Source organism: Alphaproteobacteria bacterium, assembly GCA_015231795.1.
Classification (GTDB): Bacteria; Pseudomonadota; Alphaproteobacteria; order Rhodospirillales; family WMHbin7; genus WMHbin7.
Genome location: JADGAX010000004.1, coordinates 1 through 54,884, shown reverse-complemented (window position 1 = coordinate 54,884; position 54,884 = coordinate 1). Strand labels below are relative to the sequence as shown.

Here is a 54,884-nt window from a genome sequence, read left to right as displayed (position 1 = left end):
GCATCAGGGCGGGCTTTTCCTCGCAGGCGATCAGATGGCCCTGATCGATGATGGCGATGCGGTCGCACAGCTCTTCCGCCTCTTCCAAATAATGGGTGGTCAGCAAGATGGTGGTGCCCGCCGCGTTCAACTGGCGGACATAATCCCACAGATTGCGGCGCAGCTCGATATCGACCCCCGCTGTCGGCTCGTCGAGCACCAGCACCGGCGGGCTATGCACCAGGGCCTTGGCGACCAGAAGCCTGCGCCGCATGCCGCCTGAAAGGGTGCGGGCGTAGGAATGCGCCTTGTCGGCCAGCCCCATGGCGGCCAGGATTTCCAGGGTTCGCCGCTTGGCCTTGGGCACGCCGTAAAGGCCAGCCTGCACTTCCAGCATTTCGAAGGGGGTGAAGAAAGGGTCCAGGTTCAGTTCCTGCGGCACCACGCCGATCGACAGCCTTGCCAAGCGCACATCGTCGTCAATGTCGTGGCCCCACACCCTGGCAGTGCCCAGGCTTTTGTTGACCAGCCCGGCCAGGATGTTGATCAGGGTCGATTTGCCCGCCCCGTTGGGTCCCAGCAGTCCGAAGAACGAGCCTCTGGGAATGGACAGCGTCACGCCATCCAGGGCCAGTTTGGCCGGACGCCCATTCTGTCCGCCATAGGTTTTGGTCAGGCCGGAAATATCGACGGCCAAATCGGGTAAGTCGCTCATGATGCTGTTTTAGCAGGGGTTCAGGTCAGGACGCCATAAACATAACGATTCGCGCGCTTCTTTCCAGTCCTGGGGCCGGGGGTGGGGTAAAAATCCCCTGAAAACCGCCCCTTCTTGCAGGCCGGGTTGCCCAAATGCCCCGCACCCCCTAGGATGATGGCTCATGAACACATCCGCTTTTCCGCACCGACATCTCCTCGGCATCCAAGGGCTGACTTCCGAGGAGATATCCTATTTGCTCGATCTTTCCGACAGCTATGTCGATCAGAACCGCAAGCCCGGCCGCAAGCTCGACGTGCTGCGCGGTCGCACCATCATCAATCTGTTCTTCGAGAATTCGACGCGCACCCGCACCAGCTTCGAACTGGCGGCCAAGCGATTGGGCGCCGACGTCATCAACATGCAAGTCGCCAACAGTTCGGTCGCCAAGGGCGAGACGCTGATCGACACCGCCATGACGCTGAACGCCATGCATGCCGATGTGCTGGTGGTGCGCCATCCCGATTCGGGCGCGGTCAAGCTGTTGTCCGACAAGGTCAATTGCGCGGTGGTCAATGGCGGCGACGGCACCCACGAACATCCCACCCAAGCGCTGTTGGATGCGCTGACCATCAGGCGTCGCAAGGGCAGGCTTTCCGGCCTGCTGGTCGCCATCTGCGGCGACGTTTTGCATTCCAGGGTGGCGCGCTCGAACATCTATTTGCTGAACGCCATGGGGGCCAGGGTGCGCCTCGTCGCCCCCAAGACGCTTCTGCCGGTGAAAGCCGACCGGCTGGGCGCCGAGATTTCTCACGACATGGCGGCGGGCCTTAAGGATGTGGACATCGTGATGATGCTGCGCGTGCAGAACGAGCGCATGCAGGGCAGCTATATCCCCTCGATCCGCGAATATTTCCACTTCTTCGGCCTTGACTACGACAAGCTGAAGGAAGCCAAGCCCGACGCGCTGATCATGCATCCCGGCCCAATGAACCGCGGCGTCGAGATCGACAGCGAGGTGGCCGACGATTTCGAGCGCAGCGTCATCCGCGAACAGGTGGAAATGGGCGTCGCCGTGCGCATGGCCTGCCTGGAAACGCTGACCCGCAATCTGGATCAGGCGAGGCCCAATCATGGTTAAGGTCGCCTATATCAATGTCCGCTTGCTTGATCCGGCGACGAAACTGGATGCGGTGGGCGCGCTTCTGACCGAAGGCGAGGAAATCGCCGATTTCGGCCCCAATCTTTTCAAGGCCAGCGCCGGATGGCGCGTGCCTTCGGGCATTCAGGTGGTGGACGGCAAGGGGGCTTGCCTGTCTCCGGGCTTGGTCGACATGCGCGTGCAATTGCGCGAACCAGGTGAGGAACATAAGGAAACGCTGAAATCGGCGGCCGAGGCGGCGGTGGCGGGCGGCATCACCAGCATGGTCTGCCTGCCCAATACCGATCCCATCATCGACGACGTGGCCAGCGTGGAATTCGTAGCCCGGCGCGCCCGCAAGGTGGGGCTGGTCAAGGTCTATCCCTATGCCGCCGCCACCAAGGGTCTGGCGGGCAAGGAACTGGCCGAACTGGGCCTGCTGGCCCAGGCGGGCGCCTTGGCCTTTACCGACGGCGTGCATGCGCTTTCCGATGCTCGCGTGATGCGCCGCGTCCTGTCTTACGCATCCACCTTCGATCTTTTGATCGTGCAGCATCCCGAGGAACCGGCGCTGGCCCTGGGCGGGGCGATGAATTCCGGCGAGATGGCGACGCGCCTGGGCGTGCCTTCCATTCCCAAGGAAGCCGAAGTGATCATGCTGGAACGCGACCTGCGGCTGGTTGCCGCCACCGGGGCGCGCTATCACGCGGCGCATGTTTCGACCGCCGAAAGCATCGAAGCCGTGCGCCGGGCCAAGGCCCGGGGCGTGCGCGTCACCTGCGACACCGCGCCGCCCTATTTCGCGCTCAACGAACTGGAAGTGAATGGTTGGCGCACCTTCGCCAAATTGTCGCCGCCCTTGCGAGACGAGTCCGACCGCCAAGCGGTGGTCGAGGGATTGAAGGATGGCGCCATCGACGCCATCGCTTCGGATCACGCGCCCCAGGATCAAGATTCGAAGCGCCTGCCTTTCGCCCAAGCCGCCTTCGGGGGCGTTGGCCTGGAAACCCTGCTGGCCGTTTCGCTGGACCTGTATCACAACAAGGCCATGTCGCTCTTGGATGTGTTGGCCAATCTGACCCACAAACCGGCGGCCATCATGGGATTGAAGGCGGGGCGGCTTGAAAAGGGCCTGCCCGCCGATTTGATGCTGTTCGATCCAAACCGCCCCTGGAAGGTGGTGGCCGACAACTTCCGTTCGAAATCCAAGAACTCGCCCTTCGACGGACGCCCCGTTCAGGGGCGCGTGCTGAAGACCATCATCGACGGGCGTCCGGTCTTCTCGCTTGAGGCAGACACTTGACCGATGTCCTGCTTGCCGCCTTGTGCGGCTATCTTCTGGGGTCGATTCCCTTTGGCTTGTTGCTGACCCGCGCGGCGGGGCTTGGCGATATCCGCGCCGTCGGTTCGGGCAATATCGGCGCCACCAACGTGCTGCGCACCGGCAACAAGGGTCTGGCTGCCGCCACGCTGATTCTGGATGGCGTCAAGGGGGCCGTGGCGGCGCTGATCGCCCTGGCCTTGGCGGATATGGACACGGCGATGATCGCCGGTCTGTTCGCGGTGGTCGGACATAATTTTCCGGTCTGGCTGAAATTCAAGGGCGGCAAGGGGGTGGCGACCACGTTGGGCACGCTGCTGGCCGTTTCCTGGCCCACCGGACTGGCCGCCATCGTCACATGGCTGATCACGGCGAAACTGTCGCGCATCTCGTCGCTGTCGGCTCTGGCGGCGCTGGGCCTGTCGCCGATCTTCGCCTATCTTTTCGCAAGCCCCTCCCACGCCGCCTTGGCCCTGGCTTTGGCCATGCTGGGATTCCTGCGCCACCGGGCGAACATCGAACGCCTGCTCGATGGAAGCGAGCCTAGGATCGGCGAAAAGAAGCAGCTTTAGAGTCTCCCGCGCCAGATTTATCGCAGGATGCTCTAAGCCACCCGCACCATGGCAATGAAGGCCTCGACCTCTTTTTTTCAAAGAACCCGACTGATCGCCCAGATCCTGGGCCGCGGCCAGCACTTCCGAGGCGCTGGATTCGGTTTGACGCGCCGCCGCCGTGACGTCGGCAATATTGACGCTGACGTCGCGGGTGCCGCTGGAGGCCAGCTGCACCGAGCGGGCAATTTCATTGGTGGCGGCGCTTTGTTCGGTGACCGCCGTCGCCACAGACGAGGTAATGGCGGAAATATTGCCGATGGTGGTGCCGATGGCGGTAATGGCATCGACGGCTTTCTCGGTTTCTGCCTGGATCGAGGCCACCTGCTTTTGAATGTCTTCCGTCGCCTTGGCGGTTTGGTTAGCAAGCGACTTCACTTCGTTGGCGACGACGGCGAAGCCCTTGCCGGCATCGCCCGCCCTGGCCGCCTCGATGGTGGCGTTCAATGCCAGCAGATTGGTTTGCGAGGCGATGTCATTAATAAGATTGACCACCTCGCCAATCTTGCCTGCGGCCTGGGCTAGGCCCTGAACCATCATGTTGGCGTCGTCGGCCTCGCCCACCGCGCGCCCGGCGACATCCGTCGCGTCGCTGACCAGACGGTTGATCTCGCCGATAGATGCCGACAATTCTTCGGTGGCGGAAGCTACGGAATCAACGTTGGTCGAAGCGGTTTCCGAAGCCTGGTTGACGAAAGTCGATTTGTTGAGCGTCAGGTCGGCGGCGTTGGAAAGACCTTCGGCGCTGTGCCGCAATCCCATCGACGCCGTCGTCACCTTATCGACCACGGATTCGATAGCCTGGGCGAAGTTGTGCGTGACCTCGTCCATTTTCGTCCGGTGCTGTTCGCGCTTGGCCAGTTCGGCCTCTTGGCGCTTGTCCATTTCGTCGGCGCGGATCAGGGACTGGCGGAAACCATCCAGCGCCTTGGCCATGATGCCGATTTCGTCGCCGCGCTCGGTGCCGGGAATGCTGCCCGCGTAATCATGACGCGTAACGCGTTCCATATTGGCGGTCAGTCGCTTGATGACGCCAAGCTGTGATTTGGTTACGAAGAACAAAGCTAGGCAGCTGACCAAGCAAATGACGCTGGCCACGGCGATGGCGGAAATCATGATGGTGTCCAGCATGGCGAAGAACTTAGCCTTGGGCAGTGCGGTGGCGATCGAACCGATGATCTTGCCGCCCGCGTCCTTCACTGGCTCATAGCGCACAAGGTAGGTGCTGCCCGCGACCTGGGATTCGCCGTTGAAGGCTTTGCCTTCGCCGAAGACGGTTTGGTCAATGGCGCCTTCCGGGAATTTCGAGCCGACCACGCGCTTGCCTTCGGCATTCACCACGTTGGTCGAGGCGCGGACCTTGCCGTCGAAAACGCTGACGGCGATGCCAAGCGCCTGTTTCAGGCTGTCGGGAATCTCGTGATTGCCGTCGATGATGAAATTTCCCCAGGCCAGCTTGCCGTCGATCTGGTGCGGCCCGCCATTTCCCTTGGCCTGCAACATCTGGTTCAGCACCCTGACGTTGCCTTCCTGGCTTAAGATCGCCTGCTCGGCTAGGCTGGACGAAACGATGGATAGAATGACGGCGACGATGATGGTCGCGGCCAGGACGAAGCCGACCACGTTGACGGCGACGATGCGCGTGGTGATAGAAAGACCGGATAATCTCTTAAACATGGCTGCGCCCTCCAAACGAAAATTCCCACAACGACAATAGGGGCAGGCCAGAATATTGACAAGTTATCGGAGGATATAGACCAGATGTATAATTCTCATAATACACTGATCTACATCAAAAACAAATCATTCGAATGATAAATTGTACCTGCCATGCACAAGCGTTCCTTTCCTTTCCCAGGGTTCCTTGCAAAGCGGGGCGTTTCGCCGTCCTAATGTTGGCAACTTCCTGCTTAAGGATGGGCCATGCTGCAAAGGATCGAGAAAAGACTGAAAGAAATTGGCTTTCGCACTCGCTGTGTCTTCAGCCCAAGCCAGGATGACGGCGCGCCCGAAGGCGTTCGCACCTTGATGCTGATCGGCCATCTGGGGGGAGAATTTTGGCCCGCCTTTCAATTGGGGCGACGGGATGAAGCCGATCCCCTGGACAATTGGACAAGGCGCGTCATCGGGCCGTTGGCGCAAGACGCCGCCGCCCTGGCCCTTTATCCGTTCGAGGGGCCGCCCTGGCTGCCCTTTCAGCGCTGGGCGATGCAGGCTGAGGGCTTAACCCAATCGCCCATCGGCCCCTTGATCCATCCGCAATTCGGACCCTGGCATGGCTATCGGGCGGCGCTGGGATTCGCTGATCGACTGCCCATTCCAGACCCGCCCAGGCCGGTCGATCTCTGCGCCGCCTGCCTGGACAAACCCTGCCTGTCGGCTTGCCCCGCCAACGTCTTCGCAAGCGGGCGCTATGATGTGTCTGCCTGCATGGGCTTTTTGAAAGGCGCGGCAGGCGCCGCCTGCCTTCAAGGCGGATGCCAAGCCAGAGCGGGCTGCAAGCAGGGGCGAAGGCACGCCTATTCCAAGGAACAGGCCGCCTTTCACACCCAGGCCTTTCTTGCGGCTTTTTCCAGCAGTTACTAGGCCGCCCGCACTTCGATCAGGAACTGCTCGACTTCCGACTTCAAGGTTTCCGCCTCGCTCATCAGTTCGTCGGCGGCCTTGAACATGCCCTGGGCCATGCTGCCCGTGTCGTTGGCCGCCTCGCTGACGTCGCTGATATGGCGCGCCACCTCGCCATTGCCCTGCGCTGCCTCTTCGATGTTGCGAAGAATTTCGCGCGTGGCCTGGGTCTGGGCGCCGACCGCCTCTTCGATGGTGGCGACCACCGTATTGACCTGACCCACCGTCGATCCCACTGTTTTGATGGCTTCGACGGCTTCTTGCGTGGCGGCTTGGATTTCATTGATCTGAGAGGTGATCTCGCCGGTCGCCTTGGCGGTTTGGTTGGCTAGGTTCTTGACCTCGCCCGCCACGACGGCGAAGCCCTTTCCGGCTTCGCCAGCTCTTGCCGCCTCGATGGTGGCGTTCAAAGCCAGCAGATTGGTCTGGCTGGCGATGTCGTTGATCAGGCTGACGATCTCGCCGATGCGGCTGGCCGCGCCCGCCAGGCCCGCCACCGTGCCGTCGGCCTGCTGGATGCCGTTGACCGCCTCTTGCGTGATGTCCGAGGTTTCGGAAACTCTTCTGGCGATGTCTTCCGCCGAGGTGCCCAATTGCTCGGTGGCTCCGGCCACCGCCTGCATGTTGGCCGAAGCCTGTTCGGTGACGGCGCGCACCGCCGATGTGCGTTCGCTCGATCCTTGCGCGGTCGACACCAAACGGTCGGACGCGGAATGAACATGTTCGACGGTTGCCGAGACCTTGCGCAACAATTGCGTGACCCGTTCCTCGAAGCGCATGATGCTGGCTTCCTGGCGGGCGACGCGGGCATGTTCCTTGGCGGCTTCCGCCTTGATCTGTTCTTCCAGAACCGCCTTGTGCAGCAGGCTGTCCTTGAAGATTTGGATGGCGGCGGCCATCTGGCCCACCTCGTCCTTGCGGTCCCGTCCATGGATTTCAAAGGAAGTGTCGCCCTTCGCCAGATTTTCCATCTCATGCGTGGCGACGATAATGGGGCGCGAGGTGTTGCGGGCCACCAGCATCGACAGCGCGATCACGGCCAGCGTGATCAAGGCGACGATCAGGCCAGAAATCATGGCCTTGGCGCGGAAAGCCGCTTCGGCGTCGTCGAGATAGATGCCCGATCCGATCACCCAGCCCCAGGGCTGGAAGCCCTTGACGAAGGAAATTTTGCGCACCGGCTGATCGAAGCCCGGCTTCGGCCACAGATAATCGACGAAGCCTTCGCCCTTGGTCTTGACCGCATTCACGAATTCGATGAACAGCAGTTTGCCGGCGGGATCGGCGTTTTTCGACAGATCCTTGCCGTCCAGTTCGGGCTTGATCGGATGCATGACCATGGCCGGGGCCATGTCGTTGATCCAGATATATTCGTTGCCTTCGTAGCGCATCGCTTTCAGGGCGCTAAGGGCGGCTGATTTGGCGGCGTCCTCGCTGATTGCTCCCTCGCGGGCCTGGCGCTCGAAGCTGGCCACGGTCGAATGGGCCAGTTCCACGACGGCCTTGGTTTTGGCCTGGCGGTCGGCGAACATCACATTATTGATGTCGAACAAGGTATAGGCGGTGACGGCCGTGATGCCCGCAAAGGCGGCGGCGACGATCAGCGACAATTTCACGACGATGGTCAAATCGGCTAGGCGCATGATGGTAGTTTCCCCGAATGTTGGCGCGGCGACAAAAGTCACATTTTTATTATGGTCATTAGAGGTGTATCATATATAAGGCTTTGCGCTTACATAAAGTAAAATCTAGAACTACTGTAAATTGAATTTGAAACTTTGCCATGCGTGCATGGACAGTTTTTGCCCCGGGGCCTATATATCGCGCATGAGCTTGAAGAACCGGTCCTTCTTGAAGATGCACGGCCTGGGCAACGATTTCGTTGTCTTGGATGGCCGCGCTCTGCCCGTCGCCCTGACCGAGGCCGAGGCCAAGCTGCTGGCGGATCGCCATTTCGGCATCGGCTGCGATCAGATCGTGATTCTGGAACCGGCCAAGGCCGGGGGAGCCGATCTGTTCGTGCGCTTTTTAAATGGCGACGGCAGCGAATCGGGCGCTTGCGGCAATGGAACGCGCTGTGCCGCCCTGCTGGTCTTCAATGAAAGGAAGACGGCAGACTGCGTGATCGAAACAAGGTCCGGCCTGTTGCCCTGTCGGCGGCTGGAAGACGGTATGATCGAGGTGGATATGGGCCTGGCCCGCGACGTCGCCGATCTCGATCTGGCCGTGGGGCCGCTAGCAGGGCCGGTTTTCGTGAATATGGGCAATCCGCATGCCGTCTTTATCGTGCCGGACGCGCTGGTGGTGGACTTGCCTGCGCACGGCCCGCTGATCGAGCGCCACAAGCTGTTTCCAAACCGCACCAATGTCGAGGTGATTTCGCTGCAAAGCCAAGACAGGCTGCGCCTTCGCGTTTGGGAGCGCGGCGCAGGGATCACGCTGGCCTGCGGATCGGGCGCTTGCGCGGCTGCCGTGGCGGCCTTTCGGCGAGGGCTGACCGGACGCCAAGTGACGATCGAACTGGATGGCGGCGAGCTTCGCCTTCACTATCTTGAAACCGGCCATGTGCTGATGACCGGCCCGGCCACGCTGGTCGCCGAGGGGCGATTGGTCGGATGATCGACATCGTCACATTCGGCTGCCGCCTGAACGGCTTCGAGTCCGAGGTTCTGCGCGATACCGCCAAGCAGGCCGGATTGGAAGACGCCGTGATCTTCAACACCTGCGCCGTGACCGCCGAGGCCGAACGCCAGGCCCGCCAAGCCATCCGCAAGCTGAAGCGCGAACGGCCCGACGCCCATATCATCGTGACCGGCTGTGCCGCGCAAGTGAACGCCGAGCGTTTCGCCGCCATGCCCGAAGTGGACCGCGTGCTGGGAAACGGCGCGAAACTGGACGCAAGGCAACTGGGTTCCGGCGAAAAGCTGGTGGTGACGGATCTTGCCGACCTGTCCGAACTGGCCCCGCATCTGATCGGCGGCTTCGAGGGCCGCGCGCGCGCCTTCGTGCAAATTCAGCAAGGCTGCGATCATGGCTGCACCTTTTGCATCATTCCCAAGGCCAGGGGGCCATCGCGGCCGGTGGCGTTCGAGCGCATCGCCCAGCAGGCCGCCAAGCTGGCTGCGGCGGGCTATCTTGAAATCGTGCTGACCGGCGTGGACATCGCCTCGTGGGGGCGTCTCGATCAATTGATCGCCGGGCTTCTGAGGGACGTGCCGGGCATCTCGCGCCTGCGCCTATCGTCGCTTGATCCTGCCGAAGTGTCCGACGATCTGATCGCCTTGTTCAAATCTGAATCGCGCCTGATGGGGCATCTGCACCTGTCGATGCAATCGGGGGCCGATCCCGTCTTGAAGCGCATGGCCAGACGCCACCGCGCTGGCGATCTGTTGCGCATTCGCCAAGCCCTGCCCGACGTGGCTTTGGGCGCCGACCTGATCGCCGGCTTTCCTGGCGAGACCGAGAGCGATCATCAAGAAACGCTTCGCCTGATCGAAAGGCTGGGCTTGTCGCACCTGCACGTCTTTCCCTACTCGGCAAGGCCGGGAACGCCAGCCGCCAACTGGAAGGGCTTGTCGGGCGACGTGGTCAAGGCCAGGGCGGGGGAATTGCGGGCGGCGGGCGAGCGGTTGCGGGCGGGACTGATCTCGTCCTTGATCGGCGCCGAGGTCGAAGTGTTGATCGAGGAACCCGGCAAGGGCTATTCGTCCTCCTATCTGCCGGTGCTTTTCACGGGCGGCACGCCGGGGACGCTGGCCAGGGTCAGGATTTCTAGCGGCAAGAACGGACAGCTTGAAGGGCAAATCGCGGCATGAGTTGGCTTGAGCGTTTGAAATCCGGTCTGTCGCGCACCTCGCGCCAACTGGGGCAGGGGATCGGCGATCTGGTCACCAAAAGCCGCCTGGACGAAGTGGCGCTGGGCGGCATTGAGGAACTGCTGATCGGCGCCGACCTGGGGGCCAGAACCGCATACCGTTTGACCGAATCTTTGTCCAAGGCCAGGTTCGAGCAAGGGGCAACCAGCGAGGCCGTGCGCCTGCATCTGGCAAGCGACATCGCCAAATTGCTGGAACCGGTGGCCAAGCCGCTGGCGCTCGACCCTTTGCAAAAGCCGCAAGTCGTGCTGGTGGTGGGCGTCAACGGCACGGGCAAAACCACCACCATCGGCAAGCTGGCGACCATCGAGCGCAACAAGGGCCGCAAGGTTTTGCTGGCGGCGGGCGACACGTTTCGCGCGGCGGCGGTCGAACAGTTGAAGGTTTGGGGGACCAGGGCGAATTGTCCGGTCATTGCGCGTGAAACCGGCGCCGACGCGGCGGGCCTTGCCTTCGACGCCGTGACGCAAGCCAAGGCGGACGGGGCCGACATCTTGTTCATCGACACCGCCGGGCGGCTGCACAACAAGACCGATCTGATGGAAGAACTGAAGAAGGTGGTGCGCGTTCTGAAAAAGCAGGATGCCAGTCTTCCGCACGCAACACTTCTGGTGCTGGACGCCACCACCGGGCAGAACGCGCTCAATCAGGTCGAGACCTTTAAAAGCATGGTCGATGTGACGGGGCTGATCCTGACCAAGCTGGACGGCACCGCCAAGGGCGGCGTTTTAGTCGCGCTTGCCGAAAAATTCAATCTGCCCGTGCATGCCATCGGGGTGGGCGAACAGGCCGACGACTTGCAGCCCTTCGAAGCCATGTCCTTCGCCCGCGGCTTAGTGGGGCTGGGCTGAATCGGCGCGGGCGCGTCGCTGCGAAAACGCACCATATTCCCCATGAAATTTCTGTAAGATTGCCTAGCCATCGGAAGCAATTGATGTAGCCTAAGCAATGGCTTCCTGTGAATAACCACAAAATTGATCGGGCTCAAATTTTGATTGGAAGTTGAATATTTCTCACGCAAACTATACGTGATAGGGTAAGAAACGCAGTCGGGGAACATGAAACCAATATCATTGCCTGTGAAAATGCTGCTCCTGTTCGCGGCCAGCTTGGCTTGTATCTGGGGGGCGCTGTTCTTCGAGCTGACTCGTAGCCGCGAGCACGCCATCCGTGACGCCGAGGTCGCTACACAATTTCAGGCCCAGCTTTTCGCGGAAAACACCAACTCGATAATCAAACGTCTTGATGAGTCTATGTTTGACCTGCGCGAACATTGGAGCGATGGGGAGGAGCATTTCGCGGCTAGGGTTCAGCGCCAGGCCGAGCATATTTCCGATATCGCCTTTCAGATAGGCGTGATCGGCAAGGACGGCTTTCTGGCCTATTCGAATTTGCAGAAAGTTCAAGAGCGCGTCGATTTGGGCGAGCGCGAGCATTTCAAGACGCATGTCGGCAGCGGGCGCGACCGATTGTTCATCAGCAAGCCGCTGAAGGGCAAGGTGTCGGGGCGTTGGACCATTCAGTTTACGCGCCCGATCTACGACAAGGGCAAGTTCGAGGGCGTCATTGTCCTGTCCGTCGATCCGTCCCTGTTCATTCGCTTTCAAGACAAGTTGAATCTGCACGGCGACTCGACTCTATCCATTGCGGATGCCGCCGGCAACTTGATGGCCCGCCATCCCGACAACGACGAGCATATGGGCAAGACGGTCAGCGGCGCTCCCCACCAGTCGGCGGATGCGCCGCCCAGCGGATACTTTTCGCGCAAAAGTCCGGTCGATGGCGTCGAACGAATTTTCGGCTATCAAAAACTGCCGGAATACGGGCTGACTTTCGTCATCGGCCAGTCGGCTTCCGAAGCCCTGCAACATGGCGCCGATCAGCGCAATTTCATCCTGGCGACGGCTGGACTGGTCAGCGCGGGCCTTGGCCTTTTGATGTTGTTCCTCTATCAATCGCTTGCGGCGCGCCAAGCGGTTGCGCAGCAGCTCATGCAAAACGAGGAACGCTTCAAGCGCATGACCAAGCTGACGTTGGTCGGCATGATCATTCACGACGGCAAGACGATCATCGACGTCAATCCCACCTTCTGCCAGATGTTCGGCTACGAACCGGAGGAACTGGTGGGCAAAAGTTTCGAGCGCCTGCTGACCGAAGACTCGCGTAACCTTGTCCGTCAGCGCATCAATGACAAGAACGAAGACCCCTACGAGGTCGATGCCGTGCGCAAGGATGGTTCCATCTTTCCGGCGGAACTGGTCGGGCGCAATGTGGTCTATGGCGGCGAATCCGTGCGGGTGGCCAGCGTTGCCGACATCACCGAGCGCAGGCGCAACGAAGAAGCGCTAAGGGCCAGCGAAGAGCGCTATCACAGCCTGTTCGCCGGTTCGAAAGTGCCAAAGTTGCTGATCGATCCCGAAACCGGAGTGATCGTCGACGCCAACAAGGCCGCGTCCAATTTCTACGGTTATAGCGTGGACAAGCTGAAGCAGTTGAAGATCGGCGACATCAACATGGCCAGCAAGGAAGAAGTCGCCCACGAGATGGAGCGCGCCACGCGAGAGCAGCGTTCCGACTTCCATTTCCGCCACCGGCTGGCCTCGGGCGAAATCCGCAATGTCGAGATTCATTCCGGCCCGATCAATGTCGACGGCAAGACAATTCTATATTCCTTGGTCTTCGACGAAACCGTGCGCGTCCGCCTGGAGGCGGAGCGGCGCAAGTTGATCCGCGCCATCGAACAAAGCCCGGTGTCGATCATGATTTCCAACACCAAGGGCGAGATCGAGTACGTCAATCCCAGATTCTTGGAAAACTCTGGATATGAATTGAACGAAGTGTTGGGGCAGAATCCGCGCCTTTTGAAATCCGGGAAAACGCCGCCCGAGGCCTATGCCCAGCTTTGGGGCGCCATCACGGCGGGCGAGGAATGGCACGGCGAATTGTGCAATCGCAAGAAGAATGGCGAACTTTTTTGGGAGCAGGCGTCAATTTCCCCCATTCTGGATGGCGAGGGCAAAATCACCCATTACCTGGGCGTCAAGGAGGACATGACCGAACGCAGGCGCGTGGCCGAGGAATTGAAGCGCTCGCACGCCGAGTTGGAGCAGTTCGCCTATGTGGCCTCGCACGATTTGCGCCAGCCCTTGCGCATGGTCACAAGCTATCTGCAACTGATCGAGCGCAAGCTGGGTTCGACCCTTGAAGGCGACTTGCGGGAATTCATGGATTTCGCCCTGGGCGGCGCCAAGCGCATGGATCAGTTGATCGTCAGCCTGCTGGAATATTCGCGCACCGGCAGAAGCGCCGAGCCTTTCGTTCTGGTCAAGCTGAACGACGTGATCCGCGAAAGCTGCCTCAATCTTGAAGTGGCGATCGCCGATGCCAAGGCCGACATCCGGGTAGCCGACGGTTTCCCCGCCGTCCAAGGACATTGGATGGAACTGGTGCGCTTGTTCCAGAATCTGATCGGCAACGCCATCAAATACCGCTCGCCCGAGCGGCCTATCCGCATCGATCTCAACTTTGCCCGCGAGGGCCAAGAATGGATCCTTCGCGTCAAGGACAACGGCATGGGCATGGATCCCAAGGACCATGGCCGCGCCTTCGCCATTTTCCAACGTCTGGTCAAGGGCGATCAGTATGAGGGGACGGGCATCGGGCTGGCCGTTTGCAAGAAGATCGTCGAACAGCATAAGGGCCGCATCTGGATCGAATCGGCCCTGGGCGAAGGCTGCTGCTTCTACATCGCCTTTCCGGCGCAAGACGTCTGATCCAGCCAAGCCGCCAAGTCTTGGGTGGCGTGGTGGACATGCGCGTCCGCCGTGTCGTGGCGAAATTCCGGTTCATGGGCCTTCACCCAGATCGTGGTCATGCCCAGATCGAAGGCCGGTTTCAGGTTTCTGGCGATATCCTCGAACATGGCGGCCTTTCTTGCCGTCACGTCGTGGCGGGTCAGCAGCAGTTGATAGGTTTCGGGATCGGGTTTGGGCACGTAATTCGACGCGCGAATGTCGAAGATGCCCTCGAAATGCCTGGATAGCCCTAAACGGTCCAGCACCTTCACGGCATGGCTTTCGGTGCCGTTGGTGAAGATCAGCTTGCGTCCAGGCAGATTGGCGAGTGCCGCGTCAAGGCGCGGATCGGGACCCAGCACCGATCGGTCGATGTCGTGGACGAAATCCAAAAAGCGGTCGGGTTCCAGCCCGTGAACCAGCATCAAGCCGCGCAGCGTGGTGCCGAATTCCCGGTAATAGCGCTTCTGAAGCGCATGCGCCTCGACGGCGTTCAACCCCAACAACTCCGAGATGAAGGCGCGCATGCGCGCGTCAATCTGCGGAAACAGGCTGGAAGTGGCCGGATATAGGGTGTTGTCCAGGTCAAAGACCCAGGTGTCAAGCTGGTCCAAGGTGGGGGTGGGCATGCGTTTCTACTCGTTTCGACGGCTGTCTTATGATAATCCCAAACAACGGGGTTACGCCAGAGCGCTAGCGGGTATGACGAAAACGCAATTCACCATCGATTCCGACGTCTTGACGTCAAGCAAGGCCGCCGTGCTGGCGGTGACGCAGGATGGGCATGTCTTGGCCTCCAATCCCAGCGCCCAGCCGCTGGTCGAGGCGATCCAGGAAGGTCATACGCCCGAAGTGATGGGCTATATCGGGCGGGCCGCGGTAACCGGCAAGCCGATGAACGAGTCCGTGCTGCTGCCCGGCATCAGTGGACCGATCTATTATGAATTGGCCATTCTGCCGCTGGCCGCTCCCGCCACTGTCATGGTCTTTGGGCGCGACGTGACCTTGGAGCGCAATCTGCGCCTGGCCCTGGTTGAATCGCGCCAGCGCTATAAGGACCTGGTCGAAATCTCGAGCGATTTTTCCTGGGAAACCGGGTTGGATGGCCGTTTCGTGTTCGTCACACCCAGGGGCGCGCTGGGCTTCTCGGCCGAGGCGTTGGTGGGAAGCCTGCCCATCCGCCTCTTGTCGGAAGGCCATGAAGACCAGTCTTCCCTCTTCTCGGCCCGCGTGGCGGTGGAAGACACCGAAGTTTGGATGAAGCGCTCGGACGGCAGTCTGGCCTGCGTGCTGGTTTCGGCGGCCCCCCTGTTGGGACCAGCCGGGGAATGGCGAGGTGCTCGGGGCGTTTGCCGCGACATCACCATGGTGCGCGAGCGTGACGCCGCCCTGGCCAGGGCCGCCAACCGCGAGCGTTTGCTGACCTACATCGTGCGCACCATCCGAGACGAGGTCGATCCCGCCAATATGCTGATGGCGGCGGCTGAGGCCACGGCCCGCGCGCTGTCATGCGCCGGGTGCCAGATTTTCCGCTCGCAAGACGACAAATTCATTCCGGCGGCTAATTTCGGCGAACATAGCGACGATCAGTCGGTGCATGCCGTGCTGGCCAATCTGGAGGGAGGCGCTTCCTCGGCGGAACTGTCCTTGAACGGATGGCAGGTGCTAAGCGCCGTGTCGCGCTATCACCGCGAAGCCAACGGCGCCATTTGCGTCTGGCGCGCCGAAGGCTCGCAGCCCTTCTGCGACGACGACCGCCTGCTGATTCTGGACGTCGCCAACCAGATCGGCATCGCCAACGAACAGATCGCCAATCACGAACGCATCTTGAACCTGTCGCGCACCGATGGGCTGACCGGCCTGTTCAACCGCCGCGCCTTCTTCGAAGAGATCGAGCGGCGCTTCAATCGTCTGGCCCGCGATCGCAAGCCGGCGGCCCTGATCTATGTCGATCTGGATAATTTCAAGATGGTCAACGACGTGCACGGCCATCAGAAAGGCGATGAAGCGCTGTTGGCCGTAAAGCAGCTTTTGATTCACAACACGCGCCCGATCGATCTGGTGTCGCGCCTGGGCGGCGACGAATTCGCCGTCTGGCTTGAAAACGCCGACCAGGATGTGGCCGAAAAGCGCGCGCAGGTCTTGCTCGACGCCAGCCGCTCGCTGGCTTCCTTCTCAGGCTCGCCCGAAAAAGTCCTGGGCGTTTCCTTGGGCATCGCCGTGCATGATCCCAGACGATCGGAAACGCTCGAAGGCATGATCGCCAGGGCGGACGAGGCCATGTACGAGGTCAAGCGCACCGGCAAGGGCAGCTATCGCATCGCAAGGCCGATCTCGCCCGGCGGAGTTGGCGCATGAGCAATCTGCTAAAGCGCCTGTTGGGCAGCCTGAAGGGCGAAAAGCCGGTCGAATATGAAGAGGCCAGGGATCTGGCGGCCAGCGCCGACGCCAAGACAAGGGGCGAACTGGCGGCCCATAAGGGGCTGATGCCGGAAATCCTGTACTATCTGGCGGGCGACCCGTTAAGCGAGGTGCGTCGCAAAATCGCCAAGAATCCTTCGACGCCGGTACAGGCCAATCTTCTGCTGGCCAAGGACGCCGACGAAGACGTGCGTTCCGACCTGGCGCTGAAAATCGCCAAGCTGGCGCCCGGACTTGGACCCGACGAACAAGACCGCATCCGGCGCATCACCTATGAGACGCTGGAAATCCTGGCTCGCGACCAGTTGCCGCGCGTCAGGCGCATCATCGCCGAGACGCTGAAGGACGTCGCCAACGCGCCGCCCGACATCATCCGCCGACTGGCTCGCGATACGGAAATCGTGGTGGCCGGGCCGGTGCTGGAATGTTCGCCGGTTCTGACCGACGAAGACCTGCTGGAAATCATTTCGACAGGCCCCATCAAGGGGGCCTTGGCCGCCATTTCCAGGCGCGCTGGCGTTGGCGCCGAGGTGGCCGACGTTATCGCCAAGTCGGACGATGTCGAGGCCATCGCCGTGTTGCTGGGCAACAAAAGCGCCCAGATCCGCGAAGAAACCCTGGATCGCCTGATCGAACGCGCCCCGGATATCGAGATGTGGCACGCCCCATTGGTGCAGCGCCCGCATCTGTCGGCCAGGGCCGTGGGGCGCATCGCCAGATTCGTGGCGGACAATCTGCTCGACGCGTTGAAGACGCGCAACGATCTGCCCGAAAGCGTGATGGCCGACGTCGAACGCGAGGTCAAGAAGCGCCTGGAGGCGGAAACCCAACAGATCGAACTGCGCCAGCCCAGGCGCAAGGGGGCCGCAGGTGCTGGCGCCAACGCCGATCCTCTGGCCGAACTCAAACAGCTTCATGCGGCGGGCAAGCTGGAGGAAGACGACGTCGCCAAGGCCTTGTCGGCGGGCAAGCTGGAGATGGTCACCGGTTCGCTGGCCGTGCGGGCCGGTCTGTCGCTGGAAGTGGTGAAGAAGGCCATCGAAACGCAAAGCGCCAAAGGCATGGTGGCCCTTTCCTTCAAGGCTGGTCTGGGCATGGACTTGTCGCAGCAACTGCAGGCCAAGCTGGCGCGCGTGCCGCCTTCGGGCATCATCCGCGCCCATAAGGGCAATTGTCCGCTTTCGCCCGACGAGGTGGATTGGCAGATCGACTTCTTCAAAAGTCTGGTCGCTGACGCCAAGGCGCGCTAATCCACGTCCCTTGCCACGCGAAATCCCAGCACATAGCTAAGGACGCGGCCCTCGTTCCTGGCCCTGGCGCTGGGCCGCGACATCTGGGCGTAGTAGTACCAAGCCCCACCTTTCATCACGCGGGCCATGCAGGCGGGCAGGCCGGGCAGGGGATTGGCTTCGGGTCCGCGCGGCTTCTGGTCTTTGGGCGCTCCGGTATGATCGGGATGCCAGCAATCCTCGGTCCATTCCCAAACATTGCCCGCCATGTCGTAAAGGCCAAAGGCGTTGGGCGGATAGCTGCCCACCGGGGCGGTGGAAAAACCGTTGAAGGGATCGTCGCCGCAGCCTCGGCAATTGGCCCGCCCAGGCTCCATTTTATCGCCCCAGGAAAACAGGCCGGCGGTTCCCGCCCTGGCCGCCCATTCCCATTCCGCTTCGCCGGGCAGGCGATAGCGCTTGCCGCTCTTTTGCGACAGCCAAGCCAGGAACTGTTTGACGTCGTCGATGGTGACGTTCATGACCGGGCGATTGGCGCGCCCCCATTTATGGTCGTCGGGATTGCGCAAGCAAGCCTGGGCATCGAAGCAGGCCTGCCATTCGTCGAAGGTGACTTCATAGCGGCCAAGGGCGAAGGGTTTGGCGATCTTCACCGGATGCGCCGGGCGCTCGTTCTCGTGGCCCACATCCGATCCCATGATAAAACCGCCTTTCGGCACGATCACCATTTCCGGGCAGTCGGGGCAATCGCGAAAAGGCTCTTGCGCATGGGCGGGAAGACAGAAGAAGGCCAGCGACAGCAGGCAGAAAAACAGACCGGGATGAATGCTGGCCCGCGCCATCATCTTCATCAGTTGGACGGCGCCGAGAAGAGGCGGAACATCGAGGCGTTGCGCCCGGCCATGTCGGCGGGCAAATCCTGGCGAGCCAGCCGCTCCGCGGCCTGGGCGTCGCCCTTGAAGGCCATCAGCACGGCCAGATTCTGCCTGATCTGCATGCGCGCCCTGGGCTGCTTGGCGGCGCGCTCCAGTGTTGCGATAGCGATCGGCAAGGCGCCGCTTTTGGCCTGCGACAAGGCTAGGTTGTTCAGCACCACCGGATTTTCTGGCGTCAGGTCCAAAGCCTTCAGATAGCTTTCCTGCGCTTCGGAATGCATGTCCTGGTAATCATAGGCGATGCCCAGGGCGGACAGGATTTCCCAATTCTTGGGGGCCTGAAGCTGGGCTTTTTTAAGAATCTCGACCGCCTTGGCCGGTTGGGTGGCGGCGATCAGGCATTTGCCCAATTCGATTCTAAGGGCCACATTGTCGGCATGCTTGTCGGCGAAAGGCATCAGCACGCCAGCCGCTTCGGGGCCATAGCCGGAATAGCGCAGCGCCTTGGCGTAGCGCAGGGCGATCTTTTCGTCGTTGGGGGCGCGTTCGAAAAGGGAATGGTAATATTCCGCTGCCGCTGGCCAGTCATTGGCCTGTTCGGCCTCGCTGACCGCTTCGTTCAAGGTCGTGCCGACCTGCTTGTCGGTCAGGCTGGCGGGTTCCTCCAACCCGCTTTCGCAGGCCGGGAGAAGAAGCAGGGCAAAGAGCAGGGCAAGATGTCGCATGGGCGGATTATGCGGCCAGTCTTGACGTTGGACAATGGACAAGTTCGATTCGTTTGGCGCAGGATACCGGCCTGAAATCCTAACTTTGCGGGGGCGTCATGGCGGACACAGACATCAAGGCCATTACCTGGCTGGACGACGGCTGGCATGCCGGAAATCCCAAGGCGCTGGGACCGATGACGCACGGCGTCTGGCTGGGGTCGGTGGTGTTTGACGGCGCAAGAGCCATCCGGGGGCTGGCCCCCGACATGGCCCGCCACATGGCCAGAGCCTGCGCTTCGGCCCGCGTTCTGGGGTTAGAGCCGATGCTGACGCCCTATGAGATCGAGGAACTGGCCTGGGAGGGCATTCGCCGTTTCGGACCAGATGCCGAACTGTATGTCTGCCCTATGTTCTGGGCCGAGAGCGGTTTCGCCATCCCCGATCCGGCCAGCACGCGCTTTGCGCTGTCGGTCTACGAAGCCCCCTTGCCGACCTCTCCCGGCTTTACCGCCTGCCTGTCTTCGTTCAGAAGGCCCGCCCGCGACGCCGCCCCCACCGAGGCCAAGGCGTCATGCCTCTATCCCAACATTTCGCGCATCGTGCGCGAAGCCGGGCAAAAGGGATTCGATACGGCGGCCGTGCTCGATCCTTGCGGCAATCTGGCGGAATTCGCCTATACCAATCTGTTTCTGGTCAAGGATGGAGCGGCGCACACGCCCGCCATCAACGGCACCTTCCTGAACGGCATCACGCGCCAGCGGGTGATCGCCCTTCTGAGGGATGCGGGGGTCGAGGTGATCGAGCGGGCGATTGCGCCCGGCGAATTGCAGACGGCCAAGGAAATCTTCGCCACCGGCAACTACGCCAAGGTGCAGGCTTGTTTGCGCTATGAAGAACGCAGCCTGTCGCCTGGTCCGGTCTATGAACTGGCGCGCCAGCTTTATTGGGATTTCGCGAAACGGGGGGCTTGAAGAATTTTCAAGGCCGCCTGTTTGGTGGCGGGCGACAGGGCGAAATATTCATATTGTACGTCGAAGGCGGTTTTGAACTCGGCCAGCGCCTTGAATTCATCTTCCTTCCAACTGGGATTGCCGATCAATTCGTCGAAAACGACGACCGAGCCTTCGACCAACCGGGGAGCCAGGGCGAACAGCACGGTCCTGGCCGAGGCGTACAAATCGGAATCGATGTTGACGAAGCGCACGTTGCCAGGATGCTCGGCCAGGAAGGCGGGCAGCGTGTCTTCGAACCATCCGGGATGCAGGCGCGCGTTGGCGGGAACGGTCGGCAATTGCGACGCCGTTGAAAGCAATCCAGGGCCTGCGCTTCCCCAGGCTTCGGGCAGTCCTTCGAAGGAATCGAAGCCATGCACCTCTTGCCCAGCGATGGCGGCAAGATGGCGAAGCGAGGTGCCGCGCCGAACCCCGAATTCCAGAACAAGCCCGTCCGTCCTCGCCTCGCTCATGGCATACGCCAGCAACTGGGGGGCCAGCGCAAACAGCGCATGATCTTGCCTCAGATGCGGTTTGATCGCCTTCAAGCCGTCGATCAGAACGCGATGGCGCCCCTTGCGGGCCAGGGATAGCGCCAGTCCCTCTTCGCCTTGAAGCCAGCGATAGGCGGCCAGCAGGGCCGCGTAATTGCCGTTGACCGGGCCGGTGCAGGCCATGGCGTGCTCAAGCCGGCGCAAGGCGTCCTCCATGCCCCGAAGCGCCAGCGCCGGGGCATGGCTGTGATACCAGGCGACGGCCATGTTGGGGCGCCGCTCCAAAACCCAATCGAAGGCGGCCAGCGCCTCTGGGGCGCAGCCCAGCGCCAGAAGGCACATCGCTTTTTCGAATCCCAATTCGATGGCGTCGCCCTTTAGCGTATCGAACGCAGCCAGCGCATCTTCGAAGCGGGCGTCGCGGCGCAGCGCCTTGGCATAGGCGACGTCCAGACCGGGATAGTCGGGGGCGAGTTGGCGCAGCCTGGCGAAACCCTCCACCGCCTGATGGGCGCGGTTGGCCTTGAAATCGCCCAGCGCTTGCCGGTAGATGCCGTCGAAGATTTCGATCATGCGGGCATTCATGGCCAGGGGCGGCAAAAAGAGCAAGGGGGCTGATTCTCAAGGGTTATGTACGAAAACTGTCATATTGCGCCGCACTTACGGGCCGTGGAAATCCGCCAAAATGGGTAGGGGGTATACGACCCATTTTGGTGTGCCCACGAGACAAGTTTGCGTAGAACCGTTGATTTTCGAAATTTTTGTTCTTGCTTAGCCCTAATCACGACAATATGCTGCTGACGCAGGTGCAGCAAATCCGCCCAAACAGCGTGTGCAACGCAAAATATTTTTGCTTGGCGGGAAAATTTCGCACCAGCTAGTCTTGCCGATCTGTTCGTGCTGGGAAGGAGTCGAGTTCCATGACCGTCAAGTTCACCCGCCGCCGCGCTCTTACGGTGCTTGCCGCCGCCGCTGGCGTGCCTCTTTTCCTGACGGCCAAAGGGGCCCAGGCCAAGATGGCGCGCTGGGAAGGAACGGCGCTTGGCGCTCCGGCCTCGATCTCGCTTTATCATAAGGACGAGGCGAAGGCGCACGCCGCCATCGAGGCGGGCTTGGCCGAACTGGCTAGGCTTGAGTCCATTTTCAGCGTCTATCGGGCCGACACCACCTTGGCCCGCTTGAACCGCGAAGGCCGGGTCGAGAACGTCTCGCCGGACTTCATCGCGATGCTGACGCATGCCCTGACGCTGGCCGAGAAAAGCGACGGCGTCTACGATCCCACCATTCAGCCCCTGTGGCAGACCTATTTCAGCCATTTCACCGGCGTCAATCCCGATCCGAACGGCCCGGCAGCCAGCCAGATCGAGGCGGCCCGCCAGTTGGTCGATTGGCGCAATGTCGAGGTCAATGCCAAGGCGCGCAGCGTGGCCTTCGCCAAGCCGGGCATGGGCCTTACGCTGAACAGCGGCGCCCAGGGCTATATCACCGACCGCGTGGCGGATGTGCTTCGCGCCTACGGATTTACCCAGATGATCGTCGATATGGGCGAGCCTCGGGCGATGGACGCCAAGCCCGACGGTTCCGCCTGGAAGATCGGCATCGCCAATCCGGCCAATCCAGAACAGGCGATCAGCGAAATCGACGTCGTGAACAAGTGCGTCTCGACCTCGGGCGGCTATGGCACCTTGTTCGACGATGCGGGCAAATTCACCCATCTGATCGATCCGCGCTCGGGCAAGACCGCTCCGGCGCTGCTGGGCGTTTCGGTGGTGGCTTCCACGGCCACCGCTGCCGACGGCCTCTCGGCCGCCATGCTGCTGTCCGATCCCGCCAAGCGCTTGCCGCTTCTGCGCGCCATGGGCGGCGAAATGGCCCTGTTCGTCACGCCTTCGGGCGTCGTTGAGAAGCTGGAGGCGTGATGCAGGCCGAAGACGATATGCCCGATCCCAGCAACTTTGCCGCCGTCGAAGGACTGGCCAAGGTTGTCGCCATTGAGGGAGCCGTCGCCTGGCTCGAACCCGAACAGACCTCGTCTTGCGGCGGCTGCGCCTCGTCAAGCGCGTGCGGCGCCGACGTTTTCGGTTCGCGCCTGCATGCCAGACGCTTTCCGCTCGACAACGTGCATGAGCTGAAGGTTGGCGACCGGGTCGTCATCGGCGTTCAGGAAAGCACGCTGGTCAAGGCCTCGATGACCGCTTATGCCATTCCGCTGGTAACCATGCTGTGCAGCGGCACCGTCGCCCATCTTTTGGGCCACGAAGATGGCATTACGATGTTGGCGACGTTCGCGGGCCTGGGAATCGGCCTTTATATCGCTAGGCTGCGGGCCAAGAAGCTGACCGCCCAGGGCGAGTTGACGCCCATCTATCTGCGCCATGCGCCATCCCCGGCGCAGAGCGAATCCTGCCAGCTGAACTAGGGAGCCGATCATGCAAGAAATCATCATGGTGATTGTCGGCGCCGCCCTGGTCAACAATGTCGTGTTGATGCGTTTTTTGGGCCTGTGTTCGTTCATGGGCGTCACCACCAAGATCGACACCGCGGTCGGCATGGGCATGGCCACCACCTTCGTGATTACCGTTTCCTCGATGGGCAACTGGGCGCTTGAGAATTACCTGCTGCTGCCCTATGGATTGGAATATCTGCGTACCTACACCTTCATTCTGGTCATCGCCGCCGCCGTGCAGTTCACCGAAATGTCGGTGCGCAAGATTTCGCCGCCTTTGTTCCAGATGCTGGGCATCTATCTGCCGCTGATCACCACCAACTGCGCGGTGCTGGGCGTGTCGTTGCTGATCGTCGAGGGCCATCAAGGCTTTCTGATCGGCACCATCTTCTCCTTTGCTTCGTCGGTCGGTTTCAGCTTGGCTTTGGCTTTGCTGGCGGGCCTGCGTGAGCGTTTGGCGCTGTGCGACGTGCCGCGCCTGTTCATGGGTCCCCCGGTCGGTTTCGTGACGGCAAGCCTGTTGGCGCTTGCCTTCATGGGCTTTTCCGGCATGGCTTCTAACTAGGAGAAGGCTCTCATGTTGCTGGCTATCGGAAGTGTTGCCGTGATGGGCGCCGCCCTGGGCGGGATTTTGGGCGCTGCCGCCAAGCTTCTGGCGGTCGAGGAAAATCCCTTGGAGGTCGAACTGCTGGGCCTGTTGCCGGGCGCGCAATGCGGCCAGTGCGGCTATGTTGGCTGCGGGCAGTACGCCGCCGCCCTGGCCAAGGGCGAAGCCAGCATCACCGCCTGCGCGCCGGGCGGCAAGCCGGTGATCGAGGCCCTGGCCAAGAAGCTGGGCGTTACCGCCGACACGAGCGATCACGAGGAAGAAAGCCTGCAATACGCCGTGGTCGACGAGTCCCTGTGCATCGGCTGCATGCGCTGTCTGGGCGAATGTTCGGTCGACGCCATCGTGGGCGCCGCCAAGCAAATGCATACCGTGATCAAGCAGGAATGCCACGGCTGCAAGAAATGCTTCAACATCTGCCCGACCGAGGCCATCAAGATGGTGACCGTGCCGGTCACCTTGAGCAGCTGGCACTGGCACAAGCCCCAATCCGATCAGGCGGTGCACTAAGATGAAACTGTTTCCCATTCGCGGCGGCATTCATCCCGAATACCGCAAGGAACGCACGGCCGACAAAGCGATCGTTTCCTTCCCATTGCCTGCCATGCTGTACATTCCCTTGCAGCAGCATATCGGCGCTCCCGCCGAGGCGGTGGTGCAGGCTGGCGATCTGGTCAAGAAAGGTCAGATGCTGGCCAAGGGACAGGGCGCTGTGTCCGCCCCCAGCCATGCGCCCACGTCGGGAACCATCGAGTCCGTCTCGGAGATCACGGCGCCCCATCCGTCGGGCCTGCCGCAATTGACCATCGTTCTTAAGGCCGACGGCAAGGACGAATGGGCAAGCGACCTTCCCCCCCCCATTGCCGATCCTTTCGCGGTTTCGCCCGATGAGATCCGCGCCCGCGTGGCTTGGGCGGGCATCGTGGGCTTGGGTGGCGCTGCCTTCCCCACCCCGGTAAAGCTCAATCTCGGCGCGCAGCTCAAGATTCACACCTTGCTGCTCAACGGCGCCGAATGCGAACCCTACCTGACCTGCGACGACCGCGTGATGCGCGAATTCGCCGCCGAGGTTTTGGACGGTGCGCGCATCATGGCCCACACGCTGAGCGCTGGGCGCATCGTGATCGCCATCGAAGACAACAAGCCCGAGGCCCAGCGCATCATGCGCGACGCCGCCAAGCCGTTCTCGAACATCGAGGTCATCGGCGTGCCGGTTCAGTATCCGATGGGGTCCGAGCGTCATTTGACGCAGGCCATCACCGGCCTGGAAACGCCCGCCCGCAAGCTGACCGCCGATCTGGGCGTGGTGGTGCACAATGTGATGACGGCCCGCGCCGTGCACAAGGCGGTGCGCGAGGGCAAGCCGCTTTTGTCGCGCGTGGTCACCGTTTCGGGCGGCGCCGTGCAGGACCCCAAGAACATCGAGGCGCTGATCGGCACCAAATTGTCCGAACTGGTCGCCTTTTGCGGCGGCCTGGCCAAGGACGCCAAGCGCTTCGTGAATGGCGGGCCGATGATGGGCCAGCCGCTTCCGGGCCTTGATGTGCCGTTGGTCAAGGGCATGTCGGGCATTCTGGCGCTGACCTCTTCGGAAGTGAACGAGCAGCCTGCCAGCCCCTGCATCCGCTGCGGCACCTGCGTCACCATTTGCCCCTGCGGCCTGGTGCCGGTCGAAATGGCCGCCGTCATCCGCAAGGATCATCTGGATCAGGCGGCGCATCTGGGCGTGATGGATTGCGTGTCCTGCGGCAGTTGCTCCTATATCTGCCCGTCGCACATTCCCCTGGTGCATTATTTCAACTACGCCAAGGGGATGCTGAACGCGCAAGACCGCGAGAAGCGCAGGCTTGACCGCGTGAAGCATCTGGCCGAGGCCAGAAACGAACGTCTGGAAAAGGCCGCCGCCGCCAAGAAAGCCGCCGCCGCCGCCGCTGCCGCCGCCAAGAAAGCGGCAGCCGAAGCCGCATCCACTTCAACCGCTGACAACAGGCCCGGCGCATGAGTGTCATGATCGAAAAAAGCGGACCCTTCGGACACGCTCAGTCCAGCGTTTCCAAGACCATGTCGACGGTGCTGGTAGCGCTTTTGCCCGCCACTTTGTTCAATGTCTGGCTGTTCGGCTGGCCCGCGCTTCTGATGTTCCTGATCACCGTGGGCGCTTGCATCGCCTTCGAAGCCGGATGTCTGGCTTGGCAGGACCGTCCGGTCAAGCCAGCCCTTCTCGACGGTTCGGCGACGCTGACCGGCTGGCTTCTGGCCATGAGCCTGCCGCCCTGGACGCCCTGGTGGATCGGCGTGCTGGGCGCTTTCCTGGCCATCGTGCTGGCCAAGCATATTTATGGAGGCCTGGGTCAGAACGTCTTCAATCCGGCGATGGTCGGACGCGTCGGCCTGCTGGTTTCCTTCCCCGTGCAGATGACCGCCTTCGTGCCGCCCAAGCCCTTGTTCACCGAAGGCGCTCCCGGCCTGATCGACAGCCTGGGCATGGTGTTCGGCGGCGGCTTGTCGAACATGGACAGCATCAGCGCCGCCTCGGCGCTGGGCCATATCAAGACCGAATTGACCAAGGGCGTTCCGGTCAGCGAATCACTGCCCCAGGTCTTCGACCTGACCAGCATGCTCACCGGCATGCATATCGGCAGCTTCGGCGAAACCTCGGCCATCCTGATCCTGCTGGGCGGCCTGTTCTTGATCTGGCGCGGCGTCATTTCGTGGCACACGCCGGTCGGGCTGATGGGCACCTTGTTCGTTTGCGCCCAGATTTCGCACATGGCCATGCCCGAGCGTTTCGCCAGCGGCACCTTCCATCTGTTGGCGGGAGCCACCTTCCTGGGCGCCTTCTTCATCGCCACCGATTATGTCACCTCGCCGATCTCGAAAAAGGGGCAATTGGTCTATGGCATGGGCTGCGGTTTCCTGATTTGGGTTATCCGTTGCTTCGCGGGCTATCCTGAGGGCGTCGCCTTCGCGGTGCTGCTGATGAACGCGCTGACCCCGGTGATCGACCACCATGTCCGCCCGCGCACGTTCGGGCGCAACAGCAAGGGCGAGCCGTTATCGGTGAAGGGAGACGGCAAATGAGCTACAACAGCAACAAGCCGACTTACGTTCATGCGATGATTCTGGCGGCCTTCAGCGCGGGTTTCGGATCATTGCTGGCCTTCACCGATCTGTTCACCGACGAGCCGATCAAGCAACGGCGCATCGAGGATTTGCAAAATTCGCTGGTTCAGGTGTTGCCGCCCGCGATCTACGACAACAATCCGGCGCTGGACACTTTCATGGTGCCGGTCGAAGACGGCAAGGAGCGCAAGATCTACCGCGCCACCAAAGAAGGCAAAGTGACCGGCGTGGCCTATGAAACCTACGGCCAGGGCTATGCCGGACAGATCAAGATCATCATGGGCGTCGATCCCCAGGGCAAAATCCTGGGCGTGCGCGCCGTCCAGCACAAGGAAACGCCGGGCCTGGGCGACAAGATCGAACCCAAGAAGGGGCCTTGGATTTTGCAGTTCAACGGCCTGTCGATCGACAATCCGCCGCCCAATATGTGGAAAGTGAAAAAGGACGGCGGCCAGTTCGATCAGTTCTCGGGCGCCACCATCACGCCGCGCGCGGTGGTTACAGGCATCCGCAAGGGGCTGGAATTCTTCTCTGCCAACAAGCCGCAATTGCTGGAGGTTCGCTGATGTCCACGAAATACGGCACCATCATCAAGGATGGTTTGTGGGAAAATAACGGCGTTCTGTGCCAGTTGCTGGGCATGTGCCCGACCATGGCGATGACGACCAGCGCCACCAACGGCTTCGGCATGGGGGTGGCCACCATGCTGGTGATGGCGGCGTCGAACTTCTTCGTCGCCCTGTTTCGAAACTACATCACCAACGAAGTCCGCATTCCCGTCTACATCCTGATCGTGGCCGCCATGGTCACGCTGGTCGATCTGACCTGCAATGCCTGGATGCATGAACTGTACAAGGTGCTGGGTCTGTTCATTCCGCTGATCGTGTCGAACTGCCTGCCCCTGGGCCGTCTGGAAGTGTTCGCCTCGCGCGAGCCGGTCTTCCCCTCCTTTATGGATGGTTTGTTCATGGGCGCGGGTTTCACGCTGGCTCTGACCATTATCGGCGCCATGCGCGAGATTTCGGGTTCGGGCACGCTGTTCGCCGATGCCAACCTGCTGCTGGGTCCGGCCTTCAAGGTCCTGGAAACCCGCATCTTCCCGGAAGACGCCGCCGTTCTGATGATGATCTTGCCGCCGGGCGGCTTCCTGGCCACCGGCCTGCTGATTGCCTTCAAACGCAAGTTGGACTTGGCCATGGGCAAGCAGATTCAAATGGCCGGCGCGCACAGCGTCGGTTAAGGGGAGAGACGAGAGATGAAAGTCGGTGTCGCTTACGCCACGCCCGCCAAGCAAGTCTGGCTAACCGTGGACATGCCGGAAGGTGCCTGCGTCAAGGATGCGATCGAGAAGTCGGGCATTTTGAAGCAGTTTCCCGAGATCGACCTGACGACGCAGAAGGTGGGCATCTACGGCAAGGCTTCGACGTTGGAAGCCGTGCTCGAGGAGGGCGCCAGGGTCGAAATCTATCGCCCCATGACCGCCGATCCTAAAACGGTGCCGAGAAGGGCCAAGGCAGGCGGCGAAGCCGCTTCGGAAGGTTGAAGAAAGGCCGCCGGTTTGGCGGCCTTTTTTATTCTCCGCTTTCCATCCCCAGCGTCGCCATCAGTTCGCGCCATTCGCGGGCCGAAAGATTGAACTGCTCGCGCGTGGGCTTCTGTCCGGCGATCAGCGCTTTCACCGCCTCCAATCCCCCCGAAGACAGATGCGTGCCGCCCATACGGTAGCGCAAGAATGCGTCATGGGCCAGCGGCACCCAGCGCTTCACCGTATCCAGCATGGCGTCGGCATAGACGCGGATTTCGTACTGGGCATGGCCTTCGGCGCGCAGGCTTAGAAAGTGCAGCAGATTGTGCAGGTCGATCTTCCAGTACCATTGGGTATAGGTGTTCAGCGTCAGATTCATCCGCGCCAGTTCGCGGGCCAGCCCCTGGCGCGCCGCGTCCTTCTTGTTGCCGCTGGAATCTTGATTCAGCATGTCCTCATAGGACGAGAAATTATGCTCGGCATCCTTTTTCAGAATGTCCAGCACATAGGCGGCTTCGTCCCCGGTCAGCACCTGGCCGCGTCCCTGATGGTTCTCCGTCGATTGGGCGGCCAATTGTTCGGGGGCCGGGATGTAGAATTCGCGGTCCATGACCGAATAGCGGGCCGAATATTCGTTCACGTTGGCGGTACGGTGCCTGATCCACTGGCGGGCCACGAAGATGGGCAGTTTGACGTGATACTTGATCTCGCACATCTCGAAGGGCGTGGTGTGGCGATGGCGGATCAGATAATCGATCAGCCCCTTGTCCTCGCTGACCTTCTTGGTGCCGCGTCCATAGGAGACGCGGGCAGCCTGCACGATCGAGCTGTCGTCGCCCATGTAATCGACGACGCGGATGAAACCGTGATCCAGAATGGGGATGGCCTCGTAGAGAATCTCTTCCAGGCCCGGCGAGGTGACTCGCCTCGTGGTGGCGCTCTGTGCGCGGGCGTTGGCGATTTCCGCCTTCTGTTCCGGCGTAACGGTCATAAGAATTCCCCTATAAAAAAGACCAGATATTGTAGCTATCCAGGCTTCTTTGACAAGGGATGGTGTGTGACCACCAGATTTTTCAGTCGATCCTCGAGAACATGGGTGTAAATCTGGGTGGTGGCGATGTCGGCATGGCCCAAAAGCGTCTGTACGGCGCGCAGATCGGCCCCGTGGGCCAGCAGATGGCTGGCGAAGGAATGGCGCAAGACGTGGGGCGACACTTTGGCGGGCGAAAGACCGGCAGTCTGCGCCAGCGCCTTCAATTCATGAAAGAATGTTTGGCGATCCAGGGCGTTGGCGCCGGTTCCGGGGAACAGCCAACGCGAGTCGCCCCGGCCCAATAGCTCGCCGCGCTCCTTGCGCCAAGCGTCCAGGGCGGCGCGGGCGGGCGCTCCCAGGGGAACCAGACGTTCCTTGCCGCCCTTGCCGCTGATCAGCAGGCTTTCCTGATCGCGGGCCGCGGCATGCCAGGGCAGGCCGACAAGTTCCGAGACCCGCATGCCGCTGGCGTAAAGCAGTTCGACCAGACACCAAAGCCGAACCCCCATCGGGCCGTCCTTGGCCTTTGCCTGGGCGGCGTCCAGCAACGCCTTGACCTGACGTTCGGACAGATATTTCGGCAAGGGCCGCCCGGCCTTCGGGCTGTCCAGCCCCAGCGACGGGTCGTCGGGGCGGATTTGTTCGGCGAAGAGGAAATGGAAAAATTGGCGCAGACAGGACAGGCGTCTGGCCTGGGTGCGCGCCGACAATCCGGCATCCTTCAGGCTGGACAGATAGGCCCGCAGGTCGGACGATTGGGCGCTTGCCAGCGCCACGTCCCTGGCCTTTAGAAATCCCTGGGCTTCCAGAAGATCGCGCCGATAGGCGGCCAGGGTGTTGGCCGCCGCCCCCCGCTCGGCGGCCAGCATTTCCAGAAACGACTCGCAGAAGCGATCCAATCAGATGCCCGCCGCGATGGCCGCTTCCAACGCCAAAGCCCTGGCATCCTTCTCAAGCCCCCCGGCCTTCAAGGTGCGCACGACTTCTTGCAAAACGATTGGGCTGGCGCCGCCCACGCCTTCGGCGTCCAGGGCCAGCAACGAATAAAGCGCCGCCTGACCGGACGACTTGTTCTCGGCGGCCTGTTTCAGCCCATGCCAGATGGCGGGGGGAATGTTGGCGGCCTCCGCCTTGGCGGACGATTCAGTCAGCCAGAGTTGCGCGGGCACCGGATCGCCCAGCGCTTCAAGCAGGCCGAACAGCAAGGCGGCCCGGCCTGACGGCATGTCCTTGCCAGCTTCGCGCCAATTTTCCAGATGCGCCTGTTCCAAAGCCGGAACGGCGTCCATCAGGCGCAAGATGGGCAGCAACAGCGCTTCTCCCGCCTTGTTCTGAACCTCGCCCTGCGGCTTGGCGAAGGGGACCCATTCCTTGGCCTTGTCCTCCTTGCCCGCCGCCAGAAGAATGCGCACCGCGCTGGGCGCGAACCAAGCCATGGTCGAACCGGGGGGAATCTCCTCGACCAGCGGCGCATGCAGGCGCATGGCGGCCAGAAGGCCATTGCCGGAACCGGCGCCGCCCAGATTCTTGGCGATCCGCTCCGCCCTGGCCTCGACGCTGTCTTGACGCTTGGCCAAGCGGTAAAGAAGGGCGGCGCGCCGCTCTCCCTTCTGCTTCATGATTTCTTTCTCGTCGCCGCTCAGTTCCTTTTCCGAGAAGTCGGCGGCGTCGTACAAGCTTCGCAGTTCGTCGGTCGAGACGGCCCCGGCGGCTTCGGCCTTGCGGGCCGCCGCCATCCGGCTTTCCGCGTTGAATTCCGTCCAGGACGCGATGCCCCTCAGTAGCGACGGGGCGGTCAGCTTGTCGGCCATGCCGTCGGGCAGGGGCTTTTTGGCTACGCGCAACAGCGTCAAATGAATCGCGCCTGGGTCTTCCAGGGGCGGAAACTTCTTGATCTTGACGCCCAGCATCGATTCTGCCTGGGCGGTAAAGAAGGGATCGGCGATCTTTTCCTCGCGCATCATGTCGAGCGCCATGCCGGCATGCGCCTTGTCTTCTTCGATCAAGGCGCAGACCACGGCGGCCTTGGTCCAGAAACGGTCGTCGCCCGCGCCAAGATGGGGTTTCGCCCGTTCGCAGGCCTGCTGGTCGTCATGGGCGAGAAACAGGGCCTCCACTTCGTAACGGATCAGCGATTCGGCGCGCAGCTTCTCGGGCAGCAGGGCCAGCATGCGTCTGGCGTCGTCCCAGGCCGCCATGGCGTAAAGCCGCTCGACCCGGCGGATCAGCAAGGAAGCGGTGTCCTTCTCGCCCAGGCCGGGCAAGCCCTGGGGCACTTCCGCCGAGGTCAGCAGGAAGCGGCGCTGCAGATCGTAAGGCGTTCGCGCTCCGGGGCCAGAGGCCAGTTGCGGCAAAAAGGTTTCCACCACTTCCCGGGGCGTTCCCTTCCACATGTCGATCGATAGCCCGCCATGGGCCTCGTCGAGCGTGCCCACCGTTTCCTGGCTGACCGGCAGTAGTTCCTGGGACTGGACGCCGCCGATGTCGCGTCTGGCCCCCGATACGCCGCCGATTTCCTGGACCGGTTCGGGGATGATGACGTCGGTTTCCTTGTTCTCGGAGACCGTCTCGGCCGCCTCGCCCCAGGCGCGACTCGCGGGTGTTGCCAGAAACGCCAGCAACATCAATGGGATGAATTTATTTCTGGAAGCGCTCATTGGGGATCACCTTTTCGACCTTGGCGGTGGGGGGGGGCATGTCCCAGGTGGCCAGAAAGACCACGCCGCCGCCGATGGCGGCCAGCAATAGGAAGGCCAGTATTCGAGAGAGCGTCTTCATATTTCCTCGGGCTGCGATGGACAGGATGGACCGGCGCGGGGTACAACCCAGGCCAAGCCCTGTGGTCCGGATAACGGATCATCATGGCGATGATGTGGCAGTGTATCGGCGGCTCATGAACGGTTCAACGACCAAGGACGATTCGCCCCGGATGATTCCCAGCCGCTCTTTGGTGCTGGTGGGGCTGATGGGGGCCGGGAAAAGCAAGGTGGGACGCCTGCTGGCCGACCGGCTTGGCCTGCCTTTCGTCGATGCCGACGCCGAGATCGAAAAAGCGGCGGGCTGCTCTGTGGCCGATTATTTCGTGAAATACGGCGAACCGGCCTTTCGGGAAGGCGAGCGCAAGGTGATGACGCGCCTGCTGGCTGGTCCGGTGCAGGTGATCGCGGCGGGCGGCGGCGCCTTCATGGACGAGGGAACGCAGGCCGAAATCAAGGCGCGCGGCCTTTCCGTGTGGCTGAAAGCGTCGCTTGAGGTTCTGGTGTCCAGGACCAAGGGGCGCACGCACCGCCCGTTGCTGAACGAGGGCGATCCGTCGGAGACGCTGGCCCGGCTGATGGAGCTGCGTTACCCGGTTTACGCCCAGGCGGACATCACGGTGGAAAGCGGCTTCGATCCGCCCGAGACGACATGCGAAACGGTGCTAAGGGCGCTTGAGACGTTCGCGGCCCGCAAGGGAGAGGCGGCATGACCAGCAAACTTCAGGTCGATCTGGGCGAGCGATCTTACGACATCCTGGCCGGGCCGGGATTGATCGAACAGGCGGGCGAACGGATGTTGCCGGTTCTGGACCGCAAGCGCGTTTTCATCGTGACCGACGCGAATGTCGCCCCCTTGTATCTGAAGCGGCTGGAAGACTCGCTGACAAAATCGGGCATCGAACATGCGTCGCACGTTTTGCCCGCGGGCGAGGCGACCAAGGATTTCGCGCATCTGGAAAGCCTGATCGACGTTCTGCTGGCCGCCAGGGTGGAACGTTCGACGACCCTGGTGGCCCTTGGCGGCGGCGTCATCGGCGATCTGGTGGGTTTCGCTGCCGCCATTCTGTTGCGCGGCGTTCCCTTCGTTCAAATTCCCACCACGCTTTTGTCGCAGGTCGATAGTTCCGTGGGCGGCAAGACCGGCATCAACACCAAGCGCGGCAAGAATCTGGTGGGCGCCTTTTATCAGCCCAGGCTGGTGCTGGCCGATACCCTGGCCCTTGCCACCCTGCCGGGGCGCGAATTGCGGGCCGGTTACGCCGAAGTGATGAAATACGGGCTGATCGACGATCCCACCTTCTTCGAATGGCTGGAACAAAGTCATCGCGACGTGCTTGCTCTGAAGCCCGACGCCATCTTGCAGGCGGTGCTGACCTCATGCGCCGCCAAGGCCAGAATCGTCGGCCAAGACGAACGGGAATCGGGCCTGCGCGCCCTGCTTAATCTTGGCCACACATTCGGCCACGCCTTTGAAGCCGAACTGGGCTATGACGGACGGATGCTGCATGGCGAGGCGGTGGCGCTGGGCATGTTGCTGGCCTTCGATCTGTCGGCGCGTTTGGGCCTTTCCCCGCAAGAAGACGCTTCCAGGGTGGCGGCGCATCTGGCGCAGACCGGTCTTCCGGTTCGCCTGCCCGCCTTGGCGGGCCTGACCTGGGACGCCGAAAAACTGCTGGCCCACATGACGCTGGATAAGAAGGTCAAGGACGGCAAGATCACTTTCGTGCTGGCGCGCGGCATCGGCCGATCCTTCCTGGAACGCAACGTGCCTGCGGAAGCCGTGCGCGCCGTGATGCAAGATTTCGTGAAAATGGCCGGGTCATGAGCGAGCTTGACTGGATCTATCTGGGCGTCATCTTCGGACTGCTGATCCTGTCGGCCTTTTTCTCGGGTTCCGAAACCGCGCTGACGGCGGCCAGCCGACCCTTGATGCATCAGCTGGAACAAGGCGGCAGCCGCAGGGCCAAGCACGTCAACAAACTGCTGGAAAAGCGCGAAACCTTCATCGGCGCACTGCTGGTGGGCAACAATCTGGTCAACATCATGGCTTCCGCCCTGGCAACCAGCGTGCTGATCGGCATGTTCGGCGATGCGGGCGTGGCCTACGCCACCGCCGCCATGACCGTGGTGGTGGTGCTGTTCAGCGAGATACTGCCCAAGACCTACGCCATTACCCATGCCGACCGCGCCGCCTTGTTCGTGGCCCCCGTGGTGCGCTGGCTGGTGCTGGTCCTGCTGCCGTTGCTGCGAATCGTTCAGCATGTCGCCTGGTGGCTGCTTCGCCTAGCCGGCGTGCGCCATCCGGAACACGACATGGAACGTGCGCTGGTCGAGTTGAAGGGCGCCATCGACATCCACACCGAAGGGTCCGAAGAAATCAAACACGAACGGGCGATGCTTAAAAGCATCCTGGAACTGGCCGACGTGGAGGTGGGCGAGATCATGACCCACCGGAAAAGCGCCTACACGATCGATATCGGGCAGTCGGCCCCGGTGATCGTCGAACAGGTGCTGGCCAGCCCCTACACGCGCATTCCGCTGTGGAAGGACAATCCCGACAATATCGTGGGCGTCCTGCATGCCAAGGATTTGCTGCGCGCCCTTAATGTGCAGAAGGGCGACGCCCAGGGTCTTGATGTGGAAAAGCTGGCATCGACGCCCTGGTTCGTTCCCGACACCACGTCGCTTCTGGACCAGTTGCAGTCCTTTCGCGACCGGCACGAACATTTCGCCCTGGTGGTCGATGAATATGGCGCGCTGATGGGCGTGGTCACGTTGGAAGACATCATCGAGGAAATCGTGGGTGACATCGCCGACGAACATGACGTGGCGGTGGCGGGCGTTCGCCTGCAGGCCGATGGCGCCATCATCGCCAACGGTCAGGTGACCTTGCGCGATCTGAACCGCGAGTTCGAATGGCGCTTGCCCGCCGATCAGGCTTCCACCTTGGCAGGGCTGATCTTGCACGAATCAAGGCGAATTCCCGAGGCCGGTCAGACATTTCTGTTTTACGGTTTTCGCTTCGAAATCTTGCGCAGACACAGGAATCAGTTGGCTCTGATCCGCGTTACACCCCCTAAGTCCGCCTGATCAACTATTTATTTTAGGGTTATTGCGCCGTTGTAGCGCAAGGCTTGGCCTCCCATATCCATATTAATCTGTATAACAGAGGGGAGAACACCATGCCAAAACGCATCATTCCCGATATCGTGACCGAAGGACGGGTGCATTCGATTTCCGCGCAGGCCAGCGTGCGGGAAGCGGCGAAGCAAATGGCCGACAAGCATATCGGCTGCTTGGTCATTCTGCAGGGGTCGGGCCTGCGGGGAATCATCACCGAACGCGACATCATGACCCGCGTCGTGGCTCTGGGCCTGGATGCCGACGCCACGCCGGTGTCGGTTGCCATGACCTCGCGCGTCGATACGGTCGGACCCGACGAAAGTTCGGATCAGGCGCTCATGCGCATGCAGGAGGGCGGCTACCGCCATCTGCCCGTCGTCAAGGACGGGATGGTTCTGGGCATGGTGTCGGTGCGCGACCTTTATGCGGCGGCGCTGGGGGCCTGCGAACTCGAACTCAAGGAATGCGAAACCTATATCCAGGGCGAAACCTACGGTTCGGCGCACTGAAAGCTCGCTTGACCGGCTATAGCTTTAAGCTATAGTTTGGCTATGGCTTGGCGCGTCGAATATTCCAGCGAAGCGATCGTAACCTTGCGGCGGATTCCGGCCAACACGGCCAGGACCATTCGCGGCAAGGTCGAGCGTTTGGCGGATAATCCCAAAGCGCCGAACAACAATGTCAAAGCCTTGAAGGGGCGGCCCGGTTACAGGCTGCGGGTTGGCGATTGGCGCGTCATTTTCGAACTGCATGGTTCGGTGCTGGTTGTCGAGGTGCTGGCCATTGCTCCCAGGGGCAGCGTCTATGATTAGGGATATCGCGTTATGAAACCACAGATCATTACAGGAAGAAATGGAAAGCCCGAGTTTGCCGTCATTCCTTGGGCGGTTTGGGAGCGGGTGCGGCCTTTCGCGGGTTCGATGAGTGACGAGGCCTTGTATGACGCTGCCAAGCAGCGCCCAAGCGAGCGCTTTCCAGCCGATGTGGCGAATGCCCTGCTGGACGGCGCAAGCCCGCTGAAGGTGCTGCGCCAATACCGAAAGATGACGCAGGCGGAACTGGCAAGCGCTGCAGGGATCGCCAAGCTGTATCTGTCGCAGATCGAAACCGGACGGCGCACCGGGTCGGTGGAAACTTTGCGTGCCTTGGCCAGGGCGCTGAAGGTCGATTTGGATATGATCGCGCCGGTGGAAAACGTTATAAGCTAGCCACTACCCGCTCCAACGCCTTTGAGAATCGCTGGAACATTTCGTCGATTTCGCTTTGCGTGATGATCAGCGGCGGCGAGAAGGCGATAGCGTCGCCCGCCATGGCGCGAAGAATTACGCCCTCCTGCTCGGCGGCGGCGACGACCTTGGCCCCGATGGCCTGGGCGGGGTCGAAGTTGGCCCGCGTTTTCTTGTCGGCCACCAGTTCCAAGGCGCCGATCAATCCCACGCCGCGCGCTTCGCCGACCAGCGGGTGCGCAGCGAAGCCTTGCAGCTTGCCCTGGAAATGCGGGGCCATCTTTTGCACATGGCCCACGATGTCGCGTTCTTCGTAAATCGCCATCGTTTCCAGCGCCACGGCGGCGCCCAAAGGATGAGCGGAATAGGTATAGCCGTGGCCGAAGATGCCGATCTTGGCGCTTTGTTCTTGCAGTATTTTGAAGATGCGCTCGTTGACCATCAGGGCCGAGATGGGGGCGTAGGCCGAGGACAAGGCCTTGGCGAGTGAAATCATGTCGGGTTCGATGCCGAAAGTCTGGCAGCCGAACATGTTGCCGGTGCGTCCGAAGCCGGTGATGATTTCGTCGGCGATCAGCAGCACGTCGTATTTCTTCAGCACCGCCTGAATCTTGGGAAAATAGGAGGCGGGGGGAACGATGACGCCGCCTGCGCCCATCACCGGCTCGGCGAAGAAGGCGGCCACCGTGTCGGGACCTTCTTCCAGAATCAAAGCCTCAAGATTTGCCGCCAGCCTTGTCGAGAAATCCTCCTCGCTCTCGCCCGTTTGCGCGAAACGGTAATGATGCGGGCAGTCGGCTTTCAGGATGCGGGCGATGGGCAGGTCGAAATCGCGCTGATTGTTGGGCAGATGCGTGAGACTGGCGGTGGCCAACGTCACGCCGTGATAAGCCTTGTTGCGCGAAATGATCTTCTTTTTCTCAGGCCGTCCCAGCGCGTTGTTGACGTACCAGACCAGCTTGATGGCAGTGTCGTTGGCTTCGGAACCCGAATTGGCGAAGAACACTTTCGACATCGGCACCGGCGCCAGCTCGATCAGCTTTTCGGCCAGTCTGATGGCGGGAGCGTGGCCCTTGTGATTGAACAGATGATAGAAGGGAAGCTCTTCCATCTGACGCTTGGCGGCTTCCACCAAACGGGGTTCGGAAAAGCCCAGGCTGGTGCACCACAGACCCGACATGCCCTCGATGTAATCCTTGCCCGCTTCGTCGAAGACGCGAATGCCTTCGCCCCTGGCGATCACCAGCGGTCCCTTGGCCGGGTGGGCGGCTAGGTTGGTGTAAGGATGCAAGACCGAGGCGATGTCGGCGTCGCGTAGCGAGTTTGAGGTCATGGGGCTGGGGCCTTGGTGTTGTTGCTTAACCAAGCCTCGAACTCGGTCTCGCTCCAAGCGCTCGAGGCTAGGCTCAGAACGGCAATCGTCGCTTCAGCTTCCGAGGCGGTCAAAAGAAATCCATTGGTTTCCAGAAAGATTGCGGCTGCCATGAAAGCGATGCGCTTGTTGCCGTCGATGAAGGGATGATTTTTGGCTAGGCCATAAGCATACGATGCGGCCAATGAAACGATATCCGCTGTTTCATAGGCGAAGCGGTTCTTGGGCCTGTCCAGGGCGGATTCAAGCAGGCCTTGGTCGCGCACGCCATCAGCGCCGCCGTGTTCAGCCAGCACCATTTTGTGGACCGCCAGGACAAGGTCCAGCGAAAGCCACAATGGCTCGCTCATTTCGATAATTCCCGCAGCGTGTTGCGATACCGGCCCATGACGCTTTTGGCGGTTTCCATCTGACGCGAGAAGTCATTGTCGTAGGGGGTCAGAGTCAGCCCTTCGGACGAACTGACGACATAAAGTTTGTCGCCTTCCTTAAGGCCAAACTCATCAAGCTGACCCTTGCCCAGGATAATTCCAAGGGAATTGCCAATTTTGCGAATCGTCGTGCTGGATGACATGACAACCTCCGATGTTCTAACGCATGTTATAACATCGGAGGTTTGCTGTCAAACCTTACCCCATCGCCTTTTTTAGGTTGGCGTCGATGGCGTCCAGGAACAAGGTGGTGGTCAGCCAGGGCTGCGAAGGACCGATCAGGATGGCCAGATCCTTGGTCATCTGCCCGCCTTCCACGGTTTCGATGCAAACGCGCTCCAGAGTCTCGGCAAATTTCTGCACCTCGGGCTGGCCATCGAACTGGCCGCGATAGTAAAGGCCTCTGGTCCAGGCGAAGATGCTGGCGATGGGATTGGTGCTGGTTTCCTTGCCCTTCTGATGTTCGCGATAATGGCGGGTGACCGTGCCGTGCGCCGCTTCCGCTTCCACCGTCTTGCCGTCGGGACTCATCAGGACCGAGGCCATCAGACCCAATGATCCGAAGCCCTGGGCCACGGTGTCGGATTGCACGTCGCCGTCGTAATTCTTGCAGGCCCAGACAAAGCCGCCCGACCATTTCATTGCGCAGGCCACCATGTCGTCGATGAGGCGGTGTTCGTAGGTGATGCTCTTGGATTTGAAACTGTCGGCAAATTCGCGGTCGTAAACTTCCTGGAACAAATCCTTGAAACGCCCGTCATAGGCTTTCAGGATCGTGTTCTTGGTCGACAGATACAGCGGCCAGCCCTTCATCTGGGCGTAATTCATGCAGGCCCTGGCAAAGCCCCGGATCGATTCGTCCAGGTTGTACATGCCCATGGCGACGCCAGCGCCGGGAAACTGGAATACGTCATGCGTGATGGGTTGCCCGCCATCGTCGGGCGTGAAGGTCATGGTCAGTTTGCCCTTGCCCGGCACCAGGAAATCGGTGGCTTTGTACTGATCGCCGAAAGCGTGGCGGCCGATCACGATGGGCTGCGTCCAACCGGGAACCAGACGCGGCACGTTCTTCATGATGATGGGTTCGCGAAAGACCGTGCCGTCCAGAATGTTGCGGATAGTGCCGTTGGGCGATTTCCACATCTGCTTAAGCCCGAATTCCTTCACCCTGGCTTCGTCGGGCGTGATGGTGGCGCATTTCACGCCCACGCCATGCTTCTTGATGGCGTTGGCGGAATCGACCGTCACCAAGTCGTCCGTGGCGTCGCGATGCTCGATCGACAAGTCGTAATATTCGAGTTTGACGTCGAGATAGGGCAAGATCAGCTTGTCCTTGATGAACTGCCAGATGATGCGCGTCATTTCGTCGCCATCAAGCTCGACCAGCGGGGTTTTGACCTGAATCTTGGCCATGACATTCCTCGGCTATCTAAAGGGGGGAACGTCCGCCGGGGTGCGCCCCGGAGCGAAAGCCATCAAGCGGCAACGGACGGCGGGAACATAGGGATTTCCCTGCCCGAAAGCAAGGGGAAAGCCTACCTGAACGGGTTAGGTTGTGGCTTGGGCCTGAGCTTCCGCTTCTTCCAAGGCCGTCGGCTTAGGCGCGTCCCTGGGCAGCATCAGGCTGGCCGCAACGACAATGACCGCCATCAGCGACAACAGCAGGAACACCCAGATGAAATCGCCGGTGTTCTTCAAGATGACGGCCATCAGGGGCACGCCCATGCCGCTGATGCCGAAACTGAGCACGAATTTCATGCCAAAGGCGGTGCCGCGCCATTTGGCGGGCGTATAGCGGGCCAACAGGCTGTTTTCCGCCGGAATGCCAGCCAGATTCATGCTGACCATGACCATGGCCACCAGGGCCAGCGGCAGTCCGCCCACCCAGGCGGCGGCCAGCAGCATCGGCACCTGAGCCAGATAGACCCCGGCATAGACATAGCGCAGCGGATAGCGGTCGGCCCAGTGACCGGCCACCAGTTGAAACAGTCCGGCAACGGTGTAGATCAGGGTGACCAGTCCGCCGACGCCCAAAAGGCCGTCGCCCAGCACGTCGCCCAGGCGGGCTTCGAACAATTTGGGCAGGGCTGGCTGCGTCACCTGATAGATCAGCCCTGTGCACAGCATGGTCAGCGTCAGGATCAACCCGGCATGAATGGTCTCGCCCTTGCTGGGGGCGGCGTGCGGCTTCAGGTCTTCCTTGATTTCGACGACTTGGCCCTTCTTCAAGCTGTAGGCGAACAGCAGGCCCGAGGCCAAGACGACGACGCCGGGAATGATGAAGGCGGCGCGCCAGGAAATGGCGTCGGTTAGCGCTCCGGCCACGATGCCGCCCAGGGCCGCTCCCAGGCCACCGAAGATCCCGTTCAATCCCAGGGCCTTGCCGCGGTTGGTGGCGTTGCGCACCAGCCAGGCGGTGCCGACCGGATGATAGATCGAGCCGAAGAAGCCCAGCCCGGCCAGGCCCAGCGACAGTTGGAAAGGATTGTCGGCCAGTCCGGTGGCGATGCCCGCCAGTCCCAGGCCGATAAAAAAGATCAGCATCATGCCCACCGCGCTCCAGCGGTCGCCCAGCCAGCCCGCCCCCGGCGCCAGAACGCCATAAAGCACCTTGCCGCCGATGATCAGCAGCAGCGCGTCCTCATAGGCCAGGCCCATGGCCTTGGGCAGGGCCAGAGCGACCACGAAGAAGATGGGGTCGAATATGTGCGCATAGACATGTCCGGCGCAGGAATAGGCCAAAGAGGTGCTAGCGGAGGCGGCGGACATGGCAATATCTATCCGGTGATCAGAAACCAGCCTTAACCTAGGCGCGCCTTGCTCCTATTGCAAGACAGGGGCTTGTCATGAGCCGATACCCGCCGCCAGTTGCGATTCACGGATATAGCGCAAAATCATGGCGACCTGATCTTGCGTCACCTCGGGCTGTGCCGGCATGTCGCCGAAAGGCCAGTGATGCGCCTTCACGCCATTTTGCACGGCCATGTAAAAAGATATGTCGGAATGGTGGCCGGGTTTGTAGATGCGATGGATCAGGGGCGGCCCTTTGTCGGTGCCCATGGCGTCGAGGCCGTGACATTCGCCGCAATTCTTTTCGAAGACCGACTTGCCTTCCAAGGCGGCTGTGGACAGGCCGGGCGCCGATGGGCTTGCAACGCTTCCCCGATCCTGGCCGATCCAGAAAGCGATGGCGGCGCCGACCAGCGCAAGGGCCATTGCTAAAAGAAGGACGCGTTTGATTGGCTTGGTCATGGGGAATTTTCTAACACAGCCACTCATGGTTCGCCATGGTCATGGACGGCGCATCGCAGTCATGAAAAACCCCGCGACGCCAGCTAACAGGCATCGCGGGGTTTTTGCAAGACAGCGCTAATTTATACCAAGCGGCAGAAAGTATGACTCATTGCCGCTTGGACGCGGGCAAGGCCCGCGCGCGCCCAAAGGCGCGGGAGCCAAGGGATGCGGAGCATCCCGCCCGGCGCCTGAGGCTTGCATTAATCGGACACGATTAATGCAAAACGGTATTACGCAACCGTGATGCTGGCTTCTTCCTTGACGGCGACGTTGTTGTCGTCGGTCCAGATGAATTCCAGCTTGCCGCTTTCGGTGGCCACCGTAAAGAAGGACAAAATCGGGTTGGCCGAAACCGAGGTGTCGAAATCGGCTTCGAACACCGTGGCGCCGTTGTACTTGCAGACGAAGGACTTCAGCATCAGACGGGGAACCGTCTTGCCCGAGGAATCCTTGCGCATGCCGGTTTCCATATCGTGCTGGATGCGGGTCTTGATTTCGATCACCTCGCCCTTCTTGGCGGACGAGGGAACGCGCACTTGAGCTGCTGCCATGTTCGTATCTCCTAACGATGTCCGCTCAGCAGCCGCCGGCGGTGACTTTGACTTCTTTCTTGGCGCTGAAGGCTTGGCCATCGCTCATGACGGCGACTGCAAGCACGTTCTGCGTCTGCGCCATGCGAATGCGGATGGCGAATTCCGCCTTGCCCGCGCGCGGCCCGATCTTGACCGACAGCACGACGGGGCGGGGATTGCCTTCAGCGAAAATGTGAATGGCCGTCACGTGATCCTTGTCGGTCATCGGGCTTTCGACCTTGACCGTCATCGGAACGCTGGCGCCGTTCTCGGCGATCTCGGGCAGTTCCAACGTCACCTTGCCCGGCTTGACGGCGGCGTTGTTGGTCAGCTTCTTGACGGCGGCATCGACCTCGGCCGGGGTGGCCTGGGCCGTGCCCGGCATCGTGCCGGTGGCCGCGAAGGCCAGCAAGGCGGCGCTGGCCAGAAGCATCTCGCGCCGGGTCAGGGCGGACGGTTTCAGTTCACTAGACATTCACGACTCCTCTTTCATAAACCGAATATGAAAATCAGCTGCGCACGAAGACGGCGCGAAGACCGCCCATCACGCTGCCTTCCTCCATCGAGCGCAGGCCCCAGACGCCGCCGATGCAGATCGAAACCAGGGCGATCACCGAGCTTAGGGCCAGCGTCGACATGCCGGTCAGGCCCTGGCCGAAGGTGCAGCCCATGGCCAGCACGCCGCCCACGCCCATCATGGCCGCTCCCAGAAGGTGGCGCTTCATGTCGGAAGCGTCGCTGAAAGCCTCGATATGGAATTCGCCGGTCAGGATGGCGGCCAGGAACGATCCCGTCACCACGCCGATCACGGCGGCGACGCCGAAATTCATCTTGGACCCCGTAAAGGTCATCAGATATTGCATCGTGTCGCTGGTGGGGCCGACGAAGGTGTAGGAGGTCAGGGGCAGGGGGTCGAATTCGTCAGCCCCCAGGATGCCGGAAACCGCCCAGCCGCCGGCGATGATCAAGCCGATGGCGACGCCGCTGAACAGATGCACCGGCGAGGTCAGGAACTCTTTGCTTTTCAAGCAGAAGATCAGCAGGCCGCCCGCCACGATGGCGATGGCCGCGATGCGCGCCGTCGCCGCTTCCAATCCCAGGCTGCCCAGAATGGCGGGAATGCCCTGGCTGGCAATGCCCAGAGCCTTGAAATCCAGATTGGTTCTTTCCAGCTCGATGCGGGGCACCGCGATCAAGCCGCGCATGGTCATATAGCCGGTAAAGCCCAGGACCAGAACGACGACCAGCGATTTCAGGTTGCCTGCCCCCAGACGCACCAGGGTTTTGTTGCCGCAACCGCCCGCCATGGTCATGCCATAGCCGAACAATAGTCCGCCGATAATGGCGCCCGCCCAGCCCAGGCTGGGAGTCAGGAAATTGGCCTTGCCGATATCCAGCATGCCCGCCATGTGCATGCCCTGCGTGCCCAGGATGGCAACGGCGACGGCCAGCATCCACGAACGGAAGCGCCGCCAGTCTTCCATGAAGACGATGTCGGACAAGGCGCCCATGGTGCAGAAATTGCTTTTCAGGGCCAGGGCACCCAGCACCCCGCCCAGCAGAAAGGCGCCTAGCGTGACCTTCGTTAAGACATCCATCTCGAACACGTTCATCCTCCCAAGCCGGTTTCAAGCCGCAGGCCCATTGGGGCTTGCCTCTCATTTTGCTTATATAACTACATGAAGAAATAGCGGCCCGGCAAGCCGCCTGCGTAAGTCTTTGTCAATGATAAGATTTGCTGACGCTAAATTAGATAAATTTAATATTGCCTTCATTTCATCAGGATTGATCCGTATCAAAATCGGGCATTGTCAGCGGCTTCGCGACTTGATACTTTTTGCCTAATAAAGACGTAAAAAGCGCGAACCACTTAACGTCACAGACTCCCGGGGAGGATCGACACAATGACCAAACGTCTCTTAACAGCCGGACTCTGCGTGGCCGCGGCGCTGCTTGCAGCGCCTTCGGCCCGCGCCATGGATGCCATTTCAGTTGCCGCCGACGCTTGCGCCGGTTGCCACGGCACCGATGGACGCAGCCTTGGCTCGATGCCTGCTTTCCACGAAAAGAAGCCTGCCGAGCTGAAGCAGATTCTGCGCGAGTACAAGAGCGGCAAGCGCGAAGCCACCATCATGGACCGTATCGTCAAGGGTTATTCCGATAAGGACCTTGACGCCATGGTCGACTATTACACTGCCAAGAAGTGAGGGGGACCAGCGCTATGACAAAGATTTCACGCAGGACTTTTAACGGTCTCCTCGGCGCCGCTGGCGCTGTTTCGACGTTCGGCATCGCCGGTTGTACGACGGGTTCCGAGCGCGTCGTGGTTATCGGCGGCGGTTTTGGCGGCGCCACGGCGGCCAAATATCTGAAGCGTTACAATCCGGCTCTCGACGTCACTCTGATCGACGCCGAGAAGACGCACTTCACCTGCCCGTTCTCGAACGCCGTTCTGGCGGGCATGTTCCCGATGTCGTTCATCGAACGCAAGTTCGACGCGCTCTCGGCCAAGCATGGCGTCAAGGTGGTCAACGCCACCGTCACCGCCATTGACGGCGCCGCCAAGAAGGTGGTGACTGCCGACGGCCAGTCGTTCAGCTACGACAAGTGCATCGTGTCGCCCGGCATCGACATGAAGTGGGGCGCTTTGCCCGGCTATGACGAAGCCGCTTCGCACATCATGCCGCACGCTTGGAAGGCCGGTCCGCAGACCGCGCTGTTGCACAAGCAGTTGGAAGCCATGCCGGACGGCGGACATGTCATCATTTCTTCCCCCGCCAACCCCTACCGCTGCCCGCCCGGCCCGTACGAGCGCGCCAGCTTGATCGCCCACTATCTGAAGGCCAAGAAGCCCAAGTCGAAGGTGATCATCCTCGACTCGAAGGACGACTTCGCCAAGTCGGGCCTGTTCAAGGAAGGTTGGGAGAAGCTCTACGAGAAGCATCTCGAATGGGTCCCGGCGGCCAAGGGCGGCAAGGTCATGAGCGTCGACGCCAAGGCTGGCGTCGTCGCCACCGACTTCGACAAGTTCAAGCCCGCCGTGGCCAACATCATTCCGCCGCAGTCGGCGGGCATGGTGGCCATCAAGTCGGGCTTGACCAACGCCACCGGCTTCTGCCCGATCAATCCGAACACGTTCGAATCGACCCAGGTCAAGGACGTGTATGTCATCGGCGACGCTTGCATCGCCGGCGCCATGCCGAAGTCGGGTTACTCGGCCTCCAGCCAGGCCAAGGTGGCGGCTGCCGCCATCGTGGCGACGCTGAAGGGCAACACCCCGGTGCCGTTCTCGGCGATCAATACCTGCTACAGCCTCTTGAACCCCGATTACGGCATTTCGGTTGCGGCGGTCTATGCCGTGACCGAAGGCAAGATCGACGGCGTCAAGGGTTCCGGCGGCGTCAGCCCCAAGGGCGCGAATGCCCAATTCCGCAAGAAGGAAGCGGATTTCGCTACCGGCTGGTATCAGAGCATCAGCCAGGACAGCTGGGGCTGATTCACGCAGCTTAACCTGCCCGCTTAAAGCCTCGCCCGCTCCCTCAAGGGGGCGGGCGTTGGCTACCCGGCGGGGGTATTGCTTGGCAGTCGGAATGTGACTAGCACTGTTGGTGGGAGAATGGCGGGACGGGCGACCGGACCGTAACAAAGTTCAAGAGAAAAGGAATGTTGCGATGAGGATTCTTGGTCTGACGATGATCGCCGCTTTGGCGTTGATGGTGGGGTTGACCGGTTCGGTCCTTCCGGCGGCTGCCGCCGAGGACGTATCCGCCATGGCCAGGGGCGGCAAGCTCTATGACAACTGGTTCAAGGAATTGAAGCAGTCCCGTCCGGAAGAGACTCACCCCGCCTATCCGGCTTCGGGCAAATATCCGAAGCAGTCCTGGCGTTGCAAGGAATGCCACGGCTGGGACTTCAAGGGCAAGGACGGCGTTTACGGCAAGAACGACCACGCCACCGGCATCAAGGGCGTTGCGGGCATGGCGGGCAAGGATCCCAAGGCCATCGCCGCCGCCGTCATGGACGCCAAGCACGCCTATGCGGGCAAGCTGGGCGCGCAGGACGCCGCCGATCTGGGTCTTTTCATCTCGAAGGGCCTGCCCGATCTGAACAAGTATGTCGATGCCGCCGGCAAGCCGAAGGGCAACGCCGCCAAGGGCGAGGTTTATTTCAACACCCTGTGCGCCGGTTGTCATGGCGTTGACGGCAAGAAGGTCAGCACCGGCGCCGCCGTTGGCGCTTTGAAGACCGACCCCTGGCAGCTTCTGCACAAGTCGCTGAACGGGCAGCCTGCCGAGGCGATGCCGGCTCTCCGCTCGCTCGACCCTGCGGTCTCGGCCGACATTCTGGCTCATGCTCAGTCGCTGCCTGAATAATGCCTTCGTCCAAGAACCATAGCGAGACTGCCGCCGACGCAACGGGTGCCGCTCATCACGAGCGGCACTCGAAGCGGCAGCCTTCGAAAAAGAGGTCCTGGTGCAAAAGCCTGGGCTTCTTCGCCATTATTTTCATGGCGGGTGTTTTCGGCATGGCAGGTTTCGTGACCGCCATCGAATGGACCAACCGCACCGAATTTTGCACCTCGTGCCATTCGATGCAGTTGAACTATGACGAGTACAAGGAATCGATCCACTACAAGAACCGCTCGGGCGCCCATGCCCAGTGCCATGATTGCCATGTTCCGAAAGAATTGGGTCCCAAGCTGGTGCGCAAGTTCTTCGCGGTCAATGACATCATCGCCGAAATCAAGGGCACCATTGACACGCCCGAGAAGTTCTACGCCAAGCGAGCGGAACTGGCTGATCGCGTTTGGGTCTATATGATCAAAAGCGATTCAAGGGAATGCCGCAACTGCCATACCTACGATTCGATGGATGTCATGAAGCAGAGCAATGCCGCCAAGCTCAGGCATCCGCAGGCGGCGCTGGAAGGCAAGACCTGCGTTCAGTGCCACAAGGGCGTGGCCCACAAGCTGCCGCCCAGGGAAGACTGAATATTATTTCCATGCGGAAGTGAATATCGCCGACAACGCCTTCAAGCGTTGTCGGCGTTTTTTTGACCGAGCTTACTTGGCGAGGCGCTTCTTCAAGAGATCGGCGACCGACTGGATGATCTTGACGCGGGCGTAGTTCTTGTCATTGCCCTCGACCAAAATCCAGGGCGCTTGGCGCGTGCTGGTGCGCTCGACCATTTCGTTGACCGCCGTCTCGTAATCGTCCCACTTGGCCCGGTTGCGCCAGTCCTCGTCGGTCAGCTTCCACTTCTTGTAGGCGATGGTCTCGCGCTCCTTGAAGCGGCGATATTGCTCTTCCTTGGTGATGTGGACCCAGAATTTGGCCAGCACCGTGCCGTGGAAGGCGATCTGCTCTTCGAAGTCGTTGATTTCCGAAAAGGCGCGGTGCCATTCCTCGTCCCTGGCGAAGCCTTCGACGCGCTCGACCAGAACGCGGCCGTACCAACTGCGGTCAAAAAGGGTCAGACGACCGGCTCTCGGCATATGGCGCCAGAAGCGCCACAGATAATGTTGGGCGCGCTCCTCGTCGGTGGGGGCGGCGACCGGGGTCACGCGGTAATCGCGGGCGTCCAGGCTGGCGGTCAGGCGGCGAATGGCGCCTCCCTTGCCCGCAGCGTCCCAGCCTTCGAACACCAGCAAGGTGGATATGCCCCTGGCCTTGGCCTGGCGGTAGAGAAGGGCCAGTTCGGCGCGCGCCTTCTTCAGCGCCAAGCCGTATTCCTTTTTTTCATACTTCAACGTCATGTCCAGCGCCGACAGCACGGTGCGCGGCTGAAGCTGGCCCTGTGGCGTCAGAGAAACGGTCGGAACCTCCAAACCGGCCTTCGCCTTGTCCTTGCCCTTGCCCGGTTTTTTAGCGGTGGAAGCCTCGGCCTTCTTCTCGAGCGTTTTGATTTGGCTGTGAACATTGGCCAGTTCGGCTGTGCGCTTGGCGTTGGCCGCGGCGGCCAGTTCGGCGATCAGCTTGCGCTTGGCCGCCCGCTCGGTCATGTGCTTTCGGATGGCGTCGCGCACCAAAGTCAGCACGGTCAGGCTGCGAAAACGACTGTCCTCGCCTTCGACGATTTCCCAGGGCGCATAGCCGGTGCTGGTCTTGCTGATCATATGTTCTGCCGTATTGATGAACTGGTCGTAATTCTTCCAGTTCTTCCAGTCCTGCTTGGTCACGCGCCAGCTTTGCAACTCGTCCTTTTCCAGCGACTTCAAGCGGCGCTTCTGGGCCGACTTGCTTAGGTGCAGCCAGAATTTGACGATCAAGGCGCCGTCGTCGGCCAGGGTCTTTTCGAAGGAGTTGACTCGGTCAAGCAGGCTTTCGAATTCGGCGGTGCTGGCTTCCTTGCGCACATGGCTGTTGATGGGGTGCGAATACCAACTGCTAAGGAACAGGCCTACTTGGCCCTTGGGCGGCAGATCGCGCCAGAAGCGCCAATAGAAGGGGCGCTCGCGCTCTTCGTCCGAGGGCATGCTGTAGGCGCGGGTCGCGATCCAGCGCGGGTCCATCCATTCGTTCAGAAGGTTGACCGTTTCGCCCTTGCCGCCGCCATCCACCCCGGCAAAGACCAGGATGACTGGAAAGTCGCAGCCGCGAAGCTCGTTTTGCAGCGTCAGCAGCTCGTATCGCAAATCCTGGGAAATGCGGTCGAAATCTTCCCTGGAAACTTTTTGGCCAAGTTCGGCGGTCTGGAACATCTTGATCCCCCATGAATTCCTGGTACCCCGTGCCATCCTGGACCAGGAGAGGGGGGAAAACAAGGATTCCTCTTGACCTGATGGCCGCTTGGACGCATCAAAGGGCGGTTTTCAACCCAACGCAGGAGAGCGGATGCCGAAGGAAGATGTGATCGAGTTTTCAGGAATCATCGCGGAAATTCTACCCAATGCCATGTTCCGCGTGAAACTCGACAACGACCATGAGATTTTGGCCCATACATCGGGCAAGATGCGCAAGAACCGCATCCGGGTGCTGGCAGGAGACCGCGTGAACGTGGAAATGACACCTTACGACCTCACCAAGGGGCGTATCACCTTCCGATTCAAATAGAATGGATTCCAGGGTCAAAACTCATGAACCCCGCGAGACGCGCTTCTGAAGAAAATGGCCGAATGAAAGGAAGAACGCGATGAGCGTATCGGGAATACGGTCGAGCGTTTTGACGCATCAGTCGGCCATTTCCTTCGAAGCCCGGAGGGACGCGGTGATTTTGCCGCCCGAATACGTTGCTTGCCCCTTGTGGACAGCCAGTCCACGGCAGGTCAAGCGCCTGTTCGGACGACAAAATCTCCAGCGTCGCGTTCGTGGCGTTCATGAGTTTTGACCCTAGGCCAACTTTGATCCTGGCCTCGGCCTCGCCGCGACGGCGTGAGCTTTTGGCGCAAATCGGCGTCCAGCCCAAAGCGTTTGACCCCGCCGACTGCGACGAGACCCCGCTGCCCAACGAATTGCCCGAAGGCCATGCGCGCAGGCTGGCCTATGAAAAGGCCCGTCTGGTGGCGGGGCGCCATCCGGGCGCTTTCGTGCTGGGGGCCGATACGGTGGTGGCGCTGGGACGGCGCATTCTGCCCAAGGCGGAAAGCCCCGAGATGGTGGCCGATTGCCTAAAGCGCCTGTCGGGCCGCCGCCATAAGGTTCTGGGCGGCATCTGCCTTCTGGGGCCAGACGGGCGGCACTGGGACCGGCTGGTCAGCACCACGGTCGCCTTCAAACATCTGGAGAGCCGGGAAATCGCCGCCTACGCCGCCGAAGGCGAGGGCGAGGGCAAGGCGGGCGGCTATGCCATCCAGGGCACCGCCGCGGCCTTCGTGCCCTTTCTGTCCGGTTCCTATTCGAACGTGGTGGGTCTAGCCCTGCACGAAACCTATGCCTTGCTCAAGGGGGCCGGGGCGATATGAAGGCGGCAAGGGCGCAGATAGCGTTCGCCCGGCGCTTGAGGGAGAAAAATATATGACCACGCAGTTGGTCGTCTCGGTCTCTCCCGGCGAGCGGCGCTACGCCCGCATCGAGGATGGGCGGGTGGTGGCGATCAGGGCTGCGCGCGACCAAGGAGCGCCCTATCTGGGCGCCATCTATCTGGGCCGGGTGGTTCGATTGGAGCCGGGCATTGGCGGGGCCTTCGTCGAGATTGGTTTGTCCAGGCCGGGATTTCTGAATTTGGGCAAGCGCCGCTTGGGCGAGGGCGATGCGGTGGCGGTTTGCGTCAAGGCCGATCCCTACGGCGAAAAGGGGGCGCGTCTGTCCCTGGACGTCCCGCAAGGTTTGGAAATTCCCGAAGGCGCCAAGCCGCCCTTGCGTTTGCAAGCGCCTGCCGACCCCCTGTCCGAACTTCAGGCGAGGGGGAAGGCGGACGAGATACTGGAAAACAAGCCCGGTTCCGCCCAGGATCCGTTCGAGACCAGCGGGGCCGCCGAGGCCCTGGATGAGGCGCTGTCGCCGTTGGTCCGCCTGCCTTCGGGCGGGCGGCTGCTGATCGAGCGCACGGCGGCCCTGTGGGCGGTGGATGTCGATACCGGGGCGCAGAAAGGCCCCGACGCCCGTTTTCGCGCCAACCAGGAAGCCGCCATCGAGATCGCCCGCCAAATCAGGCTGCGCAATCTGGGGGGGCGCATCTTGGTCGATTTCGCGGGCCTGCCCAGGAACCGGCTGGGCAAAATCGTGGGCCTTCTCAAGGACGAGTTGGCCAGGGACGAGACGAAGGTCCATCTGGGCGGCACAACCCCGCTGGGACTGGTCGAACTGGCCAGAGAGCGGCGCTCGGCCTGTCTGGCCGATCTTTTTCTTGGTCCCGAAGCCTTGGCCTGCGCGGGGTTGCGGGCCGCCTTGTCCCTGGTGCGCGCCAATCCCGCCGCCCGGCCCCGCCTGATTTTGCCCCCGGCGGCGGTTGACCTGCTAAGGGGGGGCATGAACCAGGCCCTAGCTATGGCCGAAGAACGGCTTGGACATGCTATCATATTGGAATCAGGAGAAAAGTTGGAGGTGCTGACCCAATGAACGGACCCCGTTGCCCGGTGTGCGGCAAGCCCATGGACGTGAAGCTGAAACCGTTCTGTTCGCGCCGTTGCGCGGATCGGGACCTGAACCGCTGGCTTTCCGAGGGCTATGCCATTCCGGCGGAAGAACAGCCCGCAAATGACCTTCAAGAGGCCGATCCGGGACTTGATCGATTGACAGAACGCCCCGAACCCCTATGATCCGCCCCGCATGACAGAACACGAACCTTCCGAACCCACCGTCGAGCCGATCGAGAGCGCCAATAGCGCCAGCGAGCCGGATGGCGACTTCCAGTCCGAACCTCTGCTCGTTGCCGAGCCGGAGAACGAGGCCCGCTACCCGTCCGAACCGGATGAGGACGAGCAACCGCTCGCCCATCACGAGGAGCATCTGCCTCCGCCGCCGGTTGAGGAAAAGGTCACCTTCCTGGAACTGGGTTTAAGCCACGACGTTTTGCGCGCCATCGCCGACGTCGGCTACGAACATCCCACCCCCATTCAGGCCGAAGCCATTCCCGTGGTGCTGATGGGCCGCGACGTGCTGGGCACGGCGCAGACCGGCACCGGCAAGACCGCCTCTTTCACCCTGCCGATGATCGAGATTTTGGGGTCGGGCCGCGCCAAGGCGCGCATGCCGCGCTCGCTGATCTTGGAACCGACGCGCGAACTGGCCGCCCAGGTGGCCGAGAATTTCGATCTCTACGGCAAGTATCACAAGCTGTCGAAGGCGCTGCTGATCGGCGGCGAGTCGATGGACGAACAAGTGCGCAAGCTCGATCGCGGCGTCGACGTGCTGATCGCCACGCCGGGACGCCTGCTCGATCTGTTCGAGCGCGGACGCATTCTGCTCAACGACGTCAAGATCCTGGTCATTGACGAAGCCGACCGCATGCTGGACATGGGCTTCATCCCCGATGTCGAGAAGATCGTCTCCAAGCTGCCCAGCATGCGCCAAACGCTGTTCTTCTCGGCTACCATGCCGCCGGAAATCCAGCGCCTTGTCGATACGTTCCTGTTCAGCCCGAAGCGCATTTCGGTGGCTCCGCCCGCCGCCCCCGCCGCCAATGTTCAGCAGGCGCTGATCATGGTCGACGAGTTGGACAAGCGCGAAGCGCTGCGCCGCCTTCTGAGCGCCGAGGACGTCAAGAACGCCTTCATCTTCTGCAATCGCAAGAAGACGGTGAACATCTTGTACCGTTCGCTCAAGCGCCATGGTCTGGACGCCGCCGAATTGCATGGCGACATGTCGCAGCCCGAGCGCATGCGCACGCTGGATTCCTTCAAGAAGGACGAAGTGCGCCTGCTGGTCTGTTCCGACGTGGCGGCGCGCGGCATCGACATTCAGGGCGTGTCGCACGTCTATAATTTCGATCTGCCCTTCCATGCTGAAGACTATGTGCACCGCATCGGACGCACGGGCCGCGCCGGTCTTTCCGGTCGCGCCTACTCCTTGTGCACGCCCGAAGACGCCAAATTCCTGGCCGCCATCGAACAGATGCTGGGCAAGGAAATCCCCCGCGAGACCATCGAGGGACTGGCCGTTCCGGAAATGGGCGTCGCCGATGGGGGCGAAGGCCGGGGCCGTGGCCGCAATGGCCGCGACCGTGGTGTTCGGGGTGGCCGCGAGCGTGGCGACCGTCCGGGACGCGACCGGGGCCGTGGCCGCGAGCGAGAGAAACCAAGCGAGACCGAGGCGCAAGTCGTAGCGGACGCCGTGGTGGAAAGCGCTGCGCCGGTTGCGGCGCATGGCGTCGATCCATCGCAAGCCGATCAGCCCGAGGTGAAATTCGAACCGGCCCTGCGTTCGCATCGCGAGCGCGAGCCTGGCCGCGAGCGCGGCGGGCGAGACCGCAATGACCGTGACCGGAATCGCGACAGAGGGCAAGATCGTGGCCAGGATCGAGACCGTGGACGCGACCGGGGCCGCAGATATGGCCGCGACGACGATGGTGACGATACGCCGGTGATCGGCTTCGGCGCCGACATTCCCGCTTTCATGCAACGCGCCGTGAAATTGCCGCCGCTTCGCAAGCCGGGCGAATTGGACGAGTCCGAGATCGACGACGAGGTGATCGAGGACGAAGCCCCCGAAAGCCCGGCCCTGGGCATGATCGAGGAAATCGAGATTCCCGACGACGACGAGGTGGACGTGCTGGGCGATTCCCCGGCAACCGCCGATGCCGCCCCTCTGGACGAAAGTGCAGAAACGAGCGACGATGACGATGCGGACGACGCCGCCGATGAAGACGCCGACGAAGACGGGGCGCAAGAAGAACCGGCGCAGGCGTCGGAGCCGGACGCCACAAGGGAACCACCGACAGGGAACTAGGCCATGCAGACCATCTTCGTCATGATCAAATGCGAACTGGGCAAGGCCTATGAGGTGGCTGACGAATTGGTGGAAACCGATCAGGTCAGCGAGGTGCATTCCATTTCCGGCCAGTATGATCTGCTGGCCAAATGCTATCTGGAAGCCGGGGCCGATATCGGCCACTTCGTCACCGAAACCATCCAGACTCTGCCCGGCATCAAGGACACTTTCACCCTGATCGCCTTCAAGGCGTTCGGGTAGAGTTTCAAATCGCTTATCAAACAAAAACAAGCCTACCTGCGGGACATAAATGCGCTGAAAAGAGGGACCTTATTCCAAGTGGAATGGGCGATCTCTGGCGGTTGAGCATGTGTTCTTCAGGGAGATCGGTATGTCCGGCAAGGCTCGTTCAAAAGACAAATCCGCCAAGCAAGTAGAAGCCAAGGCTACCGAAGCGGCACCGCCACCAGCAACCACTCCAACGCCATTGCGCCAACCCTCTGGCCCTGCCGAGGTATTGGGCGACGTGGTCTGGCTGATGACGCAATCACCCAACCACAAACATCTGTTCATCGCCGATCTGGAATGGCTGGTGCTGCCGCCGGTCATGCTGCGCCAGTTCAGGCTGGTGCGCGGCAAAGACAAACCGCAGGCCTTTGTCACTTGGGCGATGCTGAACGAGGAAGCCGAACAACGTCTGATGGCGGGTCACACGCGCTTGAGGCCCAGCGATTGGAATGCGGGCGACAGGGCCTGGATCGTCGACCTCGTCGCCCCCTTCGGTGGGCAAGAGGCAGTGCTGAAAGAAATCAAGCAACGCCTGTTCGCCGATAAGCCGTTGAAGCTGCTGCAACCGGGCAAAGACGGCAAACCGGTGGCGGGCGAAGTGAAGAAATTGGGGTCAGAGTCACTGCTGTCCCACAGGGTTTGTTGAATCGGTTCAAAGGGCTAACTCCCACTGGGGTGACGCTCTTGTCGAAGGCAGTCCTTCGCCCTTAAGCAAAGCCAAGAGATCGCGTCGCAAGAAGAGGTTAAGCTGGAGCAGACGGGCGATTTGCTGCAACGACATTTCGACGCGGGCCAAGAATTTCAGATAGGCCAGCAAAAGGCTGACGCACAAGGCGATCCAGATTTGCGTCAGGACGGCATTCTTGGATGTGCCGACGAAGCCCTTGAGCTTCAGGTTCTGTTTGATCCATTTGAAGAACAGTTCGACCTGCCAGCGGGATTTGTAGATGTCGGCGATGGTTCTGGCAGAAGTCCGCCTTACCGGCATTTTGGCACCGGGCAAGAACATCGGCCACTTCGC

At 61.3% G+C, this 54,884-nt stretch carries 57 protein-coding genes and 1 pseudogene (1 of these 58 running past the window's edge); 36 read left to right on the top strand and 22 right to left on the bottom strand.

The features are described 5' to 3' along the window. A protein-coding gene (locus tag HQL44_10220) for an ABC transporter ATP-binding protein (GenBank protein MBF0268958.1) crosses the window boundary here: on the bottom strand, window positions 1-694 show its 5' portion. Its footprint begins 269 nt before the window's first position; the window shows 694 of its 963 coding nt (coding positions 1-694); the start codon lies at window positions 692-694; its stop codon lies beyond the left edge, outside the window. 163 nt (window positions 695-857) lie between these two features. Here HQL44_10220 and HQL44_10215 point away from each other — a divergent pair, with 163 nt between their 5' ends. After that, a complete protein-coding gene (locus HQL44_10215; GenBank protein MBF0268957.1) occupies window positions 858-1,814 on the top strand; it encodes an aspartate carbamoyltransferase catalytic subunit in 957 nt (318 codons plus the stop codon). Further along, a complete protein-coding gene (gene pyrC / locus HQL44_10210) occupies window positions 1,807-3,117 on the top strand; it encodes a dihydroorotase (GenBank protein ID MBF0268956.1) in 1,311 nt (436 codons plus the stop codon). The genes HQL44_10215 and pyrC overlap by 8 nt, the downstream gene beginning before the upstream one ends. On the opposite strand, the gene HQL44_10205 is transcribed toward pyrC, so the two are convergent. Beyond that, entirely contained in the window at window positions 3,051-5,423 is a 2,373-nt protein-coding gene (locus HQL44_10205; protein ID MBF0268955.1) for a cache domain-containing protein, read from the bottom strand. The two genes, pyrC and HQL44_10205, sit on opposite strands and share 67 nt — an antisense overlap. A gap of 246 nt (window positions 5,424-5,669) precedes the next feature. Here HQL44_10205 and HQL44_10200 point away from each other — a divergent pair, with 246 nt between their 5' ends. Next, the gene (locus HQL44_10200) at window positions 5,670-6,332 is read left to right on the top strand and encodes a hypothetical protein (GenBank protein ID MBF0268954.1); all 663 of its coding nucleotides are present in this window, start codon (window positions 5,670-5,672) and stop codon (window positions 6,330-6,332) included. Here HQL44_10200 and HQL44_10195 read toward each other — a convergent pair. Beyond that, window positions 6,329-8,014: a cache domain-containing protein gene (locus HQL44_10195; protein ID MBF0268953.1), complete on the bottom strand. Its 1,686-nt coding sequence runs from the start codon at window positions 8,012-8,014 to the stop codon at window positions 6,329-6,331. The genes HQL44_10200 and HQL44_10195 overlap by 4 nt on opposite strands. 184 nt (window positions 8,015-8,198) lie before the next feature. Here HQL44_10195 and HQL44_10190 point away from each other — a divergent pair, with 184 nt between their 5' ends. The 4 genes from HQL44_10190 to HQL44_10175 all read left to right on the top strand — a co-directional run bounded on the left by HQL44_10190 (window position 8,199) and on the right by HQL44_10175 (window position 14,019). Beyond that, window positions 8,199-8,990, top strand: coding sequence for a diaminopimelate epimerase (locus tag HQL44_10190; protein ID MBF0268952.1), 792 nt, complete (start codon window positions 8,199-8,201; stop codon window positions 8,988-8,990). Next, the gene (mtaB, locus tag HQL44_10185) at window positions 8,987-10,186 is read left to right on the top strand and encodes a tRNA (N(6)-L-threonylcarbamoyladenosine(37)-C(2))-methylthiotransferase MtaB (GenBank protein ID MBF0268951.1); all 1,200 of its coding nucleotides are present in this window, start codon (window positions 8,987-8,989) and stop codon (window positions 10,184-10,186) included. Before HQL44_10190 ends, mtaB begins: the two co-directional genes overlap by 4 nt. Further along, window positions 10,183-11,097 (top strand): signal recognition particle-docking protein FtsY, encoded by a 915-nt coding sequence (gene ftsY, locus HQL44_10180; GenBank protein ID MBF0268950.1) that lies wholly within the window; start codon window positions 10,183-10,185, stop codon window positions 11,095-11,097. The genes mtaB and ftsY overlap by 4 nt, the downstream gene beginning before the upstream one ends. A 234-nt stretch (window positions 11,098-11,331) precedes the next feature. Further along, the gene (locus HQL44_10175) at window positions 11,332-14,019 is read left to right on the top strand and encodes a PAS domain S-box protein (protein MBF0268949.1); all 2,688 of its coding nucleotides are present in this window, start codon (window positions 11,332-11,334) and stop codon (window positions 14,017-14,019) included. Here the strand turns inward: HQL44_10175 and HQL44_10170 are convergent. Beyond that, window positions 13,989-14,669 (bottom strand): pyrimidine 5'-nucleotidase, encoded by a 681-nt coding sequence (locus HQL44_10170; protein ID MBF0268948.1) that lies wholly within the window; start codon window positions 14,667-14,669, stop codon window positions 13,989-13,991. The genes HQL44_10175 and HQL44_10170 overlap by 31 nt on opposite strands. 73 nt (window positions 14,670-14,742) lie before the next feature. On the opposite strand from HQL44_10170, the gene HQL44_10165 reads away from it, so the two are divergent. Together HQL44_10165 and HQL44_10160 are read left to right on the top strand one after the other, a co-directional pair. Next, on the top strand, window positions 14,743-16,398 hold the full coding sequence (locus HQL44_10165; protein ID MBF0268947.1) for a diguanylate cyclase: 1,656 nt from the start codon (window positions 14,743-14,745) through the stop codon (window positions 16,396-16,398). After that, window positions 16,395-17,711 (top strand): DUF2336 domain-containing protein, encoded by a 1,317-nt coding sequence (locus HQL44_10160; protein MBF0268946.1) that lies wholly within the window; start codon window positions 16,395-16,397, stop codon window positions 17,709-17,711. Before HQL44_10165 ends, HQL44_10160 begins: the two co-directional genes overlap by 4 nt. Here the strand turns inward: HQL44_10160 and HQL44_10155 are convergent. Both HQL44_10155 and HQL44_10150 read right to left on the bottom strand, forming a co-directional pair. Further along, the gene (locus HQL44_10155) at window positions 17,708-18,532 is read right to left on the bottom strand and encodes a formylglycine-generating enzyme family protein (GenBank protein ID MBF0268945.1); all 825 of its coding nucleotides are present in this window, start codon (window positions 18,530-18,532) and stop codon (window positions 17,708-17,710) included. The two genes, HQL44_10160 and HQL44_10155, sit on opposite strands and share 4 nt — an antisense overlap. Window positions 18,533-18,540: 8 nt before the next feature. After that, window positions 18,541-19,290, bottom strand: a complete 750-nt coding sequence (locus tag HQL44_10150; protein ID MBF0268944.1) for a tetratricopeptide repeat protein — start codon at window positions 19,288-19,290, stop codon at window positions 18,541-18,543. A gap of 98 nt (window positions 19,291-19,388) precedes the next feature. Here HQL44_10150 and HQL44_10145 point away from each other — a divergent pair, with 98 nt between their 5' ends. After that, window positions 19,389-20,243 (top strand): branched-chain amino acid aminotransferase, encoded by an 855-nt coding sequence (locus HQL44_10145; protein ID MBF0268943.1) that lies wholly within the window; start codon window positions 19,389-19,391, stop codon window positions 20,241-20,243. Here the strand turns inward: HQL44_10145 and HQL44_10140 are convergent. Then, entirely contained in the window at window positions 20,213-21,367 is a 1,155-nt protein-coding gene (locus HQL44_10140) for a class I SAM-dependent methyltransferase (protein MBF0268942.1), read from the bottom strand. The two genes, HQL44_10145 and HQL44_10140, sit on opposite strands and share 31 nt — an antisense overlap. A gap of 311 nt (window positions 21,368-21,678) precedes the next feature. Here HQL44_10140 and HQL44_10135 point away from each other — a divergent pair, with 311 nt between their 5' ends. From HQL44_10135 to HQL44_10095, 9 genes are read left to right on the top strand one after another with little or no spacing between them, the layout of a single operon-like run. Further along, complete coding sequence (locus HQL44_10135; GenBank protein MBF0268941.1) at window positions 21,679-22,677, top strand: FAD:protein FMN transferase; 999 nt, start codon at window positions 21,679-21,681, stop codon at window positions 22,675-22,677. Next, a complete protein-coding gene (locus tag HQL44_10130; protein ID MBF0268940.1) occupies window positions 22,677-23,177 on the top strand; it encodes a SoxR reducing system RseC family protein in 501 nt (166 codons plus the stop codon). The genes HQL44_10135 and HQL44_10130 overlap by 1 nt, the downstream gene beginning before the upstream one ends. 10 nt (window positions 23,178-23,187) lie before the next feature. Further along, complete coding sequence (gene rsxA / locus HQL44_10125) at window positions 23,188-23,769, top strand: electron transport complex subunit RsxA (protein MBF0268939.1); 582 nt, start codon at window positions 23,188-23,190, stop codon at window positions 23,767-23,769. 12 nt (window positions 23,770-23,781) lie between these two features. Next, a complete protein-coding gene (locus HQL44_10120; protein ID MBF0268938.1) occupies window positions 23,782-24,321 on the top strand; it encodes an RnfABCDGE type electron transport complex subunit B in 540 nt (179 codons plus the stop codon). A 1-nt stretch (window position 24,322) separates the two neighbouring features. Then, entirely contained in the window at window positions 24,323-25,813 is a 1,491-nt protein-coding gene (gene rsxC, locus HQL44_10115; protein MBF0268937.1) for an electron transport complex subunit RsxC, read from the top strand. Then, complete coding sequence (locus HQL44_10110; protein ID MBF0268936.1) at window positions 25,810-26,892, top strand: RnfABCDGE type electron transport complex subunit D; 1,083 nt, start codon at window positions 25,810-25,812, stop codon at window positions 26,890-26,892. Before rsxC ends, HQL44_10110 begins: the two co-directional genes overlap by 4 nt. Further along, entirely contained in the window at window positions 26,889-27,500 is a 612-nt protein-coding gene (gene rsxG / locus HQL44_10105) for an electron transport complex subunit RsxG (protein MBF0268935.1), read from the top strand. The genes HQL44_10110 and rsxG overlap by 4 nt, the downstream gene beginning before the upstream one ends. Next, a complete protein-coding gene (locus tag HQL44_10100; GenBank protein ID MBF0268934.1) occupies window positions 27,500-28,174 on the top strand; it encodes an electron transport complex subunit E in 675 nt (224 codons plus the stop codon). The genes rsxG and HQL44_10100 overlap by 1 nt, the downstream gene beginning before the upstream one ends. A gap of 15 nt (window positions 28,175-28,189) precedes the next feature. Then, window positions 28,190-28,477 carry an RnfH family protein gene (locus HQL44_10095; GenBank protein ID MBF0268933.1) on the top strand — a complete coding sequence of 96 codons (288 nt, stop codon included), beginning with the start codon at window positions 28,190-28,192 and terminating at the stop codon, window positions 28,475-28,477. A gap of 28 nt (window positions 28,478-28,505) precedes the next feature. Here HQL44_10095 and HQL44_10090 read toward each other — a convergent pair whose 3' ends face one another. Genes HQL44_10090 through HQL44_10075 form a run of 4 tightly spaced genes read right to left on the bottom strand, consistent with a single transcriptional unit; the run spans window position 28,506 to window position 32,270 of the window. Continuing rightward, on the bottom strand, window positions 28,506-29,450 hold the full coding sequence (locus HQL44_10090) for an FAD-dependent thymidylate synthase (GenBank protein MBF0268932.1): 945 nt from the start codon (window positions 29,448-29,450) through the stop codon (window positions 28,506-28,508). Between the two features lie 35 nt (window positions 29,451-29,485). After that, window positions 29,486-30,361, bottom strand: a complete 876-nt coding sequence (locus HQL44_10085) for a site-specific tyrosine recombinase XerD (GenBank protein MBF0268931.1) — start codon at window positions 30,359-30,361, stop codon at window positions 29,486-29,488. A 30-nt stretch (window positions 30,362-30,391) separates the two neighbouring features. Next, window positions 30,392-32,149 (bottom strand): hypothetical protein, encoded by a 1,758-nt coding sequence (locus HQL44_10080; protein MBF0268930.1) that lies wholly within the window; start codon window positions 32,147-32,149, stop codon window positions 30,392-30,394. Continuing rightward, entirely contained in the window at window positions 32,130-32,270 is a 141-nt protein-coding gene (locus HQL44_10075) for a hypothetical protein (protein MBF0268929.1), read from the bottom strand. Before HQL44_10075 ends, HQL44_10080 begins: the two co-directional genes overlap by 20 nt. A 115-nt stretch (window positions 32,271-32,385) precedes the next feature. Here HQL44_10075 and HQL44_10070 point away from each other — a divergent pair, with 115 nt between their 5' ends. The 6 genes from HQL44_10070 (at window position 32,386) to HQL44_10045 (ending at window position 36,582) form a co-directional block, all read left to right on the top strand. Continuing rightward, window positions 32,386-32,961 (top strand): shikimate kinase, encoded by a 576-nt coding sequence (locus HQL44_10070; GenBank protein ID MBF0268928.1) that lies wholly within the window; start codon window positions 32,386-32,388, stop codon window positions 32,959-32,961. Further along, window positions 32,958-34,076, top strand: a complete 1,119-nt coding sequence (locus tag HQL44_10065) for a 3-dehydroquinate synthase (protein ID MBF0268927.1) — start codon at window positions 32,958-32,960, stop codon at window positions 34,074-34,076. Before HQL44_10070 ends, HQL44_10065 begins: the two co-directional genes overlap by 4 nt. Beyond that, window positions 34,073-35,341, top strand: coding sequence for an HlyC/CorC family transporter (locus tag HQL44_10060; protein MBF0268926.1), 1,269 nt, complete (start codon window positions 34,073-34,075; stop codon window positions 35,339-35,341). Before HQL44_10065 ends, HQL44_10060 begins: the two co-directional genes overlap by 4 nt. A 92-nt stretch (window positions 35,342-35,433) precedes the next feature. Further along, window positions 35,434-35,883, top strand: a complete 450-nt coding sequence (locus HQL44_10055) for a CBS domain-containing protein (protein MBF0268925.1) — start codon at window positions 35,434-35,436, stop codon at window positions 35,881-35,883. 42 nt (window positions 35,884-35,925) lie between these two features. After that, entirely contained in the window at window positions 35,926-36,186 is a 261-nt protein-coding gene (locus HQL44_10050) for a type II toxin-antitoxin system RelE/ParE family toxin (protein ID MBF0268924.1), read from the top strand. A gap of 12 nt (window positions 36,187-36,198) precedes the next feature. Beyond that, complete coding sequence (locus HQL44_10045) at window positions 36,199-36,582, top strand: helix-turn-helix transcriptional regulator (protein MBF0268923.1); 384 nt, start codon at window positions 36,199-36,201, stop codon at window positions 36,580-36,582. On the opposite strand, the gene HQL44_10040 is transcribed toward HQL44_10045, so the two are convergent. The 9 genes from HQL44_10040 to HQL44_10000 all read right to left on the bottom strand — a co-directional run bounded on the left by HQL44_10040 (window position 36,572) and on the right by HQL44_10000 (window position 43,882). Next, a complete protein-coding gene (locus HQL44_10040) occupies window positions 36,572-37,933 on the bottom strand; it encodes an aspartate aminotransferase family protein (GenBank protein ID MBF0268922.1) in 1,362 nt (453 codons plus the stop codon). The two genes, HQL44_10045 and HQL44_10040, sit on opposite strands and share 11 nt — an antisense overlap. Continuing rightward, window positions 37,930-38,322 (bottom strand): type II toxin-antitoxin system death-on-curing family toxin, encoded by a 393-nt coding sequence (locus HQL44_10035; protein ID MBF0268921.1) that lies wholly within the window; start codon window positions 38,320-38,322, stop codon window positions 37,930-37,932. The genes HQL44_10040 and HQL44_10035 overlap by 4 nt, the downstream gene beginning before the upstream one ends. Further along, window positions 38,319-38,546: a hypothetical protein gene (locus tag HQL44_10030; protein MBF0268920.1), complete on the bottom strand. Its 228-nt coding sequence runs from the start codon at window positions 38,544-38,546 to the stop codon at window positions 38,319-38,321. Before HQL44_10030 ends, HQL44_10035 begins: the two co-directional genes overlap by 4 nt. A 55-nt stretch (window positions 38,547-38,601) precedes the next feature. Further along, on the bottom strand, window positions 38,602-39,816 hold the full coding sequence (locus HQL44_10025; GenBank protein ID MBF0268919.1) for an NADP-dependent isocitrate dehydrogenase: 1,215 nt from the start codon (window positions 39,814-39,816) through the stop codon (window positions 38,602-38,604). 135 nt (window positions 39,817-39,951) lie between these two features. Next, on the bottom strand, window positions 39,952-41,184 hold the full coding sequence (locus HQL44_10020; GenBank protein MBF0268918.1) for an MFS transporter: 1,233 nt from the start codon (window positions 41,182-41,184) through the stop codon (window positions 39,952-39,954). A gap of 63 nt (window positions 41,185-41,247) precedes the next feature. Continuing rightward, window positions 41,248-41,655 carry a cytochrome c gene (locus HQL44_10015; protein MBF0268917.1) on the bottom strand — a complete coding sequence of 136 codons (408 nt, stop codon included), beginning with the start codon at window positions 41,653-41,655 and terminating at the stop codon, window positions 41,248-41,250. Window positions 41,656-41,927: 272 nt separating this feature from the next. Next, a complete protein-coding gene (gene soxZ, locus HQL44_10010) occupies window positions 41,928-42,248 on the bottom strand; it encodes a thiosulfate oxidation carrier complex protein SoxZ (protein ID MBF0268916.1) in 321 nt (106 codons plus the stop codon). Between the two features lie 25 nt (window positions 42,249-42,273). Continuing rightward, a complete protein-coding gene (soxY, locus tag HQL44_10005; GenBank protein ID MBF0268915.1) occupies window positions 42,274-42,702 on the bottom strand; it encodes a thiosulfate oxidation carrier protein SoxY in 429 nt (142 codons plus the stop codon). A gap of 76 nt (window positions 42,703-42,778) precedes the next feature. Then, window positions 42,779-43,882, bottom strand: coding sequence for a YeeE/YedE family protein (locus HQL44_10000; protein ID MBF0268914.1), 1,104 nt, complete (start codon window positions 43,880-43,882; stop codon window positions 42,779-42,781). Window positions 43,883-44,173: 291 nt separating this feature from the next. On the opposite strand from HQL44_10000, the gene HQL44_09995 reads away from it, so the two are divergent. From HQL44_09995 to HQL44_09980, 4 genes are all read left to right on the top strand, one after another. After that, complete coding sequence (locus tag HQL44_09995; protein MBF0268913.1) at window positions 44,174-44,476, top strand: sulfide dehydrogenase; 303 nt, start codon at window positions 44,174-44,176, stop codon at window positions 44,474-44,476. A gap of 14 nt (window positions 44,477-44,490) precedes the next feature. Then, on the top strand, window positions 44,491-45,765 hold the full coding sequence (locus HQL44_09990; GenBank protein MBF0268912.1) for an FAD-dependent oxidoreductase: 1,275 nt from the start codon (window positions 44,491-44,493) through the stop codon (window positions 45,763-45,765). A gap of 175 nt (window positions 45,766-45,940) precedes the next feature. Beyond that, on the top strand, window positions 45,941-46,642 hold the full coding sequence (locus tag HQL44_09985; protein MBF0268911.1) for a c-type cytochrome: 702 nt from the start codon (window positions 45,941-45,943) through the stop codon (window positions 46,640-46,642). Next, entirely contained in the window at window positions 46,642-47,259 is a 618-nt protein-coding gene (locus HQL44_09980) for a NapC/NirT family cytochrome c (protein MBF0268910.1), read from the top strand. Before HQL44_09985 ends, HQL44_09980 begins: the two co-directional genes overlap by 1 nt. A 72-nt stretch (window positions 47,260-47,331) precedes the next feature. On the opposite strand, the gene HQL44_09975 is transcribed toward HQL44_09980, so the two are convergent. Continuing rightward, the gene (locus tag HQL44_09975; GenBank protein MBF0268909.1) at window positions 47,332-48,969 is read right to left on the bottom strand and encodes a polyphosphate kinase; all 1,638 of its coding nucleotides are present in this window, start codon (window positions 48,967-48,969) and stop codon (window positions 47,332-47,334) included. Between the two features lie 133 nt (window positions 48,970-49,102). Between HQL44_09975 and infA the strand changes: the two genes are divergently transcribed. From infA to HQL44_09940, 7 genes are all read left to right on the top strand, one after another. After that, window positions 49,103-49,321, top strand: a complete 219-nt coding sequence (gene infA / locus HQL44_09970) for a translation initiation factor IF-1 (GenBank protein ID MBF0268908.1) — start codon at window positions 49,103-49,105, stop codon at window positions 49,319-49,321. A 263-nt stretch (window positions 49,322-49,584) separates the two neighbouring features. Continuing rightward, entirely contained in the window at window positions 49,585-50,169 is a 585-nt protein-coding gene (maf, locus tag HQL44_09965) for a septum formation protein Maf (protein MBF0268907.1), read from the top strand. Between the two features lie 52 nt (window positions 50,170-50,221). Further along, entirely contained in the window at window positions 50,222-51,265 is a 1,044-nt protein-coding gene (locus HQL44_09960) for a ribonuclease E/G (protein MBF0268906.1), read from the top strand. Beyond that, the gene (gene yacG / locus HQL44_09955) at window positions 51,262-51,465 is read left to right on the top strand and encodes a DNA gyrase inhibitor YacG (protein MBF0268905.1); all 204 of its coding nucleotides are present in this window, start codon (window positions 51,262-51,264) and stop codon (window positions 51,463-51,465) included. Before HQL44_09960 ends, yacG begins: the two co-directional genes overlap by 4 nt. A 10-nt stretch (window positions 51,466-51,475) precedes the next feature. Continuing rightward, a complete protein-coding gene (locus HQL44_09950) occupies window positions 51,476-53,593 on the top strand; it encodes a DEAD/DEAH box helicase (GenBank protein ID MBF0268904.1) in 2,118 nt (705 codons plus the stop codon). A 3-nt stretch (window positions 53,594-53,596) separates the two neighbouring features. Continuing rightward, entirely contained in the window at window positions 53,597-53,836 is a 240-nt protein-coding gene (locus HQL44_09945) for an Lrp/AsnC ligand binding domain-containing protein (GenBank protein MBF0268903.1), read from the top strand. A 130-nt stretch (window positions 53,837-53,966) separates the two neighbouring features. Further along, window positions 53,967-54,509, top strand: coding sequence for a toxin-activating lysine-acyltransferase (locus HQL44_09940; protein ID MBF0268902.1), 543 nt, complete (start codon window positions 53,967-53,969; stop codon window positions 54,507-54,509). 6 nt (window positions 54,510-54,515) lie between these two features. Here the strand turns inward: HQL44_09940 and HQL44_09935 are convergent. Next, window positions 54,516-54,821 (bottom strand): annotated as a pseudogene (locus HQL44_09935) (transposase). Window positions 54,822-54,884 lie beyond the last annotated feature (63 nt).

Excerpts from the sequence above, each read along its gene's own strand:
- rsxA (MBF0268939.1), top strand. The coding sequence starts at position 23,188 with ATGCAAGAAATCATCATGGTGATTGTCGGCGCCGCCCTGGTCAACAAT.
- rsxC (MBF0268937.1), top strand. The coding sequence starts at position 24,323 with ATGAAACTGTTTCCCATTCGCGGCGGCATTCATCCCGAATACCGCAAG.
- HQL44_10055 (MBF0268925.1), top strand. The coding sequence starts at position 35,434 with ATGCCAAAACGCATCATTCCCGATATCGTGACCGAAGGACGGGTGCAT.
- HQL44_09985 (MBF0268911.1), top strand. The coding sequence starts at position 45,941 with ATGAGGATTCTTGGTCTGACGATGATCGCCGCTTTGGCGTTGATGGTG.
- mtaB (MBF0268951.1), top strand. The coding sequence starts at position 8,987 with ATGATCGACATCGTCACATTCGGCTGCCGCCTGAACGGCTTCGAGTCC.
- HQL44_10050 (MBF0268924.1), top strand. The coding sequence starts at position 35,926 with ATGGCTTGGCGCGTCGAATATTCCAGCGAAGCGATCGTAACCTTGCGG.
- HQL44_09980 (MBF0268910.1), top strand. The coding sequence starts at position 46,642 with ATGCCTTCGTCCAAGAACCATAGCGAGACTGCCGCCGACGCAACGGGT.
- pyrC (MBF0268956.1), top strand. The coding sequence starts at position 1,807 with ATGGTTAAGGTCGCCTATATCAATGTCCGCTTGCTTGATCCGGCGACG.
- HQL44_10120 (MBF0268938.1), top strand. The coding sequence starts at position 23,782 with ATGTTGCTGGCTATCGGAAGTGTTGCCGTGATGGGCGCCGCCCTGGGC.
- HQL44_10065 (MBF0268927.1), top strand. The coding sequence starts at position 32,958 with ATGACCAGCAAACTTCAGGTCGATCTGGGCGAGCGATCTTACGACATC.
- soxY (MBF0268915.1), bottom strand. The coding sequence starts at position 42,702 with ATGCTTCTGGCCAGCGCCGCCTTGCTGGCCTTCGCGGCCACCGGCACG.
- HQL44_10000 (MBF0268914.1), bottom strand. The coding sequence starts at position 43,882 with ATGAACGTGTTCGAGATGGATGTCTTAACGAAGGTCACGCTAGGCGCC.
- rsxG (MBF0268935.1), top strand. The coding sequence starts at position 26,889 with ATGAGCTACAACAGCAACAAGCCGACTTACGTTCATGCGATGATTCTG.
- HQL44_10175 (MBF0268949.1), top strand. The coding sequence starts at position 11,332 with ATGCTGCTCCTGTTCGCGGCCAGCTTGGCTTGTATCTGGGGGGCGCTG.
- HQL44_10060 (MBF0268926.1), top strand. The coding sequence starts at position 34,073 with ATGAGCGAGCTTGACTGGATCTATCTGGGCGTCATCTTCGGACTGCTG.
- HQL44_10190 (MBF0268952.1), top strand. The coding sequence starts at position 8,199 with ATGAGCTTGAAGAACCGGTCCTTCTTGAAGATGCACGGCCTGGGCAAC.
- HQL44_10075 (MBF0268929.1), bottom strand. The coding sequence starts at position 32,270 with ATGAAGACGCTCTCTCGAATACTGGCCTTCCTATTGCTGGCCGCCATC.
- soxZ (MBF0268916.1), bottom strand. The coding sequence starts at position 42,248 with ATGGCAGCAGCTCAAGTGCGCGTTCCCTCGTCCGCCAAGAAGGGCGAG.
- HQL44_10215 (MBF0268957.1), top strand. The coding sequence starts at position 858 with ATGAACACATCCGCTTTTCCGCACCGACATCTCCTCGGCATCCAAGGG.
- maf (MBF0268907.1), top strand. The coding sequence starts at position 49,585 with ATGAGTTTTGACCCTAGGCCAACTTTGATCCTGGCCTCGGCCTCGCCG.
- HQL44_10030 (MBF0268920.1), bottom strand. The coding sequence starts at position 38,546 with ATGTCATCCAGCACGACGATTCGCAAAATTGGCAATTCCCTTGGAATT.
- HQL44_10150 (MBF0268944.1), bottom strand. The coding sequence starts at position 19,290 with ATGCGACATCTTGCCCTGCTCTTTGCCCTGCTTCTTCTCCCGGCCTGC.
- HQL44_10090 (MBF0268932.1), bottom strand. The coding sequence starts at position 29,450 with ATGACCGTTACGCCGGAACAGAAGGCGGAAATCGCCAACGCCCGCGCA.
- HQL44_10195 (MBF0268953.1), bottom strand. The coding sequence starts at position 8,014 with ATGCGCCTAGCCGATTTGACCATCGTCGTGAAATTGTCGCTGATCGTC.
- HQL44_09975 (MBF0268909.1), bottom strand. The coding sequence starts at position 48,969 with ATGTTCCAGACCGCCGAACTTGGCCAAAAAGTTTCCAGGGAAGATTTC.
- HQL44_10070 (MBF0268928.1), top strand. The coding sequence starts at position 32,386 with ATGAACGGTTCAACGACCAAGGACGATTCGCCCCGGATGATTCCCAGC.
- HQL44_10200 (MBF0268954.1), top strand. The coding sequence starts at position 5,670 with ATGCTGCAAAGGATCGAGAAAAGACTGAAAGAAATTGGCTTTCGCACT.
- HQL44_10170 (MBF0268948.1), bottom strand. The coding sequence starts at position 14,669 with ATGCCCACCCCCACCTTGGACCAGCTTGACACCTGGGTCTTTGACCTG.
- infA (MBF0268908.1), top strand. The coding sequence starts at position 49,103 with ATGCCGAAGGAAGATGTGATCGAGTTTTCAGGAATCATCGCGGAAATT.
- HQL44_10095 (MBF0268933.1), top strand. The coding sequence starts at position 28,190 with ATGAAAGTCGGTGTCGCTTACGCCACGCCCGCCAAGCAAGTCTGGCTA.
- HQL44_09960 (MBF0268906.1), top strand. The coding sequence starts at position 50,222 with ATGACCACGCAGTTGGTCGTCTCGGTCTCTCCCGGCGAGCGGCGCTAC.
- HQL44_10040 (MBF0268922.1), bottom strand. The coding sequence starts at position 37,933 with ATGACCTCAAACTCGCTACGCGACGCCGACATCGCCTCGGTCTTGCAT.
- HQL44_10155 (MBF0268945.1), bottom strand. The coding sequence starts at position 18,532 with ATGGCGCGGGCCAGCATTCATCCCGGTCTGTTTTTCTGCCTGCTGTCG.
- ftsY (MBF0268950.1), top strand. The coding sequence starts at position 10,183 with ATGAGTTGGCTTGAGCGTTTGAAATCCGGTCTGTCGCGCACCTCGCGC.
- HQL44_10135 (MBF0268941.1), top strand. The coding sequence starts at position 21,679 with ATGACCGTCAAGTTCACCCGCCGCCGCGCTCTTACGGTGCTTGCCGCC.
- HQL44_10145 (MBF0268943.1), top strand. The coding sequence starts at position 19,389 with ATGGCGGACACAGACATCAAGGCCATTACCTGGCTGGACGACGGCTGG.
- HQL44_09940 (MBF0268902.1), top strand. The coding sequence starts at position 53,967 with ATGTCCGGCAAGGCTCGTTCAAAAGACAAATCCGCCAAGCAAGTAGAA.
- HQL44_10100 (MBF0268934.1), top strand. The coding sequence starts at position 27,500 with ATGTCCACGAAATACGGCACCATCATCAAGGATGGTTTGTGGGAAAAT.
- HQL44_09950 (MBF0268904.1), top strand. The coding sequence starts at position 51,476 with ATGACAGAACACGAACCTTCCGAACCCACCGTCGAGCCGATCGAGAGC.
- HQL44_09945 (MBF0268903.1), top strand. The coding sequence starts at position 53,597 with ATGCAGACCATCTTCGTCATGATCAAATGCGAACTGGGCAAGGCCTAT.
- HQL44_09995 (MBF0268913.1), top strand. The coding sequence starts at position 44,174 with ATGACCAAACGTCTCTTAACAGCCGGACTCTGCGTGGCCGCGGCGCTG.
- HQL44_10085 (MBF0268931.1), bottom strand. The coding sequence starts at position 30,361 with ATGCTGGCCGCCGAGCGGGGGGCGGCGGCCAACACCCTGGCCGCCTAT.
- HQL44_10015 (MBF0268917.1), bottom strand. The coding sequence starts at position 41,655 with ATGACCAAGCCAATCAAACGCGTCCTTCTTTTAGCAATGGCCCTTGCG.
- HQL44_09990 (MBF0268912.1), top strand. The coding sequence starts at position 44,491 with ATGACAAAGATTTCACGCAGGACTTTTAACGGTCTCCTCGGCGCCGCT.
- HQL44_10035 (MBF0268921.1), bottom strand. The coding sequence starts at position 38,322 with ATGAGCGAGCCATTGTGGCTTTCGCTGGACCTTGTCCTGGCGGTCCAC.
- HQL44_10110 (MBF0268936.1), top strand. The coding sequence starts at position 25,810 with ATGAGTGTCATGATCGAAAAAAGCGGACCCTTCGGACACGCTCAGTCC.
- HQL44_10165 (MBF0268947.1), top strand. The coding sequence starts at position 14,743 with ATGACGAAAACGCAATTCACCATCGATTCCGACGTCTTGACGTCAAGC.
- HQL44_10045 (MBF0268923.1), top strand. The coding sequence starts at position 36,199 with ATGAAACCACAGATCATTACAGGAAGAAATGGAAAGCCCGAGTTTGCC.
- HQL44_10025 (MBF0268919.1), bottom strand. The coding sequence starts at position 39,816 with ATGGCCAAGATTCAGGTCAAAACCCCGCTGGTCGAGCTTGATGGCGAC.
- HQL44_10080 (MBF0268930.1), bottom strand. The coding sequence starts at position 32,149 with ATGAGCGCTTCCAGAAATAAATTCATCCCATTGATGTTGCTGGCGTTT.
- yacG (MBF0268905.1), top strand. The coding sequence starts at position 51,262 with ATGAACGGACCCCGTTGCCCGGTGTGCGGCAAGCCCATGGACGTGAAG.
- HQL44_10130 (MBF0268940.1), top strand. The coding sequence starts at position 22,677 with ATGCAGGCCGAAGACGATATGCCCGATCCCAGCAACTTTGCCGCCGTC.
- HQL44_10160 (MBF0268946.1), top strand. The coding sequence starts at position 16,395 with ATGAGCAATCTGCTAAAGCGCCTGTTGGGCAGCCTGAAGGGCGAAAAG.
- HQL44_10205 (MBF0268955.1), bottom strand. The coding sequence starts at position 5,423 with ATGTTTAAGAGATTATCCGGTCTTTCTATCACCACGCGCATCGTCGCC.